We start from the raw sequence: 57,671 nt of genomic DNA, 5'->3' as shown, positions 1-57,671 counted from the left end.
CCTGCACAACGCGCGTCGCGCCAACACCCCGATCGTCAACGTCATCGGCGATCACGCGTCATGGCACGTCAATTACGATCCGCCGCTGGCCAGTGATATCCAGGCGCTGGCCGGGAGTGTTTCCGGATGGGTGCGCACATCGCGCACCGCATCGGGTGTCGGCGAAGATTTCCAAGAGGCAGTGCGTGCCGCCTGGCAAGCCAACGGGCAGATCGCCAGCCTGATTCTGCCGATGGACCTGCAAGCCAACACGGTGCAGCACGAGAAAGCCTTCACGACATTGCAGGCCCCGGTTCGCCGTTTTGCCGGTGACCGGATCGAGGCGGTCGCCCAGGCCCTTCGCGATGGCCAGCGCCTGGTGTTTATCGTTGGCGACCAAGGCTTGTCCGTCGCCGGACTCGAAGCGGCGGGGCGCCTGGCACAACTGCCAGGCGTGCGCCTGTTCGCCGAAACCTTTCCGCGCCTGAGCTATCGCGGTGGTGGTTTGCCTGACCTGGATCGCCTGCCTTACTTCCCCGAAGTGGCCATTGAGATTCTTGACCAGTACGACGCGGTGGTGTGCGCCGGCGTGCCGGACCCGATCAGTTATTTCGGCTACGAAGGCATCGCTTCTCGCCTGGCCGAACGTGAACGCCTGCTCTGCCTGGCGGAAGTAGGGGACGATGTTGCCGGCGCGCTCACTGCGCTTGCCGATGCGCTTGAAGCGCCGGCTTATGTGCCAACGCCAACCGGTATCGAGCTGCCGCCAAGCGAAGCTACGTTGACACCGCAGTCCGTGGGTCAGGTGCTGGCTGCGTCGCTGCCCGACGACTGCATCGTTTCGGTGGAAGGCGGGACGTGCGGCTATCCGTTCTTCACCGCCTCGGCCCATGCCGCACGGCATCGGGTCTTGACCAACACCGGTGGCGCCATCGGCCAGGGCATCCCGGTGGGTTTTGGCGCCGCCATGGCCGAGCGCGGCAACCGCGTGTTCTGCCTGCAATCGGACGGCAGTGCCCAGTACACCATCCAGACCTTGTGGAGCATCGCCCGCGAGCAACTGCCCGTGGTGATCCTGATCGCGGCCAACCATCGCTACGCCATTTTGCAGAACGAACTGCGCCGCTTCGGCATGACCGAGCTGGGCCCCGAGGCCCTGAGCCTGACGGTGCTGGACCGTCCACGCATCGATTGGAAGGCTTTGGCCAAGGGCTACGGCTTGCCGGCCAGCACCGTGCACACCAATGGTGAATTGCAGCGCGCCCTGGCCAACGCCAAGGCCGATGGCGGTCCTTGCCTGATTGAAATGGCCCTGTGAAGGAGCGGATATGAACCCGATTCAATTGTTACCTGCCGTCGAGAAGTTCCTGTCGCAGCCCGGGCGCCTGTTTATCGGCGGGACCTGGCAGGACGCCGCCAACGGCCGCCGGTTTTCCGTGGAAAACCCGGCCACTGAGCACATCCTGGCGGAAGTCGCCGAAGGCGGCGAACGCGACGTGGATGCCGCCGTCGCTGCCGCCCGCGCGGCCTTCACCGGGCCCTGGGCGCAGCACTCACCGGCCCAGCGCGGGTTGTTGCTGTTTCGCCTGGCGGAACTGCTCGACCAGCATCGCGAAGAGCTGGCGCAACTGATCACCCTGGAAAACGGCAAGCCAATCGCCGCGGCCCGGGGGGAAGCGGCCAGTGCGGCCAATATCATTCGTTATTTCGCTGGCTGGCCGACCAAGATCGAAGGCAGCACGCTGCCGGTATCGCCGTCCAGCGGCGCGCCGATGCTCAACTACACCTTGCGCGAGCCGGTGGGCGTCTGTGCCTTGATCGTGCCGTGGAACTTCCCGCTGACCATGTGTGTGTGGAAGCTTGGCCCGGCGCTGGCGACCGGTTGCGTCGCGGTGCTCAAGCCCGCCGAACAGACGCCTCTGGTTGCGATTCGCCTGGTGCAGTTGATCGAGGCCGCCGGTTTCCCGGCCGGGGTGGTCAACCTGCTCACCGGCCTCGGCGTGCATACCGGCGCACCGCTGGCCCAGCACCCGGACGTGGACAAGATCGCCTTCACCGGTTCGACCCAGGTGGGACGACTGATCGCCCAGGCGGCCACGGGCAACATGAAGAAGGTCTCCCTGGAGCTGGGTGGCAAGTCCCCCAACATCATCCTGCCGGACGCCGATATCGTCCGTGCCGCCAAGGGCGCTGCCGACGGCATTTTCTACAACCAGGGGCAGGTCTGCACCGCCGGGTCGCGTCTCTACGTGCACGCCAGCGTCCTCGATCAGGTGCTTGAGGAACTCCAGCGCCATGCGGCCGCCCATGTGTTGGGGCCAGGCCTGGATCCGGCCAGCAGCATGGGCCCTCTGGTCTCGGCCCGGCAATTGGGCACGGTGCATGGCTACCTGCAACGCGGCCAGGAAGAAGGCGCCGAGCTGATCTGCGGCGGTGATCGGCCGGCCCACCTGGAGCGCGGCCACTTCATCCGGCCCAGCGTGTTTCTCGACCGCGCCGAGCGCGCCTGTGTCGCCCGGGAGGAAATCTTCGGGCCGGTGCTGACCGTCATGAGCTGGACCGAGATCGATGAACTGGTGCTGCGCGCCAACGACTCGCCCTATGGCCTGGCCGCCGGGCTCTGGACCCGTGACTTGCGTTCCGCCCATCGCGTGGCCGCCCAGTTGAAGGCCGGCTCGGTGTGGATCAACTGCTGGAACGTCGTCGACCCAGCCTCGCCATTTGGTGGCTACAAGCAATCCGGCTGGGGCCGGGAAATGGGTAAGAACGTGATCGATGCCTACACCGAAACCAAAAGTGTCTTCGTCGATCTCGCCTGAGCCGAACAATCACAAGAGGAACTGCTATGGATCTGGAATTACAAGGCCGCGTGGCGATCGTCACTGGCGGTGGCATGGGCATCGGCAAGGAAGTCGCGCGCTTTCTGTCCCAGGAAGGTTGCAAGGTGGTGATCTGCGCGCGGCGCATGGAATACCTCCAGCAAGCCGCCGAGGAAATCACCGCAGAGACCGGCAACGAGGTGCTGCCGCTGTTCTGTGACACCAACCAGATGTCGGCGGTGTCCGACATGGTCGAGGCTGCCCACAAGCACTTTGGCCGCATCGACATCCTGGTCAACGGCGCCGCGGCCCCGTCCGGTGTGGTGCGCAACGACATCGAGCACGCCGGCGACGACGAACTGCTCTCGGACCTCAACACCAAGGTGATCGGCTATTTCCGTTGCGCCAAGGCCGTGACCCCGCACATGAAGGCTGGTGGCTTCGGTCGCATCATCAATATCGGTGGCCTGACCGGGCGTGGCAGCAAGGTCCTCTCGGGCATGCGCAACCTGGCCATCGCCCACATGACCAAGACGCTTTCCGACCAACTGGGCCCAGCCGGCATCACGGTCAATCTGATCCACCCCGGCGTCGTGGACACCCCGCACATCCAGGAGCTTTACGAGCGCGAAGGGATCAAGCAGGGCAAGACGCCCGAGCAGGTGGAGCAGGGCTACATCGACGCAACGCCGATCCGACGCACCCTGGCACCCATCGAAATGGGCTGGCTGATCGGTTTCCTCGCATCCCCCAAGGCCGGTGCGGTGACCGGGGAATCCATTGGTATCGACGGCGGCTTGACCCGCGGCATCTTCATTTGAGGAGCAGCAGTGATGAGTAACGGAACCCTTTTGGTCGCCACCGTAGGGCAGGCGGTCATCCGCAGCGCCGACGATGGCCGTACCTGGCATCGCCTGGGCCTGGGCCAAGACCTGGAATTCGACGCGATCACCCGCTCCCTGAGCTTGCATCCAGGGACGCCTGAGGTGATCTATGCCGGCACCGATGTCGGCCTGTGCATCAGCCGTGATACCGGAGGCCATTGGCAGCGGGTGGATTCGCCATTCAACGGCCAGACCGTCTGGAAGGTGGCCGTGGATCCTCAGGACGCACAGCGGATTTTCGTCGGCACCGGTGCGCCGTCGCGCGCGGTGCTGTGGCGCACCCTCGATGGTGGCCAGACCTGGGAACGTGCCCCGGTGGAGATCCCGGAGTTTTGCGAAGGGGTCAGCCGTCCACGCTTGCTGGCTTTCGCCTACGACCCGACCGATCGCAACCAGTTGTGGTTCGGCCTGGAAGAGGGCGGGTTGTTCCACAGCCGTGACGGTGGCGATAGCTGGACCCGTGTCGATGACCGCCTGCTGTGGGACTTCAACTCGGACGTGCACAACATTGTGGTCCTGCCCAACCACGGGCAAAAGGTCATCGTGGTGGTGTGCGTCAACGCCGTTTACCGCAGCCTCGACGAGGGGCAGACCTGGACCGGCATCGTCGCCCGGGAAACCTTCGGCCTGTACTACGTGCGTGCCATGAATGCAGCGCTGGGCAGCGAGGATACGCTCTACCTGAGCATTTCCGACGGCACCCCTGGCACGACCAGCAAGGTGCTGGTCTCCCGGGATGCCGCCCTCAGCTGGGAAGTGCTGCCACTGCCGCAACAGCCCAACTCCTGTGTCTGGGCGATTGCCTTGAACCCTGCCGACCCTCGCCAGATTGTCGCCGGCACCAAGTACGGGCATCTGTTCACCTCCGAGAACGGCGGTGACGGCTGGCAGAAGCAGTGGCGTGAATTCAGTGAAATCGCTGATGTGCTCTGGACGCCCGCGGTGGCGCAAATCAAGTCCGGGCATCAATCCATCATCAAGAAGAACTGAGGTATCGCGCGATGAAAGTCGAAGTCGTTCGTACTCACCTGTCGCTGTCCGTGAGCGACCCTGAAGTGTCGGCGCGTTGGTACGCCGACGTGCTGGGCATGCATGAAAGCGCCCGGGGTGAAAGCTGGATCATGATGGCCTTCGGTGCCAAGCACCACGATATCGCGTTGCTCCGTGCAGCACCCGGGGCCCACCAGGGCGGCCTGGGGCTGCAGCACTACGGGCTGGAGATCGCGGGCGACATGACCACCCTGCGCAAGCTCTACGGCATGTTGCTGAAGAAGGGCGTCGAGGTGGTGAAGATCACTGACCACGAGATCGGTAACGGCGTGTATTTCAACGACCCCGATGGCAATCGCCTGGAATTCTTCCTCGAGTCCGAACACGACGATGCACGCGGCAAGGCCCGCTTCAAGGCCGCTGGAGCCCCCAGCCGGCATTTCGATCTCGACCCACTTTGAAAGAGACTTCTCTTATGAAAACCGCAAATTTCGCCAGTTATCACATCCGCAAATGGTACACCTTCGTCGAGGAAACCCTGGCCAACGAAACGGGCCAGTTGGCCGATGGCGAGCCGCTGTTCAAGTACGCCATTGGCGCGGTGATCGCCAACCCTTATGCCGGCCGTTTCAGTGAAAGCCTGGCCGAGTTGATTGAGCCATCACCCTTGCTGGGTCAGGAGTTTGGTCGGCGCATCCGGGTACTGGCCGGCCAGCAAAAGATCGTCAGCTATGGCAAGGCGTGCCTGGTGGGCAGCCAGGGCGAGTACGAGCATGGCAATGCATTGTTGACCAATCCGGCGGCGGATCCGATCCGCGTCGCATTGGGCGGCGGCAAATCCTGGGTGCCTTCCACGGGCAAGCGTGGCGGGCCTGGCGTGACCATCGATGTGCCGCTGGCTCACAAGGATGCGCTGTATGTCCGTTCGCACTACGACAGCATTTCGTTGTCGTTCGGTGATGGTCCGGCGGCCGACGAATTGATCATCATCTGGGCCTTCGCCACGCGTGGACGCTTGCATGCGCGCCTGGGTGGCCTTGAGGCTGCCGACGTCAAGGGCAATGACGGCCTGTATTGAGGTACGGATCGTGGGAAGCAAACGAATGTCTGCAAACAGCCAGTTCTTCACCAATCGATCGGGGCTACGCCTGCATTATCTGTCCTGGGGCAATCCGTCGGGCATTGCGGTGGTGCTGCTCCACGGGCTGCGCTCCTATGCCCAGACCTGGGATGGCCTGGTCAATGCGTTGGGCGAGCGGTACTGCTGCTATGCCCTTGACCAGCGTGGTCGTGGCCACAGTGACTGGGCGGATGCCTCCAGTTACCGGACCGAGGCCTATGTCAACGATCTTGAAGATCTGGTGGCGCATCTGGAACTGCAGCGTTTCGTCCTGGTGGGGCATTCCCTTGGCGGCACCAATGCACTGGAGTATGCGCGGCTCAATCCGGGACGACTGCAAGCGTTGGTGATCGAGGACATCGGCCCTGGTTCTTCGGTCAGCGGTGACGGCGCCGAGCGCATTCGGCGCGAGATGAGCCAGACACCGCTGTTGTTTCCTGACTGGGAGAGTGCCGCCCAGTTCTGGCTGCAAGCGCGACCTGGCCTCTCTCAGGAGGGGCTGGCTTCCAGGTTGATGTATTCCATGAAGGAAACCCTGGCTGGAATCGAATGGCGTCACGACCAGCAAGGTATTGCCCAGGCGCGCCTGAGTATTACCCCGACCGACCTGTGGCCGGCGGTACGGGCGCTGGATTGCCCGACGCTGTTCATTCGTGGCGCCCGTTCCGATTTCCTGCCCTTGGCGACCCTTGAGTCGATCAAGCAGGCCAGTAAGTGGGTGCGCACAGAGGAAATCGCCGACGCCAGCCATTATGTGCATGATGACCAGAGCGAAATGTTCAACCTTGTCGTCATGGACTATTTGTATGACCAGTGCCTACAACCACAACAACAAAGCGGTGAATAGCGATGAAGCAGGAGAAAACCCAGGTTGTCATCGTGGGCGGCGGCCCCAACGGGATCACGGCCGCTCATTACATGGGGCTGTACGGCATCGACTGCATCGTCCTTGAGTTGGCTGACGGCGTCCTGCCGTATCCGCGTGCGGTGGGCATGGATGACGAGGCCCTGCGTGTGTTGCAGGGCATCGGCATCGCCGAACTGGCCGCGCGCGACATGATCTGCAACGTGCCCTTGCGTTACTACAATGCGCGAGGCGTGTGTTTTGCCGAGGTCAAGCCGAGCACGGCAAACTATGGCTGGCCGATGCGCAACATCTTCATGCAACAGTTGCTGGAAACGACGTTGCGCGAGCAGTTGGGCAAGTACGCCAGTGTCGAGTTGCGCCAGGGCCATGAAATGCTCGATCTGGAGCAGGATGCCGAGGGCGTGACCTTGCAGGTGCGCGATGCCCAGGGCGAGCTCTATCAATTGCAGGCGCAGTACGTGATCGGCGCCGATGGTGGACGTTCCAGCGTGCGCAAGAAACTCGGCATCGAGCTGCTGGGGCTGACCCATCCGCGCAAATGGGTGGTGATCGACACGGCCAACGACACCCTGGATGCACCGTATACCGCCCTGCATGCCGACCCTCAGCGACCTTTCGTCTGCATCTACTTGCCGTATCAGCAGCGGCGCTGGGAGTTCATGCTCCTGGAGGGCGAAGACGAGACCCGGATGTGCGAAGAGACGACGATCCGGGACTTGATCCGTGGGCATATCGGCGATGCGGTCGATCAACTGGAAATCATCCGGATCCGCGCCTACACCCATAACTCTCGGGTCGCGGCGCGCTTTGTCCAGGGCCGTGTGGCCTTGGTGGGGGATGCGGCGCATATTTCCCCGCCCTGGGCCGGGCAGGGGCTCAATTCGGGCCTGCGTGATGTCGCCAACGTCACCTGGAAACTCGCCGCGATCCTTCAAGGGCGGGCGTCGCCGACGATTCTTGCCAGTTACGACCAGGAGCGCCGTGGGCACGCGACCGATCTCATCGCGTTGGCCGACAACATGGGCGCGGTGCTGGGGCTGACCAACCCGTTGATGGCCGGTGTGCGGGACTGGTTGTTCCAGGCCGTCAACAGCGTCGACAACCTTCGCTCGCACTTGCTGGAATTCAAGTTCAAACCCAAGGCGACCATCACCAAAGGCCTGGTGCATCACGAGCGTGCCGAGCTGCATGAGGATGATCTGGTCGGGCAGTTGTTCATCCAGCCGTCTGTCGAGGACGCCCAGGGTCAGCGCCGGCGCCTGGACGATGTACTGGGGCATTCCTATGCGGTGCTGGGGTATCGGGTCAATCCGAGCGAACAGCTCAGCGAGCAAACCGCCGCCTGGTGGGCGCGCTGGGAGACGCGCTTCATCCAGATCAATCGCTCGCGCAGTGGCGTGGGGCGTAATCAACCCTTGTCCGCCAGCGGCGCCATTTGCGTCGAGGACATCGATAATCGCTTGGGCGAATGGTTTGCCAAGGTGCGTGACTGCGTTGTGGTGGTGCGGCCAGATCGGTTCGTTGCCGCGATCACCACACCCGAGCGGCTCGAAGGCGTTTTGCGCAAACTGGCGGAGCAACTCTCATGAAGCGTGAGGATGATTTCCTGATCCGGCTCCACGATGCTGCGCAGGTCGTACACGCCTTGCCTTCGTTGGAACCTCAGGCCCTCGACCTGTCGGCGGGCTATACCTTGCAACGCGAGGCGCTGCGCCGGCGCCAGGCCGCTGGTGAGCGGTTGACCGGGTGGAAAGTGGCCTTCGCCGGCCGCGCCGCCCAGGACCGTTTCGGTATTGATGAACCGGTATTGGGCGCGCTGACCGATGCCATGGCTGTGGAACCCGGCAGCACGGTGCCCCTGGCACGGCTGATCCAGCCCAAGCTGGAGATCGAGCTGGCGTTTGTCCTGGGGCGCACGCTGGTGCCAGATTTCTACAGTGACGAGGACATCCTCGCCGCCATTTCCGAGGTCGCGCCGGCATTCGAAATTGCCGATTGTCGCTGGCAGGGCTGGCGTTTCGGTGTCGGAGCGTTTCTTGCCGACAATGCCGCCGCGGGGCTGTATTGCCTCGGGGCCAGGGTGGGGTTCGATCCGGATCGACTGCCCGAAGTGAACTATCGCCTGGTGCATGACGGCGTGTCCTGTGGTGAAGGTAACGTCCTGGCGCGCGAGGACACACCTCTGGCGAATCTGTGTTGGCTGGTCCGGCGGTTGCTGGCCGACGGGCAGCGCGTTGAAGCGGGGCAGGTGGTGCTGTCCGGGGCGTTGTTGGCGCCGATGGACGTCAGGGCAGGCGAATATCGTTTGCACATGCTTGGCACGGAACTGGCTTTGGTTTTCCGACAATAAGAACGGTTCACGAGTCCGTGGCGGGGGAGCTTGCTCCCGCTGGGCTACGCAGCAGACCTGTTTTGTGAGCGCTTCGCGCTCAAGCGGGAGCAAGCTCCCTCGCCACAGGTTTATCGACCTCTTTGGATATCAGCACCAGGGTTAAGCACAGCACCACCGAGGAACAATGATCATGTTCGCCGAAGTCCGTACCTTCAATGATCCTCAGCAACACGCCGGTTCGATCCTGGGCTGGCAACAGGTCTATGACCAACTCGGGCGTGGCTGCCTTTCCAGCGAGCTGCGGCAGGTGTGCGCCGATCGTTTCCAGATCTTCCAGGAGGTGCTGGATAAACGTGTAGTGCAGCGCGGTTGCGCGCCAAAAGGGCGTTTGTGCATTGCCATGTCGCTGGGCGGCGCGCCGGTGGTCCAGGGGCACCAGGTGGGCGCCCACAGTGTCGTGCTATTGCGCGATGGCGAGGACTTCGTCTTGCACGCCCCGGAGGGCATGCACTTCTTTGCGGCCAATGTCGACACGGTGCGGTTCGCCAAGCTGGCGGCCTACGAACTGTCGAGCGAACAGCTCAAGCGCCTGCAAAGCGTGTCCCAGGTCAGCGTGGATGAGGCGGTGCTGCGCCGCGTGCAGCAAAGGATCCACCCACTGTTTCGTCAGCTTCTGGAACAGGCGGACGCGGTCAATCCGGCCTCGGAAAAAATCCTCGAGGACGTGCTGCTCAACGCCTTTCTCGACTTGTTCAGTCACGCTTCGGACGAGGTGCGTGGCCGGCGCGGCAATTTTGCCGTCAGTGCCTATCTGGTCAAGCGTTGCCAGGAGCTGGTCGTCACCAGCGCAGAGGTGCCCTTGAGCATCCTCGACTTGTGCGAGCAATTGCGGGTGAGTCGCAGGACCCTGCAGAACAGTTTCCAGGCGGTCACCGGGATGCGTCCGGTGGAGTACCTGCGCAACCTGCGGCTCAATGCCGTGCGCCGGCGTTTGATCACGACCCGTGCGGCGGCATTGAACGTCAGTGAAATCGCCGTGGCGATGGGGTTTTTCCACCTGAGTCATTTTGCGGCCCATTACCGGGCGCTGTTTGGCGAGTCACCCTCAGATACACCCAGGGCACCTGCATGATGGGCTGCCGCCTGCGGTGTTACCGAAGCGTCATCCTGCACACATAAAGGGCAGCCACTGAGCTGTTTGGTAGCACAGGTGTGCGGCCAAGCCTATGGCAGGGCTTTAAGGCTGGCAGTGGTTTTCCTCTGAAAATTCCTTCAAATCAAACACTTGCACGATTATTCGTGAGCTTGGCACGCATTCTGCTTTTTTGAATCCATGGATAATTGGATACAAAAATTCAAAAGGTGCTGCCATGCAATTTGCCCCGACTTACGCTGAACGTCCGCCGATGACTGCCGAGGAAGAGGCCTACAACTTCCTGCTCGATGCCATTTGTGGCGGTCGGTTACGCAAGGGCGACCGGCTGATTGCCGAGGACATCGCCAACGAAATCGGCATGAGCCGGATGCCGGTGCGCGAAGCCTTTCGCCGTCTGGATGCCCAGGGGCTGGTGACCCTGCGACCCAATCGCGGGGCGATTGTCAGCGGCCTGGACATCGATGAGTTGCACGAAGTCTTCGAGATGCGCAGCGCCCTGGAAGGCCTGGCAGTCCGTGTCGCGACAGCCAGAATTGGCGAGCGCCAGTTGGCTGCCTTGGAGCGACTGCTGGACGAGATGGACGATTACCGCGAGGAAAGCGCCGAGTGGGTCAGCCGCCATCGCGCGTTCCATGAGTACCTGTGCAGCCTCAGCGGTCGTCCGCGATTGCTCAAGCAGATCAGCGCGCTCTATTCCCTGATCGAAGCGCCCATGCGCCTGTGGCTGCAGCATGTGGAAAAGCCCCTGAGTGCGCGCCAGGAGCACATGCTGATCCTCGATGCCCTGCGTGCGGGCGACGCCGACAAGGCCGAGGCGGTGGTGCGTGCGCACATCGAAGGCACCGTCCCTGAATTGATCGAGTTCCTGCAATCGAAAAAATAACGAGAGCGGGCTCCGAGCCTGCCCGTGTTCTGACTTTGAGTACTGCCCGTTACTTACTGAACTGGAGTGTCTGGTCATGCATAAGCCTCGCCTGTTGGTTGCCGCTTTATCCTTGGGTTTCTGTGCACAGTGGGCGGTTGCCGCGCCCGTTGTCCCGGAGCGTTTGCTCAAGGTCGATAAACTCGTCTACTGCTCGGGCATGGATTCGCCGCCGCTGGTGTCCTTCGATGAGGCGCAGAAACCCAAGGGACTGACCGTGGACCTGGGGCTGGAAATCGCCAAGCGCCTGGGCGACAAGAAGGTGGAATGGCGGGTCATTCCCTTTTCCGGGCTGCTCCCCGCGTTGCTGGCTCGACAGTGCGACATGATCGTCGACCAACTGTTTGACAAGCCCGAGCGCCGCGAGGTGATCGACATCGTCAACTACATGTATTCCAGCCAGGCGGTGGTGGTGCCCAAGGGCAATCCAAAGGGCCTCAAGACGCTGGCGGATCTCTCCGCAGACAAGGTCGCGGTACTTAACGGTTCCACCATCAAGACCCTGCTCGACGCCGAGAGCGAGACCCTGGCCAAGGCCGGCAAGCCGCCTATGAAACTGGTGGTCTACAACTCCGACACCGATGCCTTCCAGGCTCTGCGCATCAGCCAGGTCGACGCCTACGGCACCACCGTGGAAACCGCCGGTTATTACGCCGCCATGGCGCCCGATCTGTTCGAGGAGGGCGTGCCAGCCTTCAGCCGGATTCTCACCGGCCTGGGCATTCGCAAGGACGACCCGCAACTGACCGCCGCCGTGCAGCAGGTCATCGGCGATATGCGCAGCGACGGCAGCTACAGCCAACTGCTGGGCAAATGGCATGTCGCCAGTGACACGCTTGATTGAGGTGAACCACCGATGAATTTCAATTGGGATGTGTTCTGGCAGTACCTGTTGCAGCCCAGTGGGGTGTACCTCACCGGGCTCTGGCTGACCTGCCTGATCAGTGTGCTGGCGATGCTGCTGGGCTGTGCCCTCGGGCTGGCCGCCGCGCTGTTGCGGTTGTCGAGGAACCCGTTGCTGCATTTGCCAGTGCGCTTTTACGTGTGGCTGATGCGCGGCACGCCGTTGCTGGTGCAGATCGTCTTTCTCTATACCGCGCTGGCCGCTGGCGGGATTTTCCGCTTCGAAGACATCGACCTCTTTGGGCTGGTAATCCCTGGCAATATCCAGGCGGCGATCATTGCCCTGGGTCTCAACGAGGGGGCCTACATGGCCGAGATCATCCGCGCCGGCATCGGTGCGGTGGACAAGGGCCAATACGAGGCCGGGCGCTCGCTGGGCATGACCTTCGCCAAACTGATGCGCCGCATTGTCCTGCCCCAGGCGTTCCGGGTCATCGTGCCGCCGCTGGGCAACGAGTTCAACGTGATGCTCAAGAACACCACGCTGGTCAGCGTGATCGGCGTACAGGAATTGTTGCTCAGTACCCAGATGGTCACGTCGGCGACGTTCCGGGTGTTCGAACTGTATCTGGTGGTGGCGATCTACTTCTTGTTGCTGACCACGCTGTGGGGCTTTTTCCAGCGCTGGCTGGAAGCCCGTTTCGGTCAGTCGGACCGGCCCTCGTCACCGCCGCCGGCTTCGACGCGGATGTTCGGTCGCAGCACCCTGAACCTGCTGAGGGCACGTTAACCATGGCGCATAAAAGCGAAGAGCTGATTATCGAGGCGCTGGATGTCCACAAGTCCTTCGGCGAGCTGCAGATTCTCAAGGGCATCTCCCTGCAAGTGCGGCGCGGCGAAGTGGTGGTGCTGATCGGCGCTTCGGGCTCCGGCAAGACCACCTTCATACGTTGCATCAACCTGCTGGAGGACATCCAGGGCGGGCGGATCCGCGTCAACGGCCGGGCCATGGGCTATCGCGAGCGGGCCGACGGCAGCCTGGTGCGTGAGTCGGAGCGCAACATCGCCCGTCAGCGGCGGGACATCGGCATGGTCTTCCAGCGCTTCAACCTGTTTCCTCACATGACGGCCCTGGAGAACATCATCGAGGCGCCGATCCAGGTGCTTGGCGTGACTCGCACCGCAGCGCTGGAGCAGGCCCGCGGCCTGCTGGAGCGGGTCGGCCTGGCGGACAAGGCCGATCACTACCCGTCGATGCTTTCCGGCGGCCAGCAACAGCGGGTGGCGATCGCCCGGGCCCTGGCGATGAAACCCCAGGCCATGCTGTTCGACGAACCCACCAGCGCCCTCGACCCGGAGACTGTCGGCGAGGTGTTGCAAGTGATGAAGGAGTTGGCCGAGGAGGGGATGACCATGGTCGTGGTGACCCATGAAATGGGCTTTGCCCGGGAAGTGGCCGACCGTGTGGTGGTCCTGGACCAGGGCGAGCTCATCGAGCAGGGGCCGCCGGAGCAGATTTTCTGTCACCCCATTCATCCTCGTACCCGGGCTTTTCTCAGTCGCGTGTTATGACTTTTCCCGGCCACTGAATTCCTGTATCGAAGAGCCTCCGCCATGCTGAAATTTTCTGCCCACCAATACCCTTATCCGTCGCAACGCCAGAGCGTTTTCGCCCGTCGGGGCATGGTCGCCGCGTCCCAGCCCCTGGCTGCTCAGGCGGGCATCGAGATCATGCAAAAGGGCGGCAATGCCATCGACGCCGCCATCGCCACGGCAGCCGCACTGACGGTGGTCGAACCCACCGGTTGTGGCATTGGCGGTGACGCCTTCGCGCTGGTCTGGTGCAAGGGCCAGTTGCACGGCCTCAACGGCAACGGCCATGCGCCGGCCGCCTTGAGCATAGAGGCGGTCAAGGCCGCCGGCCACGGGCAGATGCCGCTCTATGGCTGGACACCGGTGACCGTCCCGGGCTGCCCGTCGGCCTGGGCCGAGTTGTCCCGACGCTTTGGCAAGCTGCCCTTTGCCGAGCTGCTGCAACCGGCGATCAGCCTGGCGCGGGAGGGCTTTGCGCTGTCGCCGGTGGTTGCCCATCAATGGCAGGTTGCGGTGAACGAGTTCACGCCCCATCGGGATGCCGTCCTCGAGGCCTGGTTCGATACTTTCCTGATCGATGGCCAGGCACCACAGGCCGGGGAGGTTTTTCGCAACCCGGCCCAGGCGCGCACCCTTCAGGAATTGGCCGATACCCGCTGCGAGAGCCTGTATCGCGGCGCGTTGGCCGAGCGCCTGGACGCCCATTCCCGGGCCAGCGGCGGCTATCTGCGGGCCTCGGACCTCAAGGATTATCGTGCCCAATGGGTGGACCCCATCCACGTCAATTACCGAGGCGTGGATGTCTGGGAAATCCCGCCAAGCGGGCAGGGCCTGGTGGCCTTGATGGCGTTGAAGATTCTGGAAGGTTTCGACTTCGATCACCGTGACAGCCAACAGACCTGGCATCGCCAACTGGAAGCGATGAAGCTGGCCTACAGCGACGGCCTGCACTACATCACCGATCCTTTGCACATGCGCGTGGCGGTGGCTGACCTGCTCAGCGATGACTACAGTGCCCACCGTCGTCGACAGATCGGCGAACAGGCCCAACCGCCCGCGCCCGGCGACCCCCACGCCAGCGGCACGGTGTACCTGGCGACCGCGGATGGGGAGGGCAATATGGTCTCGTTCATCCAGAGCAACTACCACGGGTTTGGCTCCGGTGTGGTGCTGCCCGACAGCGGTATTGCCTTGCAGAATCGAGGGCAGGAATTCAGCCTCGATTCGACCCACGCCAACTGCCTGGCCCCAGGCAAGAAGACCTTCCATACCATCATTCCCGGTTTCCTCACCCGCAATGGCGAGGCCCTCGGTCCCTTCGGCGTGATGGGCGGCTACATGCAGCCCCAGGGGCATGTGCAGATGGTCATGAACCTGGTGGATTTCGGCCTGAACCCGCAAGCGGCGCTGGATGCACCGCGCTGGCAATGGCTGGGTGGGATGAAAGTCGGGATCGAGCACGGGGCCTCACGGGACCTGGCCAATGCCTTGGTTCGACGGGGGCATGAGGTTCAGATCGCCAGCGACCTGACCGACTATGGCCGCGGCCAGATCATCCTGCGCGACCCGGTCAGCGGGGTGCTGTGTGGTGGTACCGAACCCCGGGCGGATTCGCATATTGCTGTTTGGTAAATGCGCGATCCGCCGACGCCTGGAGTGTCGGCAGGTCGCGTTTGCCGCTCAAGCCTCAGTAAGGATTGCAGTACTGTGCGACAGCCCTGGCCTGGTCGACGTAAGGACGTGCCGGCTCAAGGTTCCACTCGGGTTTGTCCCTGACGGGTTTGCCATCGAAGGTTGCCGCCAGATGACACACCAATTGCCGGCGGAGGGACCCACCGTAGACGCTGTATTGCCGCCATTGCCCGTCGTCTTTGTGCTTGTTGTACAGCTCGGCAAACATCCTGTCGGTCTGGTCATCCTTGATCGCGCGACCACAGGCCGTGGGCACGACCTGGAGCGACCAGGTGTCGGGCCCAAGCTTCGGATCAGGACGTTTTACCCAAGTGCTGGATTCGATGTAGCGGTCACAGAATTGTTGCGTGGGTGGTGGCGTGGTTCGGGTGCAGGAGAACGTGGCCTTGCTGCCCGGCGTCCTGGGGAAGTCGATCTTGATGACGTTGCGATCCTTGCCGGTCTTGTCCTTGTAGTCCCGTTGGTTGGCCAATGCATCGTTCAGGCCACGTTGATCGCTGTAGAAAAACGCCAGGATCGGCAGTGCATCGTCTTTCGGGTTACCCAGGCGCAGTTCGGTCTGGGTTTGAAACTCGCGGGTATTGATGACTTGCCGGGCGCCCATGAAGTTTCGAAACGCGTCGACCCGTTCCCGGCTGCTCATGGGGTTGCGCATATTGAAACCACATTGCAACTGGTCTTGCCTGCGGTCGTTGTTGAACCGGGTGAAATGCGCGACCCAGGCATTGGCGTTGAGGATAGGCGGCGCCATGGCCTGGCAGACCGCCTCTGTCTGGGCGGTGTTTTTGTTGTTGCCGCAGCCTCGGTCATCGCGAAAGTCGGTCCAGGCATCGTTCGGAAATGCGCAGTAGATGTGCACCGGGGTTTCCGGTTCACGTACCTGGTCGATCGGCGTGATGATGTAGCCGTTCTGGGTGCTCATGCCAGGATCTTCATAGCTGATGCCATCGACCCGCATCCAGGAGGCGGCAAAGGTGCCCAGCTCCTTCGCTTTCGGGCTTGGATTCCAGACATCCCATTTCTCGCCCTTCGCCGGATTGGCGCGGTGAGTGCCCCTGATCAGCAATCCCGAACAATCCGAGGCCGGGTCTTGCCGGCAACTGTCGACGGTGTTGTTGTACAACCCCTCCACCCGTTTCAGCGTCTCTTCGCACGACTCGGCATTGGCTGCTGTCGTTTGCCAGAACAATGGGAGGACGAGCAGTGGCGTGATCCTGTTCAAACGTGTCTTCATGACGTGACTTCCTTGTGGTGGAACCAGTAGCCGGCACGGCATTCCATGCCGGGGAAAGAGAAAACAGAAGGGTTCGTGGCGCCCGGCCGACGGGTTTCATTGAACCTGTCGCGGGCATCGGCGGTGTTATGGGCGAGGGCAACTCAACGCGAGAGCGAATGGCAACCGGCCGCAGCATCGAGTTCCTGGTGGATGTTGTAGTTGGGGTTGATGCGGGGCTTCAGCGGATCATGCGGCGACTGGGCAGCTACCGCATGGAACGCCAGGGGCGGGGTAAAAAACGCACGAGCAGCTGCGCACATGTCGACACTCCTTGTCGAACGAGATGGGTGAGTTTCAAGGTAGTCAACCGATTCCCGCAGGTCAAATCAACGCCTTTCCTCCAGGAGCCATTCCCGAGTGAATCTTGATGACGACCTTGCCCTTCGATCGTCCTTGTTCGACATAGCTCAAGGCATCGGCTGTCGCCTCGAAGGGGAAGGATCGGTCAAGCACCGGCTTGATACTGCCGGACTCGACGAGCGTGGTGATTTCACGCAGTTGAGAACCGCTGGCACGCATGAACACGAAGGCGTAGCTCACACCTTTTTGGCGGGCCTTGCGGCGTATACCGCTGCTCAACAGGCCCATGATCAGTCTCAGCACCCAGGAAAATCCCTGGGCCCGGGCGAACTGTGGGGTGGGTGGTCCTGAGATGGAGATGAGCTGGCCGCCAGGTTTCAGGATCTTCAGCGATTTCTCCAGCTCATCGGCGCCCAGGCTGTTCAACACGACGTCATAGTCCTGCAGAACGTTGGCGAAATCCTGTTGCTTGTAATCGATGACAACGTCCGCGCCCAGGGCTTTGACCCACGGCACATTGGCGGTGCTGGTAGTGGTCGCAACGAAGGCGCCGAGGTGCTTGGCAAGCTGGATGGCGAGGGTGCCGACGCCACCTGAGCCGGCCTGGATGAAGACCTTTTGGCCTTTCTTCAATCGGGCGGTTTCAACCAGTACCTGCCAGGCGGTCAGGGCGACCAAGGGCAGGGCGGCGGCTTCTTCCATGCTGATGTTTGCCGGTTTCACGGCCAGGGCATTTTCGTTCACTGAAATCTGCTCGGCGAAGGTGCCGATATGCCCATCCGGGGCGCGGGCATAGACTTCATCGCCCGCCTTGAATTGCTCGACACGGGATCCCACGCGGACCACGACCCCCGCCAAGTCATGACCCAATGCCAAGGGAAATGAGTAGGGCAGGATCAGTTTGAATTCGCCTTTGCTGATCTTTGAATCCAGCAGATTGACGCTGGCGGCCTGCACGCGGACCAGAACGTCATGGTCACCCACGTCAGGGGCCGGTAGCTCGCCGATACGGCCACTGTGCTTGCCGTAGCGGTCGATTAAAAATGCCTTCATGGTGCTTTGCTCTCATAAGGGATGCGGCGCAGTGATCGCCCGGCCCGGCATCCGGAAATACCGGCGCTGTCCTTCGCGCCGGCGCCCGCTAAACAATGATCACGCCGGGTCTTGATAGCGTTCGGCAACATGGGACTGCCGGATTTGCCCGAGCAGGCCTTGACGCGCGGCCTGCAAGGCATCCCAGCGTGCTTCTTCATGCAAGGGCGGGATGGTCACCGGCTCGCGACGATCAAAACCGACCAGCGCGGCATCGACCAGGTCACCGACTTCCATGACTTCATTCAGGGTGTTGATATCGATGCCCGCGCGTTCCCAGATCTCGGTACGGGTGGCCGCTGGCAGGACGGCTTGTACGTAGACGCCTTTCGGAGACAGCTCCAGGCTGAGTCCCTGGGAGAGAAACAGCACGAACGCCTTGGTCGCGCCGTAGACCGACATACCGAACTCCGGTGCCAGGCCAACGACGGAGCCGATGTTGATGATCGCGCCGTCACCCGCTTTGACCAGGCGTGGGGCGATGGCGCTGGCCAGCCGGACCAGCGCGGTGGTATTGAGCGACACCAGGTGCGCGACACTGTCGGTCGACTGTTCGATGAAGGTCCCGGATTGGGCGGCGCCGGCGTTATTGACCAGGATGCCGATGTTGGCGTCATCGCGCAGCCGGGCTTCGACGGTTGTCAGGTCGCCGATCTGGGTCAGGTCGGCCTGGAGAATATCGACGGCAACGTTGTGTTCGCTGCGCAGCTTGGCGGCCAGCGCTTCCAGGCGCGCGCTGTCGCGGGCCACCAGGACGAGATCGTGTCCACGTTGCGCAAAGCGCTGGGCATAGACAGCGCCAATACCGGTGGAGGCGCCAGTGATGAGAACAGTTGTGCGAGTGTCCATGGAGATTCTCTTCTTCAAGGTATTGATGAGCGAGTCGCGCGCTGTTGTTCAGGCGCGCGGTCGGGTCTGGCCAGTGTTACTGCGTGCTGGATTCAGCGAGCGTTGGATAATCGATGTAGCCCGTCGCACCACCACCGTAGAGGGTAGCGGGATTGAAAGCCGACAAAGGCGAACCGGTTCTGAGCCGCTCCACCAGGTCCGGATTGCCGATGAACGGCCGGCCGAAGGCGATCAGGTCAGCCTTGTCCTCGGCGAGTCGTGAGGTGGCCAGGTCCAGGTCGTAGCCGTTGTTGGCGATGTAGGTTTTTTTGAAGCGCTGGCGCAAGGCACCAAAGTCGAAGGGCGCAACGTCGCGCGGCCCACCGGTCGCGCCTTCGACCACGTGCAGGTAAACGATGTCGAGGGCGTTGAGCTGGTCGACCAGGTAGTCGAACTGGGCCTGTGGCTCGCTGCTGGACACACCATTGGCCGGCGAGACCGGCGAGATGCGCAGGCCGGTGCGGTTGGCGCCGACTTCGTCCACCACTGCCGCGGTCACTTCCAGCAGCAGGCGAGCACGATTTTCAATCGAGCCGCCGTAGGCATCGGTGCGCAAGTTGGCGCCGTCCTTGATGAACTGGTCCAGCAGATAGCCGTTCGCGCCGTGGATCTCTACGCCGTCAAATCCCGCGGCGATGGCGTTCGCCGCCGCCTGGCGAAAATCGTTGACGATCCCGGGCAACTCGCTGATGTCCAGCGCTCGCGGTTCGGAAACGTCCTCGAAACTATTGTTGACGAAGACCTTGGTCGCCGGACGCAGGGCGGAGGGGGCCACCGGCGCCGCACCATTCGCTTGCAGGTCGACGTGGGAAACGCGGCCGACATGCCACAGTTGCAGGAAAATCCGCCCACCTTTGGCATGCACGGCCTCGGTGACCGTGCGCCAGCCGTCGATCTGTGCCTGGGTGTAGATCCCGGGTGTGTCCTGATAGCCCTGTCCTTGCTGGGAAATCTGTGAAGCCTCGGAGATCAGCAGGCCTGCCGACGCTCTCTGGCTGTAGTAAGTGGCAGCGAACTCGCTCGGTACAAAGCCTTGCCCCGCACGGTTACGTGTCAGCGGCGCCAGGACCACTCGGTTGGAAAGCGTGAGATCACCCAACGTGTAGGGCGTGAACAGGATCTGGTCGGTCATGACGTCTTGTTTCCGTAGGTTTGGATAAAGGGAGCGCGTGCAGCCTGGCGAGGTGAGCGCGACTTTTCATTAGGATGATGACCGAAATCTAAACTGTCAACGAATTTGATTATGTTCGACATCTATGTATGATGTGAGCATGATTTTCGAGCAGCACGAGGGAGTGAAAAATGAGGGTGACCAAGGCCCAGGCCCAGGCAAATCGGGAGCACATCGTCGAGACGGCCTCTGTCTTGTTTCGCGAGCGAGGCTTTGACGGCGTAGGTGTGGCGGACCTGATGGCGGCCGCCGGCTTCACCCATGGCGGGTTCTACAAGCATTTCGGCTCCAAGGCCGACTTGATGGCCGAAGCGGCAGCTAGCAGCCTTGCGCAGTCGCTGACCGACAATGCGGGCATCGACGTGGCTGATTTCGTCGATCTTTACGTGTCCAGGGATCACCGTGACGGCCGGGGTGGTGGTTGCACCATGGCGGCACTGTGTGGCGACGCTGCCCGTCAATCGCCCGAACTGAAGGCTACCTTTGCCAACGGTATCGAAAACACGCTGGCCGCGCTCGAAAGCCGGTACGAGGCCGGGCAAGACGCGCCGCAGGAAGCGATCAGGGCAAAAATGCTCGACATGTTGGCGCATGCCGTCGGTGCGATCATGTTGTCGCGTGCCTGCCCGGACGATTCCGCGCTGGCCGATGAAATCCTCGAGGTATGCCGCGCCCGGATCATCGCGGCGCTGCCGCCGTCGCCCGCGAAGCAGCCTTGAGGGCAGGGCGCCGGATGCCGATTGGCGTTATAGCGACGCCCTGACCACCAGCGGGCAATCCACCGGCTGGGCACCCGATACCTCGAGGTTCTCGATCAGGTGCCGGGCCGCTTGGCGACCGATCTCGTAGTACGGCAGTTGTACCGTGGTCAGTGGCGGGATGAACAGTTCGGCGATGCCGATCATGTTGTCATAGCCGAGCACCGCGACATCGTCGGGAATTTTCAGGCCGCGCCCCAGCAACAGCTGATAGGCGCAAAAGGCGATGCGGTCGTTGCCGCAGACCAGGATGTCGAATTGCGGACGGCCGTCAACGATATGCCGGTCGAGAATGGCGGCGGTTTCACCGTAGGCGTCGTGATCGGAAAGGTCGTACTGCAGGAGTGCTTCAGGTGCCAGCCCGACGGCCTGGCAGGCGCGTTGCAGGCCTTGCTGGCGCAGGCCCCAGGCAAGACTCTTCCTCGGTAAATTGATACACAGCGGGCGCCGATAGCCTTGGTTCAACGCATGCTGCATGGCTCGATGCTGCCCGGCTTCATCATCCGGCACATAACTGACCAGGTGGCTGTCATCGGCCAGGCAATTGGCGAGCACCAGCGGCTTGCTCTTGAGTCGCTCGGGAATGCTCACCTGGCGCAATCCCATGGCACTGAAGATCAACCCGTCGGGGCGGTGCGACAGCATCAGGTCGATGTTCTGGTCGGTGGGCGGGTTGCTCAACAGGTTGAGGATGAAGACGTTCCAGCCTGCCTGCTGCGCGGTCTGTTCGATGGACAGCAGCAACTCGACGGCGAACGGCGTGGTCGCGGTGTCCAGTGCGAACACACCAATGGTGCGCGCCTGCAGGTTGTCGCCGCGCATCCTGCGCGCCGACAGGCTCGGTACGAATTGCAGTTCCTCAATGGCGCGACGTACCCGCTGAAGGGTTTCGGGGCTCAGTTTTTCCGGCGTGTTGAGCGCGCGCGAAACCGTCATCAGGGATACGCCGGCCAGCTGTGCAACGTCTTTCACGGAAGTCATGCGAAGTGCGGCCAGTCAGGTTGACGCAGAATCATGACACAGGCCCTGGGCTTCTCGCGACTCGAATGACGGTACTCACAGCCAGCCCGAGTCCAGCGGCCAGGCCTTGGGAATGGCGACGCGCCCGCCAGTCCCGTTCGCCAACAGCTTCACCCCGAGGCTGTCGGGCCGCGGATAGAGGCGGCTGCTGAAGCTGAAGCGGCCGTTTTCCTCGAACACCTCGATGGACGAGCGATCGAGAAATACCCGCAGGTGCAGTTGTGTTTGCGTCGACTCGATCGACACGCTGCGCTGACCACTCACTTGCGCACCCGAGCGGCTGCGATCGAGCACCAGGCGTTGCAGTGACGCGTCGTAATAAAGCAGGGTTTGTTCCTGCTCATCGGCACTGCAGCGCAAGGCGACGCCCAGGCGGCCTTCGGTGCAGCCGAGCAGATCCAGATGCACATGGATTTCCAGCCTGTCGCCCAGCACTTGCGGCACCCAGCAGCTGCCCGACTCGCCCCACGGTGCGACGCTCGGCAGCGGCGCCTGGCGCAGCGCCGTCAGTTCCCGTGCCGGAAACACGCCAAGGCGATCGCCCTGCAGTTCAAGCTCGCGGGGCAAGCCGAGCATGCCGCACCAGTGATGAGCCTGGCTCGGCATCGGGCTTTCCCACATATCCAGCCAAGCCCACACCAGGCGCCGACCATCGGCGGCCTCCAACGTTTGCGCGGCATAGAAGTCGTGACCGTTATCCAGTTCGATGAACGGCCCGCCGGTGAAGTGCCATTCGCTGTCGAGTCGGCCAATGCGATAACCGGTCTGGTACTTGTTGAGGCGTTCGTAACCTTCGGGTTGCATGCCCTGGGGGGAGTACAGCAGCACGTCGCGCCCGTTGAGGCGAAACAGGTCCGGGCATTCCCACATGTAGCCATCGCCCTCATTGCCGCTGGACACGTAGTCGAGGAATTCCCAGGTGTGCAGGTCGGTGGAGCGGTACAGCGGCAGCAGCGGCTTGTCGCCCAGGCGCGCGCCGGCAATCAGGTACCAATAGCCGTCCTCCTGCCAGACCTTGGGGTCGCGAAAGTGCATGATCGTTTCTTGCGGCGCGTTCTCGATGACAGCGCCATGCTTGACGAACCGGATGCCGTCGTCACTGGTGGCCAGGCACTGGACCTGGCGGATAAAGCGTTCGTCACCCACTTCTCCCAGCCAGGTGTGCCCGGTGTAGATCAGCGCCAGGGTGTCGCCACACACCACCGCGCTACCGGAAAAACAGCCGTGGCGGTCGAAGTCATCGCCTGGCGCCAGGGCAAGGGGCAGATGCTGCCAATGGACCAGGTCGGCGCTCTTGGCGTGCCCCCAATACATTGGCCCCCATTTGGCATCGAAAGGGTGGTGCTGGTAGAACACGTGATATTCGCCACGGAAAAACACCACGCCGTTAGGGTCGTTCATCCAGCCCGCGACAGGCGCCAGATGATAGTCCGGTCGATAATCGTCGATGAGACGAGACTGACCTTCACTCAGCGCCTGCTGCGCATGTTCAAGGGGGGAGGGCATGGGTGCATTCATGGCATTCACAGACACAGTCATAGGGCGCCTGCTTTTGGCGAGCGCTGCGGGACGTCCTCCGGGAGGACTTCAATAACAGCAGGATGGCGTCTCAAGGCCGTGCCATCCGCGTCGAACAGATGCACGCTGCCGAACGCCAGTTGCAGTTCAACCCGATCGCCCACTCGCCATCCGGCGTTGATTTCGCAGCGACAGATCAACGGTTCATCCTCGCCTGACTCCAGGTGCACGTAGGTTTCGCTGCCCAGGTATTCGACCCCGACCACGACGATGCCGGCGCTGCCTTGCGCCGCTTTGAGCGACACGTGTTCCGGGCGAATCCCCAAGGTCAATGGGCTGTTCGCCGCCAGGTGGGCGCTGTCGAAGGGAAGGGGCGTCATACCCAATAAAGGGCTGTCGATCTGGCTGGTTTCACCTGGGGTGTGCAGGTGCGCCGGCAGAAAGTTCATCTTGGGCGAACCGAGGAAACCGGCGACAAAGCGGCTGGCCGGATGCTCATAGAGTTCGCGTGGCGAGCCGACCTGCTCGATGCGGCCGCCATTGAGCACGACAATCTTGTCGGCCAGGGTCATCGCTTCAACCTGGTCGTGGGTCACGTAGATCATGGTCGAGCCCAGTCGTCCATGCAGACGGGCGATTTCGTTGCGCATCTGCACGCGCAGGGAGGCGTCGAGGTTGGACAGCGGCTCGTCGAACAGCAGGATGTCCGGTTCCCGCGCCATGGCCCGGCCCATGGCCACCCGCTGGCGCTGTCCACCCGACAGTTCCCGTGGCTTGCGCTGCAGCAGTTTGTCCAACTGCAGGATCTGCGCGGTTTTCAGCACTCGCTCGCGCAGGCTGGTCTTTTCGGTCTTGGCCAGTTTGAGGCCAAAGCTGATGTTGTCGTAGACGCTCATGTGCGGGTACAGCGCATAGGACTGGAACACCATGCCGACGCCACGCTCGCGCGGTTCCAGGTCATTGACCCGGCGTCCGTCGATCAGCAGGTCGCCGTCACAGATCGAATCCAGTCCGGCGATCAGCCGCAGCAAGGTCGACTTTCCGCAGCCCGAAGGGCCGACGAAAACCACGAATTCACCCGCCGAGATTTCCAGGCTGACGTCGCGAAGAATGCGTGCGCCGCCCAATTGTTTGTTCACGTTGTCCAGCTTCAACTTGATCACGATGCTGTTCCTTTCTTGTCTGTGTTGGGCCTCAACCCTTTAACGCGCCGGCAGTGAGGCCGGAAACGATGCGGCGCTGGAAGACCAGCACCAGAATCACCAATGGGACCGTGACCAGCACCGACGCCGCCATCAGCAAACCCCAAGGCAGTTCATGTGGGCTGCCGCCGGAAATCAGCGCGATGGCGACCGGGACCGTGCGTTGCGAGTCGGTCAGGGTGAAGGTCAGGGCAAACAGGAACTCGTTCCAGGCGGCGATGAAGGCCAAAAGCCCCGTGGTGACCAGTGCCGGCCAGAGCAGCGGCAACAGCACGCGGGTCAGCGTGACCCAGGGTGACGCACCGTCCATGATCGCGGCCTCTTCCAGCTCATGAGGCAGTTGGCCCATGAAAGTGGTCAGCACCCAGACGGTGAAGGGCAGGGTGAAAATCGTGTAGCTCAGGATCAACGCCCAGGACGTGTTGTACAGGCCCAGGGCACGTATCACTTCGAACAATCCCGACAGCACCGCGACTTGTGGAAACATCGAGACGCCCAGGACCATCATCAACACCACGCCGCGGCCGCGAAACTTCACGCGGCCCAGGGCATAGGCGGCGGTCAGGCTGAGGAACAACGCCAGCGCGACCACGCTCAGCGCAACCACCAGCGAGTTGCCGATGGCCCGCAGGAACGAGGCCTGGCTCAGCACGGCGGCATAGTTGGAGAAGTCGGGGTTGTCGATCCAGTAGCTCACCTGGAACAATGCGCTGGACGGCTTCAGCGACGTCACGATGGCGTAGTAGAACGGGAAGACCGCATACAGCAGCAAGATCCCGATCAGGCACCAGAACCCGGTGCGCAGCAGGGCTTTTTTCAGCAGGCGCGGGCTCATGAGCGAACCTCCAGCTGACGGCGTCCGAGGTACAGGTAAGTCATGGCGATGACCGCCACGACCAGGAACAGCAAGGTCGAAGCGGCGCTGCCGTAACCGACGTCCTGGAATTCCACCAGGTGCTGGCGGGCATAGACCGACATGCTCATGGTGCTCGATGAGTTCGAGGTCAGCACATAGATGACGTCGAACACCCGCAAGGAGTCGAGGATGCGAAAGATCGCCGCCACCAGCAATGCCGGCATCAACAGCGGCAGGGTGACCCACCAGAACACTTTCACCGGGTGAATGCCATCGACCCTGGCGGCTTCGTAGCAGTCGCTGGGCAACATCTGCAAGGCCGCCAGCATCAGCAGCGTGACGAAAGGCACGGTCTTCCAGACGTCGACGATGATCACTGCCCACATCGACAGGTCCGCGTCGGCTGTCCAGGCCAGGGGCGCATCGATCAGGCCGAGGCCGAGCATCAGGTGATTGATGATGCCGAACTGGTCGTTGAGCATCCATGACCAGATTTTCGCCGAGACGATGGTCGGGATCGCCCAGGGGATCAGGATCAACGCCCGCACCAGCGCGCGTCCGGTGAACTTGACGTTCAGCAGCAACGCCACCATCAGCCCCAGTACGATTTCCAATCCCACTGACACCACGGTGAAATGCAAGGTGTTGCGCACCGCGTTCCACCACTGTGGATCGACCAGGATGCCCGACCAGCCGGCGCTGCTGTGATACAGATAATTGCTCAAGCCGACAAAGCTTGCATCGCCCGTGTCGGCCAGGCTGGCGTCGGTCAGGCTGAACCAGAATGTGCGCAGCAGCGGCCAGGCCGCCACCAGGGCCAGGCATAGCAACATCGGGCTCAGGAACAGCCAGGCGGCGCGAACGCGACGGCGTTGTACCGGCGTTTCCCGAGTGAGCAGGTACTCGTCGTCGCCGGGGGCGAGTGTAGTGGAGACAGACATGGTGATTTCCTTCCTTGTGGCTTACCAGTTCCGGCGTTTGATGCGCGTGAGTTCGCTTTCCAGTTCGGCCAGCGCCTGATCGACCGGCCGTTCGTCCGCCAGCACGCCGTGCACTTGATCGAAGAACGCATTGGAGACCCGTGGATAGCGGTCGGCGGTGATTGAAGCAGGGCGCATGACCCCATCATTGAGGATGCTGCGCAGTTGGCTGTAGTACGGCATGGCGGCGAGCAACTCGGGATCCTGGTAGAGCGACTCGATCACCGGGTTGTAGGCACCCACCAGGGCGCGGTGTTTCTGCTGTTGGGCGCTGCTCAGGTAGCTCACCAGTTCTGCGGCGAGCTTGGGGTTGGCGCTGTAGCGCGACACCGCCAGGCCCCAGCCGCCGAGAGTGGACGCATGGGTGCCCGTCGCGCCGCCGCGGGGCAGGGGAGCGACGCCGACCTTGTCCTTCACGACGCTGTCCTGGCTTTGCACCAGGGCCCAGACATAAGGCCAGTTACGCATGAACAACGCATTGCCCGACTGGAAGACGCCGCGTCCTTCTTCCTCGGTGTAATTGAGTACGCCACGCGGGGAGATGTCTCCCACCCAGCTTTTGGCCAGGGTCAATGCGGCCCTCGAGGCCTGGCTGTTGACCACGATGTCGCCTTGCGCGTTGACCAGCCCGCCTTGCGGCTGGCTGCTGATCCACTCCAGTGCGTTACACGTCAGGCCTTCGTAGGCGCGCCCCTGGAATACATAACCCCAGGCATTGGCGTTCCCGGCATCGCGTTCGGCCTGCTGGACAGCCCTGGCAGTCGTGGTCATTTCTTCCCAGGTCTGGGGCACGGGCTTGTCGTACTTCTCGAGCAGGTCCTTGCGGTAATACAGCAGCCCCGAGTCGGTGAACCACGGCATGGTCACCAGGCGCCCGTTCACCGTGGCGTTGTCCACCTGGGCCTGGAAGTAACCTTGGGTCGCGTTGGCAGGAAGCACCTCGCGCAGGTCCATCAAGTGCTTGGCAAGCATCCCCGGCCACACCATGTCGATCTGGATGATGTCGATGTCGCTGGATTGCGCACTGAGGATCTGTTGGTAGAACGACAACCGCTCGGTCGCCGAGTTAGGCGTGGAAACCACTTCGACGCTGTTGCCGGTCTGCTTCGACCACGCCTCGACGGCCTCCTTGCACAGTTGCAATTCAGCACCCACGGCACCGCAGGAAATCGTCAGGTTGGCGGCTGTGGAGAGGGATGGAAACCCGACGCACAGGCCGAGCAGTGCCGCTGGAAGGATCGATTTGAGCTGTTTCATAAAGCCCTCTTTATTTTTGTTTTTAGAAAAGTTAACGTTAACATCGCCAAATGTAGCAGTGTATTTGCGATGAGGCATCCTTTTTTTCCTTTGGTTTGACAATTCAGAACCTGGGCGAAAAAGGCCGGTCGCGGCAACAGAACAATAAAAACAAAACAGGGAAAATCCACATGCAGAAAGCATCAAGCTGGCTACTCGCAGGCGTGCTCGGCGCCGCGGCGACCACTTCTCAGGCCGCGACTCTGGAAGAGCGCATGGCCGCGTTCGAGGCCCGTGCCAGCGCAGCGGAAAAACGCGCAGCCGCCGCCGAACAGCAAACCCAGGCACTCGCCAGGGAATTGCAGCAACTCAAACTCGCCACGCCCGCCACACAACCGGTGGCGTCCGCTGTTACGGTCCCCACGCTCGATGCTCGCCTGGCAAAACTCGAAGCCAGCCAGCAAAGCACGGCGAAGCAGGGCAGTGGCGCACACCTTACCGACGGCTTCAGCTTCAAGGGCTATGCTCGCTCCGGGTTGCTGATCAATGATGGGTTGGGCGGTGGTCGTGGCGGTCCGTACACCACTCCGGCCGGTTCTGTGGGTGGCGCTGTCGGGCGACTCGGCAACGAGGACGACACCTACATGCGCATCGACCTGTCGAAAGAGCAGTACGCGCAAAACGGCACCCACTCCAAGTTCACGGTGTCCATCGCCGATGGTGTGGAGAGCTCCAACGACTGGACCGCCGATGAAAGCAACCTGAACGTGCGCCAGGTGTTTACCGAACTCGATCACCTCGCGGCATTCAAGGGCAATTCGATGTTCGAAAACTCGACCCTGTGGGCCGGCAAGCGCTTCGACCGGGACAATTTCGACATCCACTGGCTGGACTCTGACGTCGTCTATCTGGCCGGCACCGGTGGCGGCATCTACGATATACAGATGACCAAGGACTGGCGCTCGAACTACTCATTGATCGGTCGCAACTACGGGGATTTCAGCGAGGGTGGCGTCAATGCCGATGTGGAAAGCTACATCCTGACGTCCAACCAGTTTTTCGACGGTGGCCAGTGGCAGTGGATGTTCAACGCCATCGGCTCGAAGAAAAACGACTTTGCTACCCGCACCAACGAGGCGGGGCTGACGCCGGCCGACTCCGGCTTGCACAGCATGGTCGCCAATCACCAGAAAAACTTTTTCGGCCGCGAAGGCTTCTTCAAGACGGCGCTGCTCTATGGGCAGGGCCTGGGGGCTGAGGTCAAGAACGTTGGCTCGGATGGCGAGCTTATCGACGATGCTCGTGCCCTGCGTCTGGCGCTCTACGGCGAGACCCCTATAGCGTCCGGCTGGCGCATCGGCCCGAGCCTGCTGGCTGAACAAAGCAAGGACCGCTATGTCAAGGGCGACGACTACCGTTGGATGACCCTGAACGTGCGGTTGGCCAATGAAATCAACAGCAATTTCGAGATGGCCTACGAGATGAGCTGGCAAACCATGAAGCTGGACCCCAAGGGCTACCTGCAACGCAATGCGGTCGACGGCAACTTCTGGAAGTTCACGGTCGCCCCGACCTTCAAGCCTGACCTGGGCGATCTGCTCACGCGTCCTGAGCTACGCCTGTTCGCCAGCGTGATGAACTGGTCGTCGGACCTGGACCGGTACAGCACCACGGATTCCTTCGGCAAGACTGACTTCAACGCCGGCGGTGTCTGGCAGTACGGCATCCAGATGGAAACCTGGTTCTGATGCCGGCCAGTTGAAACCTGTGGGAGCGAGCTTGCTCGCGATAGCGGTGGATCTGCCTGCAATGATGTTGGGTGTGCCGACACCTTCGCGAGCAAGCTCGCTCCCACAGTTTTACCGAGTTGCTCACAGACCTTGCGTACGCCACACCCCCTTGTGGGAGCGAGCCTGCTCGCGAAAGCGGTGGATCAGTTTGCAATGATGTTGGGTCTGCCGACGCCTTCGCGAGCAGGCTCGCTCCCACAGGGGCTTTGCTTGACTGATGGGTATTACCGCGCATGCCAGCCCAACTGGCTTGAGATCTGTTGGGTGGCTTGCATCAGTTGCTTGACGTAGTCCTGCTTCAACTCTTCCCTGAAGCGAAAGCAGGGAAATGAAACGCTCATCCCGCCGATCACATGGCCAAAACGGTCGCGGATCGGTGCCGCCAGGCAACGCATGTTGTCTTCGAACTCTTCATGGTCCTCGGCATAGCCTTGCTGGCGGACGGTCTCCAATTCCTGCAGATACGCTTCGGCACTGGTCAAGGTATTGGCCGTGCGACGCTCGAAGCTTTCCTGCGCCAAGTGCGCCAGCAACTCCTCTTCTTCAAGCCAGGCCATCAGCACCTTGCCGATGCCGGTGCAGTACAACGGCGCCCGCCGGCCGATGCGCGAGTACATGCGCAGGTTGTACTTGGAGTCGATCTTGTGCACGTAGACGATGCTGCCTTCGTCGAGAATCCCCAGGTGGACGGTTTCGCCGGTCAGCTCGTTGATCCGCCGCATACCCGGCTCCGCTTCCCGGACGATGTCCAGGTGGGGCAGGGCCTGGGCCCCCAGTTCGAACAGCCGGACGCTGAGGCGATAGCGATCCTCGGCGTCCTGCACCACATACCCACGCGCCTTGAGCGACTGCAGGAAGCGATAGACCGTGGCCTTGGACATGTCCAGCTTGTTGGCGATTTCCGAGACGCCGCTTTCTTCCGGATGCTCGGCCAGTGCCTCGAGCACGGCCATGGTCCGGCCAACCGCCGACACCAGATCGTTGTTTGGAATGACGCTGTTGTCCATGAAGGCTCCAACGTGAAAGTAAAACCCAAGGATATACGCAAGCAGAACAAAACGCTGTTTCATTTTTGCTTGACGAGGCGGCAAATCTGACTAGACTCGGGCCTTGAGATAAAAATGAAACGCCGTTTTAAAAACAAGAAAGGCGCGTTGATTATGGATGTAACGCTTAACCATGGCCCAGAGACCCGCTTCGCCCGCCCGATGAAGGTGGCGTTGGTGGGGGAATGCATGATCGAGATGCGCGGTGAACCGGGTGCCGCGATCACGCAGACCTTCGGTGGCGATACGCTCAACACCGCGGTCTACCTGGCGCGATTGAATCTGCGTGGCGCAGTGGCCGTGGACTACGTGACGGCCGTGGGCTGCGATGCGTTCAGCGTTGCCATGCGCCGCTCCTGGCTGGACGAAGGGATCGGTGATGCCCATGTCCGCGTGATCGAAGACGCGCTGCCGGGGCTGTATTTCATCCAGACCGATCCCCACGGCGAGCGGCGTTTCCTCTACTGGCGTGGGGAAGCGGCGGCGCGGCGCATGTTCGAGGGCCCCGAGGCAGAGGCCATGCTCGATGCGCTGGCTGATTACGACTACGTCTATTTGAGCGGTATCAGCCTGGCGATCCTCACGCCAGAAGGGCGCCAACGCCTGATCCAGGCTTTGCACCTGGCGCGCCGAGCCGGTACGCGCATCGTCTTCGACAACAACTACCGTCCCCACCTCTGGCCCGATCCTGAAACGGCCCGGCAGGCCTACCGCGACCTGTTGCAGCTGACCGACCTGGCCCTGGTCACTTGGGAAGATGACGCGGCCCTGTTCGGCTATCGCGACACGGAGGCCTTGTTCAGTGCCTACGCCCAGGCGGGAGTTCGCGAGGTGGCCCTCAAGCGCGGCGCCGCCAGCTGTTTGATCCAGTGCCCGACAGGGCGTTTCGAAATACCCGCGCAAACCGTCGTCCATGTCATCGACACCACCGCTGCCGGTGATTCGTTCAACGCCGCGTACCTGGCCTGTCGCCTGCGTGGCGGCGATCCAGAGCAGGCCGCCCGCTGGGGCCATCGCCTGGCTGCCCAGGTCGTCCAATACCGAGGTGCGCTGATTCCCCAAGCGGCGATGCCGAACATGGGCACGTCCTCACTCCCTTCTGTTGCACAGGTCTGACTTTATGAAAATTGTTGAAGCGCGCGTCATCGTGACCTGCCCGGGTCGCAACCTGGTCACCTTGAAAATCGTCACCGACGAGGGCCTCTACGGCATTGGCGATGCGACGTTGAATGGCCGCGAACTGGCGGTGGTCGCTTATCTGGAGGAGCACGTGCTGCCCGCGCTGATCGGCCGCGACGCCCACCGCATCGAAGACATCTGGCAGTACCTGTATCGCGGTGCGTACTGGCGCCGGGGGCCGGTGACCATGACCGCCATTGCCGCCGTCGACGTGGCGCTCTGGGACCTCAAGGCCAAGGCCGCGAACATGCCGTTGTACCAGTTGCTCGGTGGCAAGAGCCGCGAGCGGGTGATGGTCTATGGGCATGCCACCGGCAAGGACATCGAAGGGTGCCTGGACGAAGTCGCCCGTCACGTCGAGCTGGGCTATAAAGCCGTGCGTGTGCAATGCGGTGTGCCCGGCATTGCCACCACCTACGGCGTCGCCAAGCGCAGTGGCGAGCGCTATGAGCCGGCCGACAGCGACCTGCCCGCCGAACACGTCTGGGACACCGCCAAGTACCTCAACTACGTCCCCAAGTTGTTCGCCGCCGTGCGCGGACGCTTTGGCGATGACCTGCATATCCTCCACGACGTGCACCATCGCCTGACGCCCATCGAAGCCGGGCGCCTGGGCAAGGCCGTGGAACCGTACAACCTGTTCTGGCTGGAAGACTGTACGCCGGCCGAAAACCAGCAGAGCTTTCGCCTGATTCGCCAGCACACCACCACACCGTTGGCCGTTGGCGAGGTGTTCAACTCCATCCATGACTGCCGCGAGTTGATCCAGGAACAATTGATCGACTACATCCGCACGACGCTGGTGCATGCCGGCGGCATTACCCATGTGCGGCGTATTGCCGATTTCGCCGCGCTGTTCCAGGTGCGGACCGGCTTTCACGGCGCCACCGACCTGTCACCGGTGTGCATGGGCGCGGCCCTGCATTTCGATACCTGGGTGCCCAACTTCGGCATCCAGGAACACATGCCTCACGAAGACCGCATCGATGAAGTCTTCCCCCATGCCTATCGCTTCGAGGACGGCCATTTCACGCCGGGCGAAACACCGGGACATGGCGTCGACATCGATGAAGACCTTGCCCGCCAATACCCCTACAAGCGCGCCAGCCTGCCGGTCAACCGTCTTGAAGACGGCACGCTGTGGCATTGGTGAAACGCTTTTAACCCTTTGAGCAAACGGGGCGAATGTCCCGTCAGGAGTGACCCGATGAAAGCGTTCCAGGTAAGAGCACCCTTCGAGTTCGGGTTGGCCGAGGTCGACCGACCGCAGCTCGCCCGAGGCGAGGTCCAGGTCGATGTGGCGTATGCCGGCATCTGTGGCTCGGACATGCACATCATTCATGGGCAGAACGCATTCGTGCGTTTCCCCCGTGTCACCGGCCATGAGTTCTCCGGGGTGGTCCGGCAAGTCGGCGACGGTGTCGAACACCTGCAAGTGGGTGACCGAGTGTGCGTCGATCCGGTGATCAGTTGCGGTACCTGTTATCCCTGCCGGATTGGCCGACCGAATGTCTGCACCCGCCTGCAAGTGATCGGCGTGCATCGTGACGGTGGTTTCAGCGAGCAGGTGTGCGTACCGGCCGAGAACGCACACCGCTTGCCCGATTCGATGTCCCTCAGCCACGGCGCCCTGGTCGAGCCTTACTCCATTGCCTTGAACGTGCTGGATCGGATGCAGCCTCATCCGGGCGACAGCGTGCTGATCTACGGTGCCGGGGTGATCGGCCTGACCCTGGTGCAGATGGCCCGGGCGCTGGGATTGACCGACATCACCGTGACCGATGTCATCGACAGCCGCCTGGAGACGGCGCGGGCGCTGGGCGCCAGCCGGACCCTCAACGGCCAGCAAGTCGACGTCGAGGCCACGATGCGTGAATTGACTCAAGGTGAAGGTGTGCCGTTGATTGTCGATGCCGCCTGCATTCCGGCACTCATGCCGCAGATGGTGCGCCTGGCTTCGCCGGCCGGGCGCATCGGGTTGCTGGGGTTCAATGCCACGCCGAGTGATCTGGTGCAGTTGGAAATGATCAAGAAGGAACTGACCCTGGTGGGCTCGCGGCTCAATAACCGCAAGTTCCCGCGGGTGATCGAACTGATCGCCAGTGGCAAGTTGCAGGTCCAGGACCTGATCAGCCATCGCGTCAGCTTCGACGAAATGCCCGGCGCCATCGACCTGATCGAAAAACATCCCGAGCAAACCCGAAAAATACTGGTGGAACTGACGAACGCCCATCCCTGAGCTGTCTGTACCACCGGTTTCATCGTGCCTGTCATGGGCACCCTCACCGAATAAACACAACAAGCGGGAGGTTCCACCATGTTTGGTCAAGGACGTAGCTTAATCATCATCATGCTGTTCCTGGCCGGGGTCATCAATTACCTCGACCGGTCGGCATTGTCTGTGGCGGCGCCTTTCATCCAGAAAGACTACGGTCTGAGTACGGGTGAGATGGGCATGATCTTCAGTAGTTTCTTCGTCGGTTATGCCGCCTTCAACTTCATCGGTGGCTGGGCCGCCGACCGCTACGGCGCCAAGACCACGTTGCTGCTGGCCATGGTCCTGTGGTCGTTGTTCAGCGGCCTCACCGTGTTGACGGTGGGCTTCGCTTCGCTGGTACTTATCCGGATCCTGTTCGGCATGGGTGAAGGACCGCTGAGCGTCACCACCAGCAAGATGGTCAACAACTGGTACACCCCCAAGCGCCGGGCGCGGGCGATTGGCACCTCGATGTCCGGCACGCCGCTGGGCGGGGCGATTTCCGGTCCGGTGGTGGGCTTTATCGCCGTCACCTACGGCTGGAAGATGTCGTTCATCATCATCATGGTGATCGGCCTGGTCTGGGCGGCGGTGTGGTTCAAGTTCGTCAAGGAAAGGCCAGAAGGCGAGGGGGCCGAGGAGATTCTGCGGGCCGAGGGGCAAAGCGAGTTGGCAGCACAACCGGTGTTCCCACTGCGCTTCTACCTCAAGCAGCCAACGGTGCTGTTCACCTCCCTGGCGTTCTTTTCCTATAACTACACCTTATTCTTCTTCCTGACCTGGTTCCCCAGCTACCTGACCATGGCCCACGGCCTGAACGTCAAGGACATGAGCATCGCCACGGTCATTCCCTGGGTGTTGGGTTTCCTCGGCCTGGCCTTGGGCGGTTTCATCTCCGACTTTGTGTTCAAGAAAACCGGAAAGATGATGTTCTCCCGCAAGGTGGTGCTGGTGACCTGCCTGCTGGCCTGCGCCGTTTGCATCGCCTGTGCGGGGATGGTCAAGACCCTGTATCCGGCGGTCATCCTCGTCGCCTTGGCGGTGTTCTTCCTGTACCTCACCGGTGCCATCTACTGGGCGATCATCCAGGACACCGTCCCGGCGGCGCGGGTGGGCGGCGTCAGCGGTTTCATGCATTTCCTGGCTAACACCTCGGGCATTGTCGGCCCGACCCTGACGGGCTTCCTGGTGCAGTTCACCGGCTCGTTCACCAGTGCATTCCTGCTGGCGGGGCTGTTGACCGTGATCGGTGCCGTGTGTGTGGCGCGCTACGTGAAACCGCTGTCGGTGGCCGATACCGGCAACGCGGCGGCACAAAGCTCGCAACCCGCTTCGGCCCTGGGCCATCCCTGAACAGAAGGAGTGAGTCGATGCCTGTTGTGAAACGTGTACCTTGTACCGGGACTGCAGCGCAGATCGGTATCGTGCACCTGGGCCTGGGCGCGTTTCACCGCGCGCACCAGGCGGTCTACCTGCAACGCCATCTCAATCGCCATGGCGAAAGTGACTGGGGATTATGCAGCGCCAACCTGCGCTCCAATCGCACCTTGGTCGAGCAATTGCGCGAGCAGGACGGCCGCTACCATGTGGCCGAGTACCGCGACCGCGAGCAGGTGACCCTGCGCGAGATCGGAGTGTTGCGCCAGGCCTTGTATGTGGGCGAGGGCGGTGATGAATTGGAGCAGTTGCTGCAGCGCATGGCTGCGCCGCAAACGCGGATCGTCACGCTCACCGTCACCGAAAAAGGCTACTGCCTGAGCCCTTCCTCCGGGCAGTTGCGCCGCGAAGATCCGACGATTGCCCATGACATCGCGCAGCCACAAACGCCGCGCTCGGCCCCCGGCATTGTCCTTGAGGCCTTGCGTCGCCGTCGCGCGGCAGGCATTCCGGCCTTCACCGTGTTGTGCTGTGACAACATGCCCGACAACGGCCAGCGCACCCGCCAGGCGGTGAGCGCCTTGGCGGCGTTGCAGGATGGGGCGCTGGCGCAGTGGGTCGAGCAACAGGTGGCGTTTCCCAGCTGCATGGTCGATCGCATCGTGCCGGCCATGGACGACGAGTCCTTCCGTCGGCTGGAGCAACAACTGGACTGCCACGACCGCGCGGCAGTGGTCTGTGAAAGTTTCAGCCAGTGGGTGATCGAGGATCACTTTCCCCTCGGCCGCCCGGACTGGGAAGTGGAAGGTGTGCAGATGGTCGACGATGTGCGTCCGTTTGAAACCATGAAACTGCGCATGCTCAATGGCAGCCATTCATTGCTGGCCTACGTAGGGCTGCTGGCCGGCCATGAGTCGGTCTTCGACGCCGTCAGCGACGTGAAGCTGGCGCGCTTCCTCGAGCGTTACATGGCCGAGGAAGCCGCACCCACCCTGGACATGCCGGCCGGCATCGATCTTTCGGTGTATGCCCACGACCTGCGGGCGCGCTTTGCCAACGACAGCCTGCAACATCGCTTGCGCCAGATCGCCATGGACGGCTCGCAGAAACTGCCGCAACGCTGGTTGCTCGGCGCGCAGCAATTGCTCGACCAAGGGCGCAGCATCGACTGTACCGCCCTGGGCATCGCGGCCTGGATTCACTACTGCACGCAGCCGTTGCCTGGTCAGTCGATGCACGTGATCGACGACCCGCTGAGCGCAACCTTTGCCGATCTTGCGGGACGCTTCGAGGGCGCATCGCGGGTGAATGCTTTCCTCGACCTGGATGAAGTCTTCCCGCTGCAGCTGGCGGCTCGCGCAGAGTTTCGCGATGCCGTGCACCGCGCCTATCGCACCCTGGTCCGCGATGGTGTGGACAGCCTGTTGCCCGCCCTTGCCGCACTCAACTGATAACAAGGAGAAGAACATGGAACAGACATGGCGTTGGTTTGGCCCCAAAGACCCGATTTCCCTGGCGGACGTTCGCCAAACCGGTGCGACCGGCATCGTCACCGCGCTGCACGAAATCCCCAATGGCCAGGTGTGGCCAGTGGAGGCCATCGCGGCGCGCAAGCAGATGATCGAAGCGGCCGGCTTGAGCTGGTCGGTGGTGGAAAGCATTCCGGTGCACGAAGACATCAAGCGCGGCTGTGGGCGGCGCGACGAATACATCGCCAACTACCAGCAAAGCGTGCGCAACCTGGCGAGCTGCGGCATCGATATCGTCTGCTACAACTTCATGCCGGTGCTGGACTGGACCCGTACCGACCTGGCCTATGAGCTGGCGGATGGTGGCTGGGCATTGCGTTTCGATCAAACCGCATTCGCCGCTTTTGACCTGTTCATCCTCCAGCGCCCGGCTGCGCAGGCCGAATACAGCGCCGAGGATATCCAGCAAGCCAAGGCCTACTTCGAACAACTGTCACCTACCCAGCGTGAAACCTTGGTCAACACCTTGATCGCGGGCTTGCCCGGCGCCGAGGAGCACTACAGCCTGGACAACTTCCGTGCCTTGCTGCGTACCTACGCCGACATCGACGAGGCCACGTTGCGCGAACACCTGGGGTATTTCCTGCGCGCGGTGATCCCCGTCGCGGAGGAGGTGGGTGTGCGCATGGCGATCCACCCGGACGACCCGCCCCGGGCGCTGCTCGGTTTGCCACGCATCTTGTCCACTGCCGAAGACGCCCAATGGCTGCTGGACGCGGCGCCTAGCCCGGCCAATGGCCTGACGTTCTGCACCGGCTCCTATGGTGTGCGTGAAGACAACGACCTGGTGGCGATGGCCAAGCACTTTGCGCCGTTCATCTACTTCACTCACCTGCGTTCAACTCGCCGGGAAACCGACCCACGCAGCTTCCATGAGGCCCATCACCTGGATGGTGACGTCGACATGGTCGGGGTCATCGCCGCCCTGGTGGCTGAAGAGCGCCGACGTGAGCGCGAAGGCGGCCCGCGCTTGCCGCTGCGGCCAGACCATGGGCATCAATTGCTTGACGATCAACAGCGCAAAAGCAATCCCGGCTACTCGCTGATCGGCCGTCTCAAGGGCTTGGCGGAAATCCGCGGCGTGGAGCTGGCTGTGCGGCAACAGCTGAGCTCTGTAGGAACTGGCGAAGCCTGCGATCTTTGATCGTTCCCACGCTCCTGCGTGGGAATGTCGCCAGGGACGCTCCGCGTTCCGCTTCCGGGGTGTGACGCAGAGCGTCACGGGATGCATTCCCACGCAGGAGCGTGGGAACGATCAAGCCCCTTCCGGTTCCAGCGCTTGCAGCCAGCGGTTCTCCGAACGGCTCAGATGCTGGCGCATCGAGGTTTGGGCGCCGAGCACATCCTTGTTGGCTACGGCGTGCAGGATCGCCTCATGCTCGACGACCGCAGCTTCCCACGTCAGGGCATTCTCCGAGTGTTTGCTCAGATGAGCCGAAATCGGGTTGTGTCGTTCATCAAAGAGCGCAGTGATGATCCGGACCAGGGCGGAGTTGCCGCTCATCTTGGCCAGGCGCTGATGGAAGCGACGGTCATCCTCCAGCGGAGGCAGGCCATTGGCGATGCTTGCGCGCATGGCATCGATACATTCCTGCAGATAGCGGTAGTCGCTTTTCTTGCCATGCAGACACGCCAGGATCACCGACTCACCTTCGATCAAGGCACGCGCCTGCATCAGTTCCGAGGGGCTTTCGCCCAAGGTCATGCTCGGGTTCTTTCCGTCCTTGGGCTTGGCGCGCACGTACACGCCGGAGCCCATCTTGATCTCGATGTCACCGTCTATTTCCAAGGCAATCAGCGCCTCGCGCAGCGACGGCCTGGAAACACCCAATAGTTGGGTCAAATCACGCTCGGGGGGAAGCCTGGAGCCTGCTTTGAAATCCCCCTGGGCGATGTAGTTGCGCAGTTGATCGGCGATTTTCTGGTACGGCTTTCGCTCGGCGGTGTTGATCGGTGAGACCATGGGGTGGCGTCCATCGGAGAATCCGCAAAGGCTACCATAGGCGCTTGATGGTGTTCATTTATGTGGGGAAGGGTTGCAGTGACTCTGCCATTCACATCACCGCGCCGATCTGCCAAGGCAGGAACTCGTTATCGCCCAAGCCGTTTTCCTCACTGCAGGTGCGATGTCCGGACGCCGTCTCCACCATCAGTCGGAACAACCGCTCTCCCGCCTGCGCCACCGACTCCACGCCATCGACAATGCCGCCGGCGTTGAAATCCATATCCAGTTCCATGCGTTGGAACAGGCGAGTATTGGTGGCGATCTTCAAGGAGGGCGTGGGTTTGCAACCGTAGGTCGAGCCGCGGCCCGTGGTGAAACAGATGAGATTCGCGCCTCCGGCCACCTGGCCGGTCGCGGACACCGGGTCATAACCGGGTGTGTCCATGAACACGAGGCCCCCGGTATCGACCGTTTCAGCGTATTGGTAGACGCCCATCAGCCCGGTCGCACCGGCTTTCGCCACGGCGCCCAGGGATTTTTCCAGAATGGTGGTGATGCCCCCGGCCTTGTTGCCCGGCGAAGGGTTGTTGTTCATATCGCCGTCGTTGTGGCGCACGTAAGCTTCCCACCAACGGATCCGCTCCATCAATTTTTCCGCGATTTCGGCAGACGCCGCGCGGGCCGTCAGCAAGTGTTCGGCCCCATAGATTTCCGGCGTTTCCGAAAGAATCGCGGTGCCGCCATGCTGCACCAACAGATCCACGGCCGCGCCGAGTGCCGGATTGGCCGTAATGCCCGAGTAACCATCCGAGCCGCCGCATTGCAAACCGACGCATAAGTGGCTGGCGGCCACGGTCGACCGTTGGTATTGGTTGATGACCGGCAGCATCGCTTCAATATGGGCGATGCCACGGCGCACGGCTTCGCGAGTACCGCCTTCTTCCTGAATGATCAGGCTGGCCTTGAGCACAGCGCGGCGATCTCCCAGTTCATTCATCAACGGGGTCAGTTGGTTGACTTCGCACCCCAGGCCGATCAACAGCACGCCGGCGAAGTTGGCGTGATCGGCATAGCCGCGCAAGGTGCGTTTGAGGATGTCGATGCCTTCACCCTTGGCGCCCATGCCGCAGCCGCTGCCGTGGGTGATCGCCACGACGCCATCGACGTTGGGAAAGTCTTTCAGGCGTTCCGGAGAAAAGGCATTGGCGATGTGTTTGCAGACGGTTGCCGAGCAGTTGACGCTGGAAATGACCCCGATGTAATTGCGTGTACCGACGCGCCCATCCTCACGAACGTAACCTTCGAACGTAGCGGGATCATTGCTCAACGAGGTGGGCACATAGACGTTCCGTACACGGTGTTCGGCATTGGAGGCGGGCATGTCCAGGTTGTGCACGTGGACGTAATCGCCGGGCTCGATGTCCCGGATTGCCTGGCCAATGGTCTGCCCGTACTTGAGCACCCGTTGGCCGGCCAACACCGTGCGCAGGGCGATCTTGTGGCCGGACGGAACCGGCTGGCTGGCGGTCAGTGTGATGCCGTCGGCACTCACGTGCTGACCTTTGGCGATATCGCCCCGGGCCACTGCGACATCATCGCCCGGTGCCAGCACAAGCAAAGAAGAAGGCGGGTTCATGTGGCGTCCTCCGATTCCTAGCACTCGATGATGGCTTTGACGACACCCTGGCTGGGGTCGAGCAATGTGGAGAATGAATCGGCCACGTCGCCCAGGGTCAGTCGGTGGGAGTTCAGGGCCGCATCCGGAATCAATCCGTCGCGCAGGCATTGCTCGACGTGGCGGAAGTCTTCCTGGGTGGCGTTACGGCTGCCCATCAGCGTGGCTTCGCGCTTGTGGAATTCAGGGTCGGAGAAGGTGATGGAGTCGCGCACCACCGAAATCATCACATAGGTGCCGCCGTGGGCGATGAACTCGAACCCGCGTTCCATGGCCCGTGCGTTACCGGTGGCATCGAACACCACGTCGAAGAAATCACCCCCTGTCAGTTCAGCCAGGGTCTGCTTGTCGCCTTCGCCGATGTGCACGGCGGCGTGGATATCCAAGTGTTGCTTGCAGAACGCAAGACGATCCTCACGGGTATCCAGGACGGTGACTTGCGCCCCACGCAGGCTGGCGAAGATCGCCGCGGCCATGCCGATCGGGCCGGTGCCGACCACCAGCGCACGTTTATCCGACTGGACATTTGAGCGCCGCACAGCGTGGGCGCCGATGGACAGGAACTCGATCATCGCCGCCTGATCGAGGGAAACACCCACAGCCTTGTGCACGAACTCGTGGGGAACGCTCAGGTACTCAGTGAACGCGCCATCGCAATGAACCCCCAGCACTTGAATGCGGGTGCAGCAGTTGGTCTTGCCCTGGCGGCAGGCGATACATGTCCCGCAGGAAAGGTAGGGCATCACATAGACAACATCACCGATGGCGAGGTCGCTGGCGCTGTCCGTCTCGTCGACAACCCCGGAAAACTCGTGGCCCATGACGCGCGGATATTCGAGGTACGGCTGATTGCCGGTGAAGATGTGCAGGTCGGTGCCGCAGACCCCGACACGCTTGACCCGGATAAGGGTCTCTCCCGGTTTCCTGAGGGGCTTTTCACGTTCGATGGCGGTTAACGAGCCGGGTTCGTTACAGATGACAGTCAGCATGTTGATGCTCCTTGGCTGGCGTACGGGCAGTGGCTGCCTGCAGGCGGGAGGAGGGTTGTGAGCGCACGGCTGCCGGGACCGGGGCTCTTTTTTTGTTGTAGGCGGGCAGTGACCTGCACCGATGACCTTGGCCCGAAACTACACGCCGTAAAAAATATTGGCAAGACCAATTAATAAAAATATTGATTGGACTGACCAAATTCAATCTGGACGTCGCCCGGCGCTGCATCTTGAGTGAACCCAGGTCCATCCCGACAGGTCACTCGTTTATCAGGAACGAAAAACAGGATGGACCCTCTGATGCGACCTATCGATCTCGCCAGCCTCTCCTTTGCCGCGCTGCTGTGCGTGGCCTGTTCAAGCCAACCGCCCGCCAAATGGAGCTACGCTGACGCCCAAGGACGGGCCAATCTCCCCCCCGATCAGGCCTATCCAGAACTCTTTGAAGCGGTGCAACGCGGGCAGGTGTTCACTGACCAGAAGCATTTCGTGGACGCACTGCCCAACCGTGATCCGGCGCAGATTCGCGCCGATTACCTGGCCCGACGTAACAGCGATGGCTTCGATATCAAGGCTTTCGTGAAAGACAACTTCATCGAGTCCGGCGAAGCCGGAAGCCCGGCTCCCAAGCCCGGTGCTCCGATCGAGGCACACATCGACAGCCTCTGGCCGGTACTGAGTCGATCCTACAGCCAGGTGCCGGCCTACAGCAGCTTGTTGCCGCTGCCGCAGTCCTATGTGGTGCCCGGTGGACGCTTTCGCGAGATGTATTACTGGGATTCGTATTTCACCATGCTGGGGCTTGAGCAGAGCGGTGATAAGGCCCAGGTCCGCCAGATGACCGACAACTTTGCCTACATGATCGACACCTACGGCCACATTCCCAACGGCAATCGCACCTACTACCTGAGCCGGTCGCAGCCGCCATTCTTTGCTTACATGGTGGAGTTGCAGGCGCGTATCGAGGGCGACCAGGCTTATGGACGATACCTGCCGCAGTTGCAGAAGGAGTATGCCTATTGGATGGAGGGCGCCCAGGCACTCAAGCCCGGCACGGCTGAGCGGCACGTGGTCAAGCTCGCCGATGGCAGTGTGCTCAACCGCTATTGGGATGCCAGCCCGACGCCTCGACAGGAATCCTGGCTGCAAGATGTCAACACCGCCGAGCAGGCGCCGGACCGGCCCAGGGAGGAGGTCTGGCGTGACCTGCGCGCTGGCGCCGAAAGTGGCTGGGACTTCAGCTCGCGCTGGTTGGACGATGGCCACAACCTGGCGAGCATTCGCACCACCGCTATCGTGCCCGTGGATCTGAATAGCCTGATCTATCATCTGGAAAACACCATCGCCAAAGCCTGCGAGACGGTGCACAACAGCCCCTGCGTCCAGGCTTACGGCCGGCGCGCCGAACTGCGCCAGCGTGCCATCGAGAAGCACTTGTGGAATGCCGACAAAGGCTTCTACGTGGACTACGACTGGCAACGCAACCAGCCACGCCAGCAGCTCACGGCCGCGACGCTTTTCCCGCTGTATACGGGGCTGTCGTCTGTCGAACATGCCAATCGCACCGCCGATGCGGTACGTGACGGCCTGTTGCGCCCCGGCGGCATCGCCACCACCCAGGTCAGTAATGGCCAGCAGTGGGACGAGCCCAATGGCTGGGCACCGTTGCAATGGGTCGCGGTGGAGGGGCTGGACCGATACCGGCAAACCGCCCTGGCGCAGCAAATTGGCAGCCGCTTCTTGCAGCAGGTCGAGAACCTTTACCGCAAGGAAAACAAACTGGTGGAGAAATACGATCTGTCCGGGCGCGGTGACGGCGGGGGAGGCGGCGAATATGAACTGCAGGACGGTTTCGGCTGGACAAACGGGGTGACGCTCAAACTGCTGGGTAAATATGGCGCGACTCCCCCAACCCTAGTGGGCAAGTGAATGCCGTACACATCCCTGTGGGAGCGAGCTTGCTCGCGATGACGGCGTGCCAGCCACCCTCAATGTTGCTGAACCACCGCTATCGCGAGCAAGCTCGCTCCCACAGGGGGATGTGCGGTGTGGTCAAGTCGCATCATCACCTTAGTAGGAAGGTGGGCTCGCTATTCATGCACCGTCACCCGATTGCGCCCGCTCTTCTTCGACGTATACAGCGCCTGGTCCGCCCTGGCGATCAGGTCGGCGTGGTCGTTCGAGGGTTGGCTCAGGTCGGCCACTCCCAGGCTGATGGTGAAGCGGATGGCCTGGTCGTTGTAGTGCACTTCCAGCGTCTCGACGGCCTTGCGCAGGCGCTCGGCGAAAATCTGCGCGCCGGCCTTGTCGGTGTCTGAGAGCACCACGCCGAACTCTTCACCGCCATAACGCCCGGCCACGTCGGCGTCGCGCACATGCTCGCGCAGTAGCCCGGCGACATGCTCGATGACCTTGTCGCCGGCCTGGTGACCGTAGGTGTCGTTGACCCGCTTGAAGTGGTCGATATCGAGCATCACCAGGCTCAATGCATGGCCGTAGCGCTGATGCCGGGCGTAGGCGGCTTTCAGGTTGGCCTCCCAGTGACCACGGTTGTACAACCCCGTCAGTCGGTCCGTGCTGGAGAGTTTTTGCAGCTGTGCATTGGCGGCCTGGAGTTGATGCCGGTTTGTGGCGACGTCGGTGACGTCATAAATCACCAGGCAAATGTGCTTGATGGTGTTGTCAGGCGAGCGCAGCGGCAACAGCGTGGTGTTCTGGTACATGAACGCTTCCTGGCCGGTGATCGGCTGGTAGCTCTTGAACCGAATCAGGTACGGGCGCTGCTCCCAGACCGTGAACGCCGGCGTGCCCAGGGTTGCGACACTTTCCACCTTGCGGCTGAACCATTGGCGATCGATTTCAGGGAACAGAGTGAAAAAATGCTGATTGTGGGCGTCCTTGGGCTGCACCCCGGAGCGGTTCTCCATGAAGGTGTTCCAGACCTGCACGCGGTACTCGCGGTCGAGCACCACGACACCGACGTCGATGCTCTGAACGATGGCCAGCAACCAGTGAAACTCGTTCAGATCGATGGAATCGTTCATGGCTCAGCTCATCAGATAGGCGAGTTTGTGGGTCAACCGTTCGATGGAGTCTTCCGTGAACAGCAGCAACAGGTCGAAGCGAATATCGTGCCCTTCCAGGCTGTAGCTGATTTCCACTGCCAGGGTCTTTTTCCAGTGCTTGCGGTTGACCTGGATCAGGTCCTCGATGGCCGCGTGCTGGCCGAGGATTTGCGGATGGCCCTGGGAAAACACCACATCGATCTGTTCGGCAATGCTGCTCAGGCACGCACCGATCAAGACGCTGGAAAGGTCCAGCAACATTTCCAGGTCCGAATAATCGGCGCTCTCGCGCTGCATCAGTTGCGCGATGTCAGCGATTTCCGAGTCATGGAATATCAGCAGGGCTTCGCCGGCGATGCCGCTGCCGATGAAACCCTGGCAGATGGCCGTGAGTTGCTGGGAGCTGCCGACGTCGTTGAGCGCCATATGCAGTTCCCCGACCTCGAGAATGTTCACGTTCGGCACCGGCAACTGCACAAAGACCCCCAATACCTTGGCGATCAGGGCCGCTGCCCGGCCGATGGCCACGTTGACCGTCTCGCGGAACACATCGTGAAAACTGATGGCCGTGTTCGTGGCCGAACGATTCTGCAGCGGCACCTGGCCGGATTGGGTCAGTAGCCCCACCCGGATGAGGGTCTGGCGCAGTTCGTTTTCGTCGAAAGGCTTTTTCAGGAACGCCAACGCGCCCAGCTCAAGCACGCGGCGCACCGCCTCGTCCTGGATGTCACCGGAAATCACGATGACTTGCGCCTGCAATCCCTCGGCGCGCAAGGCGCTCAACACCTGGTAGCCATCCATCTCCGGCATGGTCAGGTCGAGCAGCACCACTTGCCCCAGGCCTTGGCGTATGGCGTCCATGGCCTGGCGCCCGTTGACCGCCTCGGTGACCGAAACCGGCCAATCTGTCGGCAGCGCGCGCAAAACCTGTTTGCGCGCCATGTTGGAGTCGTCACACACAACCAGGGGAATCAACGGCACAGGGGCATCCATTGGCGTTCAATGGCAGGGGAGGTCCTACGTACATCATTCATAGGCTGGCAGGGGCCCTTTGATTAACGAACGGGATTTATCAGGCATTGCGTCGTGCATGAAAGACCTGCATGACACTGTTGTATTAAAAACTGGACCAATAAGTCAGGGGAGTCAACTGCACTTCGTCATTACAACCAGCGCAAAGCCACGGACGACGTGCCGATTGGCAGTGGCAGACGCAGTTTGTGGTCTATAGTTTTCTGCAGGTCCGGAATCCTTCAGTGCCGGCGATCAGGAACCACGGACGCCTCGCAGCGTTGCCGCGTCGGATACCCGCAGGCCGTCAGCAGTGAACAATGCAGGGAGCACATCATGGCGATCCAACGGGCGAGTGTACTGACGTCGGCCCAGGATGTTGCCCCTCGTGAAAACGCCTTGTCCGATGCGACGAGCGATCTGTTTCGGCGCCGCTTCGACCAGGTCAAGGAAGCCTACATTCTGTTCCCGCTGCTGGCGGTTCTCCTGCTGTCGGTCATCTGGGCGGGCACCCTGTACCTGATCAAGTTCGAACAGGCCCGCGCGCAGCAGGGCATTGCCGAGGCGAGCCTGGAAATCGGAGCCACCTACGAAGCGCAGATCCTACGGGCGGTGCGTGAAATCGATCAGACCCTCAAGCTCGTCAAGTACACCTACGAGTCCGAGCGCGAGCCAAACCCGCTGCCCAAGCTCAAGGCCCGCGCCTTGCTGCCTTCACCCTACTTGTTTGATGTCAGCGTGGTCGATGCCAGTGGCCTGGTCGTCGCCAGCACCCAGTCGAGCGAGGTCGGAAACCGGATCGCCAAGGATGAGCTGCAAACGGTGGGGCGTGACACTGCACTGTCGATCAGCCGCCCGTGGAAAAGCCCGGCGACGGGGGAGTGGAAGTTGCGTTTCAGTCGACGGCTCGACACGGGGGATGGCGCATTCGCCGGGATCGCCATGGTCGAAGTCGATGCGGCCTATTTCGTCAGCAGTTATGACACCTCCAAGCTTGGCAATCAGGGCTTGCTCGGTCTGCTGGGCATCGACGGTGTCTTTCGGGCACGGCGCAGCGGGGAAGCGATATCGGCGGGCGACGAGGTCGATTACGCCGTCGTGGTGCCAGACACTGAAAACGCTGAAGCCGTACGCTTGATCAACGGACCGGACGGTGTGCGGCGCTATATCAGCGCCCGTCAGCTCTACGATTTTCCGCTGGCGGTGATTGTCGGCTTATCCGAAGAAGAACAGCTGGCCACGGTGAAGCGGCAAGCGCGCACCTACCTCTGGCGGACCGCGGGCGGCAGCCTGTTGCTGGTGTTGTTGGCGGGGCTGCTTGCCCGGATGAGCTGGCAACTGCTGCAAAGCCGCCTGCGCGCTGGTGAAGCGAAAGTCGCCTACGCCGAAAATGTCGAGTACCTGGCCTATCACGACGGCCTTACGGCGTTGCCCAATCGCAGTCTGTTCAGCAAGCTGTTGAGCCGGAGCATTGGCGAGGCGAGTCGTTATCATCGGCAACTGGCGGTGCTGTTCCTGGATCTCGACCGCTTCAAGCAAGTCAACGATACGCTTGGGCACGATGCTGGCGATCAATTGCTCAAGGAGGTCGCGCTGCGACTCAAGGCGTGCCTGCGCACCAGCGATACGGTGGCCCGATTGGGCGGCGACGAATTCGTGATCCTGCTGCCGGAGCTGTCCGATGACAAGGACGTGGCAACCACTGCCCAGAAAATCCTGGGTGCCATTGCCCGGCCTTTCAACCTCCAGGGTCAGGAGTTCCGGGTGACCGCCAGCGTCGGCATCAGTGTTTTTCCACAGGATGGCCTGGACGAGCAGACACTCAAGAAAAACGCCGATATCGCGATGTACCAGGCCAAGCAACGTGGCAAGAACAACTTCCAGTTCTACTCCGCGAAGCTGAACGCGGACTCACTGGAACGGTTGACGCTGGAGCTGAGCTTGCGCCACGCCCTGGAGCGCCACGAGTTCCAGCTTCACTACCAGGCCAAGCGAGATATCGGCAGTGGCCGCATTACCGGCATGGAAGCGCTCCTGCGCTGGAATCATCCGGACCTGGGTATCGTGGCACCGATGCAGTTCATCCCCGTCGCGGAAGAGACCGGTTTGATCGTGCCGATCGGCAAGTGGGTACTCAAGACCGCCTGCCAGCAAAACATGGCCTGGCAGCAACAGGGATTGCCGCACCTGGGGGTCGCCGTGAACCTCACGGCACGGCAGTTTGCCGATGAGAACCTGCTTACGGACCTGGCTGAGATATTGGCCGAAACCGGTATGGATGCACGTCTGCTGGAGCTGGAGATCGCCGAGAGCCTGCTCATGCAGGACGTCAAGAGAGCGTTGAGCGTGTTGACCGGGCTCAAACACCTGAGGGTCCGCATCGCCATCGATGATTTCGGCATTGGCTATTCTTCGCTCTCTGCCCTCGAGCAGTTTCCGCTCGACGTCATCAAGATCGACCGCTCGTGTATTTGCGATACCAGCAGCGTGTCGGAGGACAAAGCCTTGACCGAGGCCATTATCGCCATGGGCCGGACCCTCAGCCTGACCGTGGTGGCCCAAGGCGTGGAAACCAAGGAGCAGGCCGATTTCCTGCGCGACAATGCCTGCGACGAATTCCAGGGGTTCTACTTCAACAAACCGGTTCCCGCCGATCAGTTCAAGGTGTTGCTGCAAGCTCAGGCGGCTGACACGGATCTCGATACGTAAAGGCCCGCGCTTATTACGGGTCAAGCGGCAGCGCCCTGACGCTGCCGTCCACCTCCCGAGCATCGATATAGCCAATGGTGCCGGGGTTCTCTGCGACACGCTTCTTGACCTCCGAACTGCTTGAAACAGCCAGGGGCGGTTGGCCTCTGCCGGTAAAGATGATTTTCGACCAGTGCGCCTTGAGCTGGGAGGCGGACTTGCTTGTGAACGTTGTGTAGAACTCATCGCGGGTCGGCGAATCTTCCGTCAGGTCAATGGGAGTAGCCTGTCCGCCGTCGGGGAAACGACTGGTCTTGCCGAGGAAAATATCCGCCACCTGATTACGCGCGAGCGCTTTCACCGGGCTGGACGTGGCGACGACCACAACCACGTCGGCCTTGACGGCAGCGCTGGCTGCGCACATGGCGAGTCCCGCTACGGCGAATCCGATGAGCCTCACAAACCACATGTCCCGCTCCATCAGAATACAAAATCGACAGCTAGGCTGATGACGTTGAATGAGCCCCCAGGCTCGAAGTCCGGTTGGGGGTTGATCAACGGACCGACCGAGTTACCCTTGAAACGTGTGTGATCGTATTGCAGCTTGGCGTCCATGTTCTTGGTGAAATCCCAGCGCACGCCCAGGGAAAGGGTCTGCTGGCCTTCGTTGGAGCCCAGGACAGAGTTGAGCGCACCATTGAGCTGCGCGGCGGCACCCGCCAGCTCCGGTGGCAAGGCCGATGTCGTCAAGCCCGGGCTGGAGACTTCTGTTTCGGTCTTGGACCGAGCGTAGGTGACATAGGGGGTGAACGCTTCAATGCGGTACCCGCCGCTGATGTACCAGGCGCTGGTCCTGCCGAGGCCAGAACGGCTATCCAGACGCCCCCATTCGCTCATGACGAACCAATCACCCGGATCATAGCTGGCGCCTACTCCAAAGAATTCGACGGGCGTGTGATCGGAGTCGTAGCGATCGGCGATGGCGATGCCTTCTGCACCAAACTCCCTGAACGTATCGAAGAGTGAGTTGAACTGCTCCAGGGTCAGGTCGGCTTTCATGAAGGTGATGCGCGTGGTCAGGACGCCGAACTCAGTGGTGTTGGTGATCCCCCAGAAATTTCTCGCCAGTGCTTTGCCGGCACCGTCAGGCAGTCGGCTGTCGGTCTGACCGTAGTGAGCCTGCACGGTATCGGTGATTTCATCGATATGAAACCGGTAGCTGCCATCGATGCCGTCGCTGCTGGAAATCGGCATCAGGCTGTAGACCTCCATGGGCGCCCGCACCCAGGGCAGGGTATAGCCCACCTTTTGAGTGTCGGAGACCAGGAAAGTCGGCAATACGGTACGGCCAATGCGTGCGTTGAAGTCCGGCGTGAACTGGTACTTGATGTTGGCCCACTCGACAAAGGGCCGGTAGCTGTTGTCGTAGCGCTGCTCTGAAATGACCTGCACCACGGCCGACAGCTGCGGGGTGAACGTAGCGGTCAGTTGGGCACCGATCAGGCTGTCGACGTCGGCGCTCCAGTTGCGTGAATGACCTGCGCCGTTGGGTTTGAAGATACTGGAGGTGAAGTCGGCTTTTTTCTCGCTGGAGTGGACGATCCCCACCGTGCCGAAGCTGCTCAGCGAGAACATCGACGTATCGGCTGTGTCGGCGCTGGCGCCGCCGGCATACAGCGTCATGACGGCCAGGGCCAGGGTATTGGGTCTTGTCGCCATAGGGTCAACGTGACCTCGTTGCATGGATCGCCATTCGTCTGTTCCTTGTAACGTTGGCTGAAGCTGCGTGAAACCACCGAAGCGTAGCCTAGATCGCCAATTTGAGCGTAAAGGTCGCCCCCGTTCCCGGGCCTTCGCTGTGGGCCTCCAGCGAACCACCCATCTCCATGGCCGCCAGGACGCAGCTGTGCAGACCAAAACCATGACCATCCTTGCGCGTGGTAAAGCCGTGGGCAAAGATCCGTGTCAGGTTCTCGGGCGCGATGCCTTCGCCATTGTCGATGACCTTGATCACCAGGGTGTCTCCTGGGTGCATCTCACTCTGAAGAATGATTTGATGGGCAAGCTCCGGCTTGTCATCCATCGCCCTGCTGGCGTTTTTTATCAAGTTGACCAGGATCAGCAGCACCCGGTGCTTGTCCAACAGCAGCAAGGGCGTTTCGGCAAAGTTTCGCACCACGGTTATCTGGCGCGCCGCGATGATGCCGGCGTTCATGCGCAGGGCATCCTCGATCAGTTCCTTAATCTGCACGGTTTCGGCAATGGTGGAGGTGCCCGCATACGATTGCTGGGCGGAAACGATTTCCTTGATATGGTCAACGCTTTTAGTCAGTTGGCCGAGTTCCTCGGTCATGCTCTGTTGCTCGACCGCCAGCGCGTCCACCAGTTGGTTCAGGTAGCCGGGCAGCAGCTTGCCTTTTTCGTCGTGGGAGATGAAGTCGCCGAGGCCCTCGGCATGCTCGTTCATCATTTGCACCGCCTTGCCGAGCCCCAAGGCCTTGCTGGTACGCAGCTTGCGGGTGACCAGGTCGGCGGAGATATTCACGCTGTTGAGCACATTGCCCACGTTGTGCAGGACGTTAGTGGCGATTTCGGCCATGCCGGCCTGGCGGGCGGCCGCGGCCAGTTGCGTCTGGGCTTCGGCGGCGCGCAAACGGCTCTGCGCCAGTTGCCAGCTCATCCGGGCGAGCAGGCCCACCAACAACACCAGCACCAGGCTGCCGCCCGCGGCGCGCCAGAGATAGGTGCGCGCTTGCTGGTTCACCGCGGCCAGTTGCTCTTGCTCGGACAAGCCGACAATCACCGCCAACGGAAAGTCGTAGAGCTGGCGGGCACTGGTGTAGCGCCGCACCCCGTCCCATCCATTGACCGAGAGTACGGCCTCGGTGTTTTCGGCGTCCGGCACCACGGCGCTGTAATCGACCGTATCGCCGGCCAGTACCGTTTCCCCGGTGCGCCGTACGCGGAAGATGCCGTCGGTGCCAAGGAGCCCGAGCGCACCCTGGTCGCCGAGTTTCGAGGCGTCGTAGCTGCTGACGAAGTAGGCGGCATCGACCTCGACCCTGGCGATCCCGGAAAGCCCGCCATCCGCGGCGTCGAGTCGCCGACTGAAGCGCAAGCGCCATTCCCCGGTGACAGGGCTTTTCCACGGGTGGCTGATGGACAGTGAGTCGCTATGGCGCAGCGTTTGTTGCTCATCCGGGTCCGCGATATTTTCCCGGTCGTTGGTCCGCGTGCTCGCCACGAGCCTGCCGTCCGGGTTGACCACACTGACGTCAAACACCAAGGCCGGCGGCAACAAGGCCCGCTCCTGGAGACGGCGCAAGGGATTGGGCTCACCCTCAGCTTCGTAGGTGTATTTGACCAACTTGAGGGTTTGATCGATTTCGTGAATGGCGCGCAACATTTGCGCTTCGTAGGTGGCGCCCATCTCCAGGCTTGCCGTCGCGGCGCTCTGCTGCGCGCGGGCGTGTTCAACCTTGATCAGGTACAGGGTCGCGGCCCAGATGGCCAGCAACAGCAGCGCGGCCAGCAATGGGAACAGAATGTAGGCTTCCTTGGCCTGGTCGAAGCCGAACCGAAACACGCCGGCCTCGGTATCGCCATCCATCGCTGGATGATGGGCAGGGCCAGGGGCCAACCTCAGTGTCTCAGGCCGCTGGATCGGCATGGTGTGCTCCCTGCATTATTCACTACCGAAGGCTGGTGGGCATCCGACATGGTTACGGCTCGAGGGGGTGTTGCTCCTATGGCCCGAGCGAAACTCTGGATCTGTCAGGAACTATAGACCACAAAACCTGCATGCCAATGTACAAAGGGGGGCGATTGACGGGGATACTGAGGACTTTGTGACGAGGGGGTTTTGTGGGAGCAAGGCTTGCCCGCGATGAAGGTGACGTGGCCCTCCTGAAGTCGAGTCGACTCCATCGCGGGCAAGCCTTGCTCCCACAACTCCGCCCGCCACAGGTTATTCAGCGTTTGCTCTATTGGGCTCACACCGCTTGTTTGACCTTGCGATGCACCCACTGCGCCTCGTCCCGCAATTCAAGGACTTGCCAATGGAAGTGCTCCAGGGAGGCGCTGTGCCCGACACTGATCAGGATCGTGTCCGGCAGCGTTTGCTTGAGCAGTTGATAGCAGCGCGCTTCGTTTGCCGCATCCAGCGCCGAGCTGCTCTCGTCGAGAAACAGCACCGTAGGGCGGGTCAGCAGGGCCCTGACGAATGCACAGCGTTGCTGTTCGCCGACGCTGAGGGTCTGCGCCCAGTCCCGTTCCTCCTCCAACTGATCGGCCAGGTGTTGCAGGCCGACTTGCTCCATGATCTGGCGCAGCGCCGCATCTTCTTCGCGACGGGGCGGTTTGGGATACCACAGCGCCTCGCGCAGGCTGCCCAACGGCAGGTAGGGTTTTTGCGAAAGTGTCAGGGCGCGCTCACGGTCATAACAACTTGAACCGCGAGCGTGATGCCAAAGCCCGGTAATCGTGCGGATCAGCGTCGATTTGCCGTAGCCGGACGGCGCGCTGATCATCAGGCTGTCGCCGGGCTTGAGGGAAAGGTTGAAGCCTTTGAACAATGGCCGGCCGTTCGGCAGCCAGATGTCCAGGTCCTTGATGTCGAGGCCGCTGGCCTGTTGCTCGTGCCTGACCTGGGACTTGACCTCGACGTTATCCAGGCGCTCCTGGAAACCGACCAGCCGGTCGATCACCGACTTCCATTCCGACAGCTCCGGGAACACGCTCACCAGGTAGGCGATGGCCGCGTGCACTTCGCCGAAGGCCGCGCTTATCTGGGTCAGGCGGCCGAGGGGAAAGGCGCCGGCAAAGAACTGTGGGGCCATGATGAACATCGGGATGACCGTCGCGCTGCGCAAGTAGAAGGTCGAGTAGCCCATGATCAACTTCTGTTTCTTCACCAGCGCCCAGAAGTTCTCCAGCGCCGCCTCCAGGCGACGGTTGAAGCGTTCGTTCTCCACGACTTCACCCCGGTATTGCGCCACCGAATCAGCATTCTCCCGCAGGCGGATGAGCGAGAAGCGAAAATCCGCCTCACGCCGCTGTTGCATGAAATTGAGGCTGGGCAGCGCGCGGCCCAGCCAAAAGGCCAGGCCGGTGCCCGCCAGCGCATACACCAGGGCGACCCACACCAGCAGCCCCGGAATGACCACCGATTGGTCGTTGAACGGCACGCTGACGAGGCTGGAGGCCTGCCAGAGGATATGCAGGAAGGAAAACAGCGACACCACCGACGTCAACAGGCCCAGGCTCAACTTCAGCGACTTGACGATAAACAAGTCGATGTCCTCGGCGATCCGCTGATCAGGATTGTCGACGTCGGTTTCGGTCAGTTTCAGCTTCTGGTAGCGCTGGCTGCCCAGCCATTGATCGAGCATGTTGCGGGTCGCCCAGCGCCGCCAGCGGATGGTCAGCTTTTGCTGGAAGTGGAATGCGCCCACGGTAAAGGCGGCCGTGCCGATCTGCAGCAGGATGAATTGCAGGCTGCCGATCAGGAAACCGTGATAGTCCAAGGCCTGCAAGGCGTTATAGAAGTGCAGGTTCCAGAAATTGGTGAGGATATTGACGCCAACCAGGCACAGGGTCATCAGCACGGTGGCCAACAGCAGCAACAGGGCCGGGTATTTTTCCTCGGAGGCCCAGAAAGGCCGTGCGAGACGCCAGAAATTGCGAAGTGTGTGCATGTGGTCTTGGTAAGCCTGGTCGCTAACGACGTTGAGTTTGCAAGGGCGGGAGGATAGGATCAGCCAATGCTAATCGTTTGCATTAATTAGGGAAAGCCACGGGAGCCCCGCTATCGAATTTCCAGAATGGCTTAACCAGGCCTGGCCGCCGATACAGCGGGTTATCCGGCAGGCACCTGGCGACCAGCCTGCCATCGCGTTGAGCCAGCTTGCCGACCCTGCCGTACTGCAACCCTTGCTGAGCCGGTTTGCCCTGCGTTACCCGGGGGTGAACCGCGCCGCCGTGGTCTCGCAGTGGTCGATGAACTACATGAGTATTGTCCTGCCGGCCACCCTGGCCTGCGTGCTGACGCGTCATTGCGCCATCGAGTTCTGGGGCGAAGACGCGCTGCTGCTGCACGACGACGGTCAACCTGCGGCGCTGGGCCTGGCCACCGGGCTGTCGGCCTTGGGTGCGGATGATCGTGCCGCGTACTGGTCGCGATTGATCCACGAGCACCTGGCGCCGCTGTTCAGCACCTTGGCCGCCGCTGGTGGCCTGGCTCCGAAGATATTGTGGGGCAACTTCGTCGCCATCTGGGATGGCGCGTTCGCCAGGCTGGACCCGGACCTGTCCAGGGACGGCTTCGCCGAGGCGCACCAGTGGCTGGAACACGTCACGGTGAACAACGGACGCTTGAAGCTGCGAGGCCTGCAACGCATGGTCGAATCACCGGCGCCGCAGATTTGCCCGTGCTTGCCCCTGCGCCGGCATTGCTGCCTGCATTACCAGCTGCATGAGCCGGTCGAAGGCCAACCGCCAGTGCTCTGCGAATCCTGCCCCAAGCTGCACCGCCTGCCGGTGGCGGAGCAGGTGAGCTACCTGCATTACATCTATGAGTAGGGGGGAGCGCGTCGTTTTCTTTTGGGTGGGTTGGACTGGGTTGGATTGGATTGGATTGGGTGCATATCCGTTGCTGCGGTAACGGCTGCTTAGGGTTCCGCCCTGACGGCGGCTCACTTTTGAAAAGCCCGGGAGCCGGCCCAGTCAAAAGTAAGCAAAACGCATGTGTCCCACCACTCGGTGCCTCGCTAGGGCTCGGCATGCCCTCACTCCGGCATTGCTCCGTGGGCCCACTCCACAATGCCTGCGTTCGGCCATCGTGGTTAACGGGGCGCCGAGATCAACGTCCACCGCGAGGCGGCCTAACAGCCGACCTGGTTCTCCCGGTCATACACCCATCAGAACTGTGGGAGCAAAGCTTGCTCGCGATGGCGGTGGCTCAGTCGCATGGATGTTGGGTTTGCTGGCCTCATCGCGAGCAAGCTTTGCTCCCACAGGTGATCTTGGGTGTTCATGAGTTCTGTGTTCACTGCGGCCCATTGTGGGAGCGAGCCTGCTCGCGATAGCCGTGGCGCAGTCACATAGATGCTGGACATGCCCCGCTTTTGCTTTGCTTTAGATCTTGATCTGAGAGCCCCGTTAAACCACGCTGGCCGGAGTGAGGGCATGCCGAGCCCTAGCGAGGCACCGAGTGGTGGGGCAAAGCGTTTTTGGTTACTTTTGGCTGGTCCGGCTCCCGGCTCTTCCAAAAGTGACCCGCCGTCAGGGCGGAACCGCCAGCCGCCGTTACCGCAGCAACGGATATACACACCATCCGTCCGGAAAAAAGGCGAGTAGCTTTATCAAAAAAACGACGCTTTCCATTTCTGAAAGAAGCGCCGTAAGTGAACAGCATTACCCACAATGTTCAGGGTTTCCTCAAGACAGCATTTCGGCCACGGGCATCGCATCAGCCTGCGGGGCGACTTCGCTGAGCTTGCCATGTTCGATGCGGATCAGCCGGTCGGCCAGGCCGAAGTAGGCGTCGTCATGGGAGATGACGATCAGTAATTTACCGCGCTTGCGCAGGTCCGGCAGGATCCGGGTGTAGAAAAAGTGCTTGAACACCGGGTCCTGGTCGGCAGCCCATTCGTCGAACAGATAGCAGGGACGATCATCCAGGTACGCGCTGAGCAGCGCCAGGCGCTTGCGTTGCCCGGTGGACAGCGCCAGCGTTGTCAGCTTGCCTTCCTCGATTTTCACCTTGTGGTCCAGTTGCAAGTGCACCAGGTAGTCCTGCGCCTGTTTCACCAGGTGCGGATCGTCGCCATCGAACAGGTTTTCGAACAGGCAGAAGTCGGTAAAGATCGCCGAGAAGTGCTGCCGGTAATGGTGGTTGTCATTGCTCGAAGACACTTGCTCGTCGAGCATGATGTCGCCGCTTTCCGGCCGGTATAGCCCGGTCAGCAACAAGGCCAGGGTGGTCTTGCCGCTGCCGTTGCCGCCGGTGATGAACACCACTTCGCCGGCATTGAGGGAGAGGTCGATGGGGCCCAGGGTGAAATGACCGTCCTCGCGCTCGCGGTAATAGGTGTGGGTGACCTGGCGGCACACCAGGCTGCGAACCTGGGTCGGCGAGATCGTGTCGAGGGCCTCGTCGGCGGTTCGCATCTCGCCTTCCAGGGCGCGGATCTTGTTCAGCGCCACGCTGGCCCGGCCGAGGGTCGGCAAGGCGTGCATCAGTTCCGACAGCGGCGTGATCATGTAGAGGATCGCCAGGATATAGCCGGTGACCAGGCTCACGCCCAGCTCGATGAAGTGCGGCGCGGCGAACAGCACCACGCCGATCAGCATGTAGAACACCGCATTGCCCCAGTTCAGGACCAGGGCGTAGATGCTCATGCCCCGGACAAAATCGCGGCGATATTGCTGGCTCACCGGTATCAGCAGGCGAGTGAAGAAGTGCTGCCGGCGCGGATGGTTGAGTTGCAGTTCCTTGCTGCCATCGGTGAGCAGGCGGTATTGATTGAACAACTGGTCCTTGAGCTCGCGAGCGCGGGAAATCGAGGTCAGTGCCCGGCGTTGCGGCCAGTGAAAGCTCAGGCTGCCGAGGGCGATCAGCAGCAGCGTCAGGCCCAGCAGCGGCATGCTGAGCCAGCCCAGGTAGCCCAGGCATGCGACGATGATCCCGACGTTGACCAGCAGGATCGGCACCAACTCCACCGCTTGGCTGATGGTTTGCGTATCGTCGGTGAGCATTGCCAGCAGGCGATGTTTGCCCAGGCGCTGCAATTGCGCGTAGGGCGTGTCGATCAGCTTGGCGCTCAGGTGCAGGCGCATGTCGTTGACCGCGGCCTGGCCCAGGCGCAGCAGGCTGATGTCGGAGACTATCCGCGACACCGCGACCAACACCACCAGGCCGGCGAAGAGCAAGCCATCCACTGGGCGCAGCTTATCGAACACCTCCAGGCTGTGGTTGATGTTGGCGATCAGGCCGGCCGCTGCGAGGCCGCAGGTCAGCCCCGTCAGGGTCGCCACCAGCAGTGCGCGCCATGAGCGTTTAGCCATGAGTAACAACAGATCCATTTCAAACCGCTCCGTGTGTAGCAATGGCCGTGAGGCGCGCCGCCAATTGTTCATGCAAGGCGCGTTGCTCAAGGATGGTGAGGTGTTGTGCGGCGATGACCTCGCGGGTCAACGGACCGCTGCTCAGGCGTTCCCACTGCGGATCGGCGAAGTCAGGCTGGGCGAGGGTGTCGCTGGCCCACCAGACATGCACCGGGCAACTTAGCCGGGCAGGCTGGAAAGTCGCCAGTAGATGCTGCGTATGCTGCTGGTAGCGCAGCCGCGTTTGCAAATGCTCCCAACTGTCGCCATCGAGTTGCAGGCCTTGTTGCCGTGCCCACTGGACCAGTTCCGGCAGGCGTGCCGCTGGAGACAGGGCGTCCAGTTGCGCCAGCAAAGCGGCCATGATCGGCGGCGGCAACTGGCGCAACACTGCCTGGCTGTCCGGTGTCAGTGCTTGGGAAGCCGATTCCAGCAGTGCTTCGACACTGTCTTCCGGCGCCTGATGCTGGTATTGCGAGTCGATGATCCCGAGAAACGCCACTTCTTCACCCTGGCTTTC

At 61.7% G+C, this 57,671-nt stretch carries 49 protein-coding genes (2 of these 49 cut by a window edge); 26 read left to right on the top strand and 23 right to left on the bottom strand.

What is annotated here, in order from left to right; genetic code table 11:
- The 15 genes from F7R20_RS01505 to F7R20_RS01435 form a co-directional block, all read left to right on the top strand.
- Positions 1–1,297, top strand: partial view of an acetolactate synthase large subunit gene (locus F7R20_RS01505; RefSeq protein ID WP_003200794.1) — the 3' portion only. 245 nt of this gene lie to the left of the window's left edge; 1,297 of the gene's 1,542 nt are visible here — the last part of the coding sequence; its start codon lies off the left edge, out of view; its stop codon occupies positions 1,295–1,297.
- Between the two features lie 10 nt (positions 1,298–1,307).
- Positions 1,308–2,798, top strand: a complete 1,491-nt coding sequence (locus tag F7R20_RS01500; RefSeq protein WP_003200795.1) for an aldehyde dehydrogenase family protein — start codon at positions 1,308–1,310, stop codon at positions 2,796–2,798.
- A 26-nt stretch (positions 2,799–2,824) separates the two neighbouring features.
- Positions 2,825–3,619 (top strand): SDR family NAD(P)-dependent oxidoreductase, encoded by a 795-nt coding sequence (locus tag F7R20_RS01495; RefSeq protein WP_003200796.1) that lies wholly within the window; start codon positions 2,825–2,827, stop codon positions 3,617–3,619.
- A gap of 12 nt (positions 3,620–3,631) precedes the next feature.
- Positions 3,632–4,672 carry a VPS10 domain-containing protein gene (locus F7R20_RS01490; protein ID WP_003200797.1) on the top strand — a complete coding sequence of 347 codons (1,041 nt, stop codon included), beginning with the start codon at positions 3,632–3,634 and terminating at the stop codon, positions 4,670–4,672.
- Positions 4,673–4,683: 11 nt separating this feature from the next.
- The gene (locus F7R20_RS01485) at positions 4,684–5,133 is read left to right on the top strand and encodes a VOC family protein (protein ID WP_003200799.1); all 450 of its coding nucleotides are present in this window, start codon (positions 4,684–4,686) and stop codon (positions 5,131–5,133) included.
- 14 nt (positions 5,134–5,147) lie between these two features.
- Positions 5,148–5,750 (top strand): amino acid synthesis family protein, encoded by a 603-nt coding sequence (locus tag F7R20_RS01480; RefSeq protein WP_003200801.1) that lies wholly within the window; start codon positions 5,148–5,150, stop codon positions 5,748–5,750.
- Between the two features lie 25 nt (positions 5,751–5,775).
- Positions 5,776–6,639, top strand: coding sequence for an alpha/beta fold hydrolase (locus F7R20_RS01475; RefSeq protein WP_003200803.1), 864 nt, complete (start codon positions 5,776–5,778; stop codon positions 6,637–6,639).
- Positions 6,640–6,641: 2 nt separating this feature from the next.
- Positions 6,642–8,249 carry a bifunctional 3-(3-hydroxy-phenyl)propionate/3-hydroxycinnamic acid hydroxylase gene (locus F7R20_RS01470; RefSeq protein ID WP_003200804.1) on the top strand — a complete coding sequence of 536 codons (1,608 nt, stop codon included), beginning with the start codon at positions 6,642–6,644 and terminating at the stop codon, positions 8,247–8,249.
- The gene (locus tag F7R20_RS01465) at positions 8,246–9,010 is read left to right on the top strand and encodes a 2-keto-4-pentenoate hydratase (protein WP_003200807.1); all 765 of its coding nucleotides are present in this window, start codon (positions 8,246–8,248) and stop codon (positions 9,008–9,010) included. The genes F7R20_RS01470 and F7R20_RS01465 overlap by 4 nt, the downstream gene beginning before the upstream one ends.
- Positions 9,011–9,182: 172 nt before the next feature.
- Positions 9,183–10,124, top strand: a complete 942-nt coding sequence (locus F7R20_RS01460) for a helix-turn-helix domain-containing protein (protein WP_003200808.1) — start codon at positions 9,183–9,185, stop codon at positions 10,122–10,124.
- A 238-nt stretch (positions 10,125–10,362) separates the two neighbouring features.
- Positions 10,363–11,031 carry a GntR family transcriptional regulator gene (locus F7R20_RS01455; protein WP_003200810.1) on the top strand — a complete coding sequence of 223 codons (669 nt, stop codon included), beginning with the start codon at positions 10,363–10,365 and terminating at the stop codon, positions 11,029–11,031.
- Positions 11,032–11,107: 76 nt separating this feature from the next.
- Positions 11,108–11,914, top strand: a complete 807-nt coding sequence (locus tag F7R20_RS01450) for an ABC transporter substrate-binding protein (RefSeq protein WP_003200812.1) — start codon at positions 11,108–11,110, stop codon at positions 11,912–11,914.
- Positions 11,915–11,926: 12 nt separating this feature from the next.
- Positions 11,927–12,703 carry an amino acid ABC transporter permease gene (locus F7R20_RS01445; protein WP_003200814.1) on the top strand — a complete coding sequence of 259 codons (777 nt, stop codon included), beginning with the start codon at positions 11,927–11,929 and terminating at the stop codon, positions 12,701–12,703.
- A 2-nt stretch (positions 12,704–12,705) separates the two neighbouring features.
- Positions 12,706–13,485 carry an amino acid ABC transporter ATP-binding protein gene (locus tag F7R20_RS01440; RefSeq protein ID WP_003200817.1) on the top strand — a complete coding sequence of 260 codons (780 nt, stop codon included), beginning with the start codon at positions 12,706–12,708 and terminating at the stop codon, positions 13,483–13,485.
- Between the two features lie 42 nt (positions 13,486–13,527).
- A complete protein-coding gene (locus F7R20_RS01435; protein ID WP_003200819.1) occupies positions 13,528–15,138 on the top strand; it encodes a gamma-glutamyltransferase family protein in 1,611 nt (536 codons plus the stop codon).
- 55 nt (positions 15,139–15,193) lie between these two features.
- Here the strand turns inward: F7R20_RS01435 and F7R20_RS01430 are convergent, their stop codons facing one another.
- From F7R20_RS01430 to F7R20_RS01415, 5 genes are all read right to left on the bottom strand, one after another.
- Positions 15,194–16,432, bottom strand: a complete 1,239-nt coding sequence (locus tag F7R20_RS01430; RefSeq protein ID WP_003200821.1) for a DUF2599 domain-containing protein — start codon at positions 16,430–16,432, stop codon at positions 15,194–15,196.
- A 143-nt stretch (positions 16,433–16,575) separates the two neighbouring features.
- Entirely contained in the window at positions 16,576–16,734 is a 159-nt protein-coding gene (locus F7R20_RS31545) for a hypothetical protein (protein ID WP_003200823.1), read from the bottom strand.
- Between the two features lie 61 nt (positions 16,735–16,795).
- On the bottom strand, positions 16,796–17,827 hold the full coding sequence (locus F7R20_RS01425) for an NADP-dependent oxidoreductase (protein ID WP_003200825.1): 1,032 nt from the start codon (positions 17,825–17,827) through the stop codon (positions 16,796–16,798).
- A gap of 99 nt (positions 17,828–17,926) precedes the next feature.
- A complete protein-coding gene (locus F7R20_RS01420; RefSeq protein ID WP_003200827.1) occupies positions 17,927–18,715 on the bottom strand; it encodes an SDR family NAD(P)-dependent oxidoreductase in 789 nt (262 codons plus the stop codon).
- 76 nt (positions 18,716–18,791) lie between these two features.
- On the bottom strand, positions 18,792–19,886 hold the full coding sequence (locus tag F7R20_RS01415) for an alkene reductase (RefSeq protein ID WP_003200828.1): 1,095 nt from the start codon (positions 19,884–19,886) through the stop codon (positions 18,792–18,794).
- Between the two features lie 170 nt (positions 19,887–20,056).
- Here F7R20_RS01415 and F7R20_RS01410 point away from each other — a divergent pair, with 170 nt between their 5' ends.
- Positions 20,057–20,644 carry a TetR/AcrR family transcriptional regulator gene (locus F7R20_RS01410; protein WP_003200831.1) on the top strand — a complete coding sequence of 196 codons (588 nt, stop codon included), beginning with the start codon at positions 20,057–20,059 and terminating at the stop codon, positions 20,642–20,644.
- Between the two features lie 27 nt (positions 20,645–20,671).
- On the opposite strand, the gene F7R20_RS01405 is transcribed toward F7R20_RS01410, so the two are convergent.
- The 6 genes from F7R20_RS01405 to F7R20_RS01380 all read right to left on the bottom strand — a co-directional run bounded on the left by F7R20_RS01405 (position 20,672) and on the right by F7R20_RS01380 (position 27,516).
- The gene (locus F7R20_RS01405) at positions 20,672–21,664 is read right to left on the bottom strand and encodes a LacI family DNA-binding transcriptional regulator (protein ID WP_003200833.1); all 993 of its coding nucleotides are present in this window, start codon (positions 21,662–21,664) and stop codon (positions 20,672–20,674) included.
- A 75-nt stretch (positions 21,665–21,739) separates the two neighbouring features.
- Entirely contained in the window at positions 21,740–23,242 is a 1,503-nt protein-coding gene (locus F7R20_RS01400; protein WP_003200836.1) for a glycoside hydrolase family 32 protein, read from the bottom strand.
- Positions 23,239–24,384 (bottom strand): ABC transporter ATP-binding protein, encoded by a 1,146-nt coding sequence (locus F7R20_RS01395; RefSeq protein WP_003200839.1) that lies wholly within the window; start codon positions 24,382–24,384, stop codon positions 23,239–23,241. The genes F7R20_RS01400 and F7R20_RS01395 overlap by 4 nt, the downstream gene beginning before the upstream one ends.
- Before the next feature lie 31 nt (positions 24,385–24,415).
- Complete coding sequence (locus tag F7R20_RS01390) at positions 24,416–25,258, bottom strand: carbohydrate ABC transporter permease (RefSeq protein WP_003200841.1); 843 nt, start codon at positions 25,256–25,258, stop codon at positions 24,416–24,418.
- Complete coding sequence (locus F7R20_RS01385; protein WP_003200843.1) at positions 25,255–26,220, bottom strand: carbohydrate ABC transporter permease; 966 nt, start codon at positions 26,218–26,220, stop codon at positions 25,255–25,257. The genes F7R20_RS01390 and F7R20_RS01385 overlap by 4 nt, the downstream gene beginning before the upstream one ends.
- 21 nt (positions 26,221–26,241) lie before the next feature.
- Positions 26,242–27,516: an ABC transporter substrate-binding protein gene (locus tag F7R20_RS01380; protein ID WP_003200845.1), complete on the bottom strand. Its 1,275-nt coding sequence runs from the start codon at positions 27,514–27,516 to the stop codon at positions 26,242–26,244.
- A 170-nt stretch (positions 27,517–27,686) separates the two neighbouring features.
- Between F7R20_RS01380 and F7R20_RS01375 the strand changes: the two genes are divergently transcribed.
- Positions 27,687–29,243 (top strand): carbohydrate porin, encoded by a 1,557-nt coding sequence (locus tag F7R20_RS01375; protein WP_003200847.1) that lies wholly within the window; start codon positions 27,687–27,689, stop codon positions 29,241–29,243.
- A gap of 266 nt (positions 29,244–29,509) precedes the next feature.
- On the opposite strand, the gene kdgR is transcribed toward F7R20_RS01375, so the two are convergent.
- A complete protein-coding gene (gene kdgR, locus F7R20_RS01365; RefSeq protein ID WP_003200849.1) occupies positions 29,510–30,292 on the bottom strand; it encodes a DNA-binding transcriptional regulator KdgR in 783 nt (260 codons plus the stop codon).
- Positions 30,293–30,445: 153 nt separating this feature from the next.
- On the opposite strand from kdgR, the gene F7R20_RS01360 reads away from it, so the two are divergent.
- From F7R20_RS01360 to uxuA, 6 genes are all read left to right on the top strand, one after another.
- Positions 30,446–31,447: a sugar kinase gene (locus F7R20_RS01360; RefSeq protein ID WP_003200853.1), complete on the top strand. Its 1,002-nt coding sequence runs from the start codon at positions 30,446–30,448 to the stop codon at positions 31,445–31,447.
- A gap of 4 nt (positions 31,448–31,451) precedes the next feature.
- Entirely contained in the window at positions 31,452–32,663 is a 1,212-nt protein-coding gene (gene manD / locus F7R20_RS01355) for a D-mannonate dehydratase ManD (RefSeq protein WP_081352549.1), read from the top strand.
- A gap of 54 nt (positions 32,664–32,717) precedes the next feature.
- The gene (locus tag F7R20_RS01350) at positions 32,718–33,749 is read left to right on the top strand and encodes a Zn-dependent oxidoreductase (protein ID WP_003200857.1); all 1,032 of its coding nucleotides are present in this window, start codon (positions 32,718–32,720) and stop codon (positions 33,747–33,749) included.
- Positions 33,750–33,827: 78 nt separating this feature from the next.
- The gene (locus tag F7R20_RS01345) at positions 33,828–35,120 is read left to right on the top strand and encodes an MFS transporter (RefSeq protein ID WP_003200859.1); all 1,293 of its coding nucleotides are present in this window, start codon (positions 33,828–33,830) and stop codon (positions 35,118–35,120) included.
- A gap of 17 nt (positions 35,121–35,137) precedes the next feature.
- Positions 35,138–36,595, top strand: coding sequence for a mannitol dehydrogenase family protein (locus F7R20_RS01340; protein ID WP_003200861.1), 1,458 nt, complete (start codon positions 35,138–35,140; stop codon positions 36,593–36,595).
- 16 nt (positions 36,596–36,611) lie between these two features.
- Entirely contained in the window at positions 36,612–37,817 is a 1,206-nt protein-coding gene (uxuA, locus tag F7R20_RS01335; RefSeq protein WP_003200863.1) for a mannonate dehydratase, read from the top strand.
- Positions 37,818–37,928: 111 nt separating this feature from the next.
- Here uxuA and F7R20_RS01330 read toward each other — a convergent pair whose 3' ends face one another.
- The 3 genes from F7R20_RS01330 to F7R20_RS01320 form a co-directional block, all read right to left on the bottom strand.
- Positions 37,929–38,636 (bottom strand): FadR/GntR family transcriptional regulator, encoded by a 708-nt coding sequence (locus tag F7R20_RS01330; protein ID WP_003200864.1) that lies wholly within the window; start codon positions 38,634–38,636, stop codon positions 37,929–37,931.
- 91 nt (positions 38,637–38,727) lie between these two features.
- Complete coding sequence (locus tag F7R20_RS01325) at positions 38,728–40,254, bottom strand: UxaA family hydrolase (protein ID WP_033028093.1); 1,527 nt, start codon at positions 40,252–40,254, stop codon at positions 38,728–38,730.
- 17 nt (positions 40,255–40,271) lie between these two features.
- On the bottom strand, positions 40,272–41,282 hold the full coding sequence (locus F7R20_RS01320) for a zinc-binding alcohol dehydrogenase family protein (protein ID WP_003200869.1): 1,011 nt from the start codon (positions 41,280–41,282) through the stop codon (positions 40,272–40,274).
- A 300-nt stretch (positions 41,283–41,582) separates the two neighbouring features.
- On the opposite strand from F7R20_RS01320, the gene treA reads away from it, so the two are divergent.
- Positions 41,583–43,211, top strand: coding sequence for an alpha,alpha-trehalase TreA (gene treA, locus F7R20_RS01315; protein ID WP_003200871.1), 1,629 nt, complete (start codon positions 41,583–41,585; stop codon positions 43,209–43,211).
- 161 nt (positions 43,212–43,372) lie between these two features.
- Here the strand turns inward: treA and F7R20_RS01310 are convergent, their stop codons facing one another.
- Together F7R20_RS01310 and F7R20_RS01305 are read right to left on the bottom strand one after the other, a co-directional pair.
- Complete coding sequence (locus tag F7R20_RS01310; protein ID WP_003200873.1) at positions 43,373–44,326, bottom strand: GGDEF domain-containing protein; 954 nt, start codon at positions 44,324–44,326, stop codon at positions 43,373–43,375.
- Positions 44,327–44,329: 3 nt separating this feature from the next.
- The gene (locus tag F7R20_RS01305) at positions 44,330–45,340 is read right to left on the bottom strand and encodes a response regulator (protein WP_032833217.1); all 1,011 of its coding nucleotides are present in this window, start codon (positions 45,338–45,340) and stop codon (positions 44,330–44,332) included.
- A 354-nt stretch (positions 45,341–45,694) separates the two neighbouring features.
- On the opposite strand from F7R20_RS01305, the gene F7R20_RS01300 reads away from it, so the two are divergent.
- Entirely contained in the window at positions 45,695–48,067 is a 2,373-nt protein-coding gene (locus F7R20_RS01300; RefSeq protein ID WP_003200877.1) for a putative bifunctional diguanylate cyclase/phosphodiesterase, read from the top strand.
- Between the two features lie 13 nt (positions 48,068–48,080).
- On the opposite strand, the gene F7R20_RS01295 is transcribed toward F7R20_RS01300, so the two are convergent.
- The 4 genes from F7R20_RS01295 to F7R20_RS01275 all read right to left on the bottom strand — a co-directional run bounded on the left by F7R20_RS01295 (position 48,081) and on the right by F7R20_RS01275 (position 53,742).
- A complete protein-coding gene (locus F7R20_RS01295) occupies positions 48,081–48,515 on the bottom strand; it encodes a type 2 periplasmic-binding domain-containing protein (protein ID WP_033028094.1) in 435 nt (144 codons plus the stop codon).
- Between the two features lie 11 nt (positions 48,516–48,526).
- Entirely contained in the window at positions 48,527–49,765 is a 1,239-nt protein-coding gene (locus tag F7R20_RS01290) for a porin (protein ID WP_003200882.1), read from the bottom strand.
- An 88-nt stretch (positions 49,766–49,853) separates the two neighbouring features.
- Positions 49,854–51,716, bottom strand: coding sequence for an ATP-binding protein (locus F7R20_RS01285; protein WP_003200884.1), 1,863 nt, complete (start codon positions 51,714–51,716; stop codon positions 49,854–49,856).
- 322 nt (positions 51,717–52,038) lie between these two features.
- Complete coding sequence (locus F7R20_RS01275) at positions 52,039–53,742, bottom strand: ABC transporter ATP-binding protein/permease (RefSeq protein WP_003200886.1); 1,704 nt, start codon at positions 53,740–53,742, stop codon at positions 52,039–52,041.
- A 199-nt stretch (positions 53,743–53,941) separates the two neighbouring features.
- On the opposite strand from F7R20_RS01275, the gene fhuF reads away from it, so the two are divergent.
- The gene (fhuF, locus tag F7R20_RS01270; RefSeq protein ID WP_003200888.1) at positions 53,942–54,625 is read left to right on the top strand and encodes a siderophore-iron reductase FhuF; all 684 of its coding nucleotides are present in this window, start codon (positions 53,942–53,944) and stop codon (positions 54,623–54,625) included.
- Between the two features lie 858 nt (positions 54,626–55,483).
- Here fhuF and F7R20_RS01255 read toward each other — a convergent pair.
- Positions 55,484–57,130 carry a cyclic peptide export ABC transporter gene (locus F7R20_RS01255; RefSeq protein ID WP_003200891.1) on the bottom strand — a complete coding sequence of 549 codons (1,647 nt, stop codon included), beginning with the start codon at positions 57,128–57,130 and terminating at the stop codon, positions 55,484–55,486.
- A 1-nt stretch (position 57,131) separates the two neighbouring features.
- Positions 57,132–57,671, bottom strand: partial view of a non-ribosomal peptide synthetase gene (locus F7R20_RS01250; protein ID WP_003200893.1) — the 3' end only. 3,297 nt of this gene lie beyond the right edge of the window; only the last 540 of its 3,837 coding nucleotides appear in the window; its start codon lies off the right edge, out of view; the stop codon is at positions 57,132–57,134.

Origin of the sequence: Pseudomonas brassicacearum subsp. brassicacearum (assembly GCF_008801605.1) — a bacterium.
Classification (GTDB): domain Bacteria; phylum Pseudomonadota; class Gammaproteobacteria; order Pseudomonadales; family Pseudomonadaceae; genus Aquipseudomonas; species Aquipseudomonas brassicacearum.
The sequence above is the reverse complement of the archived record's forward strand: the minus strand, read 5'-3'. Positions and strand labels throughout refer to the sequence as shown.

What these genes read in the sequence shown, in the direction of transcription:
- F7R20_RS01500 (WP_003200795.1), top strand. Translation starts at nt 1,308, where the DNA reads ATGAACCCGATTCAATTGTTACCTGCCGTCGAGAAGTTCCTGTCGCAG.
- F7R20_RS01495 (WP_003200796.1), top strand. Translation starts at nt 2,825, where the DNA reads ATGGATCTGGAATTACAAGGCCGCGTGGCGATCGTCACTGGCGGTGGC.
- F7R20_RS01490 (WP_003200797.1), top strand. Translation starts at nt 3,632, where the DNA reads ATGAGTAACGGAACCCTTTTGGTCGCCACCGTAGGGCAGGCGGTCATC.
- F7R20_RS01485 (WP_003200799.1), top strand. Translation starts at nt 4,684, where the DNA reads ATGAAAGTCGAAGTCGTTCGTACTCACCTGTCGCTGTCCGTGAGCGAC.
- F7R20_RS01480 (WP_003200801.1), top strand. Translation starts at nt 5,148, where the DNA reads ATGAAAACCGCAAATTTCGCCAGTTATCACATCCGCAAATGGTACACC.
- F7R20_RS01475 (WP_003200803.1), top strand. Translation starts at nt 5,776, where the DNA reads ATGTCTGCAAACAGCCAGTTCTTCACCAATCGATCGGGGCTACGCCTG.
- F7R20_RS01470 (WP_003200804.1), top strand. Translation starts at nt 6,642, where the DNA reads ATGAAGCAGGAGAAAACCCAGGTTGTCATCGTGGGCGGCGGCCCCAAC.
- F7R20_RS01465 (WP_003200807.1), top strand. Translation starts at nt 8,246, where the DNA reads ATGAAGCGTGAGGATGATTTCCTGATCCGGCTCCACGATGCTGCGCAG.
- F7R20_RS01460 (WP_003200808.1), top strand. Translation starts at nt 9,183, where the DNA reads ATGTTCGCCGAAGTCCGTACCTTCAATGATCCTCAGCAACACGCCGGT.
- F7R20_RS01455 (WP_003200810.1), top strand. Translation starts at nt 10,363, where the DNA reads ATGCAATTTGCCCCGACTTACGCTGAACGTCCGCCGATGACTGCCGAG.
- F7R20_RS01450 (WP_003200812.1), top strand. Translation starts at nt 11,108, where the DNA reads ATGCATAAGCCTCGCCTGTTGGTTGCCGCTTTATCCTTGGGTTTCTGT.
- F7R20_RS01445 (WP_003200814.1), top strand. Translation starts at nt 11,927, where the DNA reads ATGAATTTCAATTGGGATGTGTTCTGGCAGTACCTGTTGCAGCCCAGT.
- F7R20_RS01440 (WP_003200817.1), top strand. Translation starts at nt 12,706, where the DNA reads ATGGCGCATAAAAGCGAAGAGCTGATTATCGAGGCGCTGGATGTCCAC.
- F7R20_RS01435 (WP_003200819.1), top strand. Translation starts at nt 13,528, where the DNA reads ATGCTGAAATTTTCTGCCCACCAATACCCTTATCCGTCGCAACGCCAG.
- F7R20_RS01430 (WP_003200821.1), bottom strand. Translation starts at nt 16,432, where the DNA reads ATGAAGACACGTTTGAACAGGATCACGCCACTGCTCGTCCTCCCATTG.
- F7R20_RS31545 (WP_003200823.1), bottom strand. Translation starts at nt 16,734, where the DNA reads ATGTGCGCAGCTGCTCGTGCGTTTTTTACCCCGCCCCTGGCGTTCCAT.
- F7R20_RS01425 (WP_003200825.1), bottom strand. Translation starts at nt 17,827, where the DNA reads ATGAAGGCATTTTTAATCGACCGCTACGGCAAGCACAGTGGCCGTATC.
- F7R20_RS01420 (WP_003200827.1), bottom strand. Translation starts at nt 18,715, where the DNA reads ATGGACACTCGCACAACTGTTCTCATCACTGGCGCCTCCACCGGTATT.
- F7R20_RS01415 (WP_003200828.1), bottom strand. Translation starts at nt 19,886, where the DNA reads ATGACCGACCAGATCCTGTTCACGCCCTACACGTTGGGTGATCTCACG.
- F7R20_RS01410 (WP_003200831.1), top strand. Translation starts at nt 20,057, where the DNA reads ATGAGGGTGACCAAGGCCCAGGCCCAGGCAAATCGGGAGCACATCGTC.
- F7R20_RS01405 (WP_003200833.1), bottom strand. Translation starts at nt 21,664, where the DNA reads ATGACTTCCGTGAAAGACGTTGCACAGCTGGCCGGCGTATCCCTGATG.
- F7R20_RS01400 (WP_003200836.1), bottom strand. Translation starts at nt 23,242, where the DNA reads ATGACTGTGTCTGTGAATGCCATGAATGCACCCATGCCCTCCCCCCTT.
- F7R20_RS01390 (WP_003200841.1), bottom strand. Translation starts at nt 25,258, where the DNA reads ATGAGCCCGCGCCTGCTGAAAAAAGCCCTGCTGCGCACCGGGTTCTGG.
- F7R20_RS01385 (WP_003200843.1), bottom strand. Translation starts at nt 26,220, where the DNA reads ATGTCTGTCTCCACTACACTCGCCCCCGGCGACGACGAGTACCTGCTC.
- F7R20_RS01380 (WP_003200845.1), bottom strand. Translation starts at nt 27,516, where the DNA reads ATGAAACAGCTCAAATCGATCCTTCCAGCGGCACTGCTCGGCCTGTGC.
- F7R20_RS01375 (WP_003200847.1), top strand. Translation starts at nt 27,687, where the DNA reads ATGCAGAAAGCATCAAGCTGGCTACTCGCAGGCGTGCTCGGCGCCGCG.
- kdgR (WP_003200849.1), bottom strand. Translation starts at nt 30,292, where the DNA reads ATGGACAACAGCGTCATTCCAAACAACGATCTGGTGTCGGCGGTTGGC.
- F7R20_RS01360 (WP_003200853.1), top strand. Translation starts at nt 30,446, where the DNA reads ATGGATGTAACGCTTAACCATGGCCCAGAGACCCGCTTCGCCCGCCCG.
- manD (WP_081352549.1), top strand. Translation starts at nt 31,452, where the DNA reads ATGAAAATTGTTGAAGCGCGCGTCATCGTGACCTGCCCGGGTCGCAAC.
- F7R20_RS01350 (WP_003200857.1), top strand. Translation starts at nt 32,718, where the DNA reads ATGAAAGCGTTCCAGGTAAGAGCACCCTTCGAGTTCGGGTTGGCCGAG.
- F7R20_RS01345 (WP_003200859.1), top strand. Translation starts at nt 33,828, where the DNA reads ATGTTTGGTCAAGGACGTAGCTTAATCATCATCATGCTGTTCCTGGCC.
- F7R20_RS01340 (WP_003200861.1), top strand. Translation starts at nt 35,138, where the DNA reads ATGCCTGTTGTGAAACGTGTACCTTGTACCGGGACTGCAGCGCAGATC.
- uxuA (WP_003200863.1), top strand. Translation starts at nt 36,612, where the DNA reads ATGGAACAGACATGGCGTTGGTTTGGCCCCAAAGACCCGATTTCCCTG.
- F7R20_RS01330 (WP_003200864.1), bottom strand. Translation starts at nt 38,636, where the DNA reads ATGGTCTCACCGATCAACACCGCCGAGCGAAAGCCGTACCAGAAAATC.
- F7R20_RS01325 (WP_033028093.1), bottom strand. Translation starts at nt 40,254, where the DNA reads ATGAACCCGCCTTCTTCTTTGCTTGTGCTGGCACCGGGCGATGATGTC.
- F7R20_RS01320 (WP_003200869.1), bottom strand. Translation starts at nt 41,282, where the DNA reads ATGCTGACTGTCATCTGTAACGAACCCGGCTCGTTAACCGCCATCGAA.
- treA (WP_003200871.1), top strand. Translation starts at nt 41,583, where the DNA reads ATGCGACCTATCGATCTCGCCAGCCTCTCCTTTGCCGCGCTGCTGTGC.
- F7R20_RS01310 (WP_003200873.1), bottom strand. Translation starts at nt 44,326, where the DNA reads ATGAACGATTCCATCGATCTGAACGAGTTTCACTGGTTGCTGGCCATC.
- F7R20_RS01305 (WP_032833217.1), bottom strand. Translation starts at nt 45,340, where the DNA reads ATGGATGCCCCTGTGCCGTTGATTCCCCTGGTTGTGTGTGACGACTCC.
- F7R20_RS01300 (WP_003200877.1), top strand. Translation starts at nt 45,695, where the DNA reads ATGGCGATCCAACGGGCGAGTGTACTGACGTCGGCCCAGGATGTTGCC.
- F7R20_RS01295 (WP_033028094.1), bottom strand. Translation starts at nt 48,515, where the DNA reads ATGTGGTTTGTGAGGCTCATCGGATTCGCCGTAGCGGGACTCGCCATG.
- F7R20_RS01290 (WP_003200882.1), bottom strand. Translation starts at nt 49,765, where the DNA reads ATGGCGACAAGACCCAATACCCTGGCCCTGGCCGTCATGACGCTGTAT.
- F7R20_RS01285 (WP_003200884.1), bottom strand. Translation starts at nt 51,716, where the DNA reads ATGCCGATCCAGCGGCCTGAGACACTGAGGTTGGCCCCTGGCCCTGCC.
- F7R20_RS01275 (WP_003200886.1), bottom strand. Translation starts at nt 53,742, where the DNA reads ATGCACACACTTCGCAATTTCTGGCGTCTCGCACGGCCTTTCTGGGCC.
- F7R20_RS01255 (WP_003200891.1), bottom strand. Translation starts at nt 57,130, where the DNA reads ATGGATCTGTTGTTACTCATGGCTAAACGCTCATGGCGCGCACTGCTG.